This is a genomic window from Bacillus mesophilum (assembly GCF_008923265.1).
Lineage (GTDB): Bacteria > Bacillota > Bacilli > Bacillales > Cytobacillaceae > Cytobacillus > Cytobacillus mesophilum.
The window spans coordinates 111,744-169,414 of the sequence record NZ_WBOT01000001.1 but is presented as its reverse complement, the minus strand read 5'-3'; the positions used below and the strand labels follow the sequence as shown (position 1 = coordinate 169,414).

The window sequence follows — 57,671 nt, the reverse complement described above, 5'->3', positions numbered from 1 at the left end:
TTTAATAATTTATGGGTTTAAGGTAAGAAGGGTTCCACTGAAAATGAGAATTCGAAAGGAATCTACCATTAACTCCTTCAGATGTTAAAACGCTCTCATTTTGGGTATAGGTAGATTAAAATATGGAGGGAGAAGGTAACCATGAACGATGACAAAAAATATGATCATCCTGAACAATATAAAACCGATAAAGAAAGCCTTTTTGATAAATTTGAATCAGAAAAAAATGTCGACCCGCTGCCTGTCGAAGATTTAAACGAAGAAGTGAAAGAAGAAGAAGAAGGAGAAAAAACAAAAGACAGTTCTTCAACACAGAAAAAATATGAAGCTGATTTTAAAACGATTAAAAAGAAAAAAATATTCGGCGGTGATTAGAAGTAATACTTCTAGTAAATCCTATAAAATCCAGCACTGAGAGTCAGTTTCTAGAACTGGCTTTTTTTCCTTGCCAAACGATATAACTTCTAATGAATTACTTTGACAAGGAAGCTAGTAAGTGCTAAATTTTAAGAATCATAGAGAAGTTTTAAAGATTATGAGGTGTTTTATAGTGGATAAAGAAGTTATTAAATTTATCAGACAAAGCTATAATATGACGCAACGTGACTTTGCTCGCATTGTCAGCTGCAGTTTTTCACTAATTGCTTTAGTAGAAGTTGGAAAAAGGAGAGTCACCGAAGACTTGGAACATAAAATTAAAATGGCTTTTGACATAGATGATAAACAGCTTCAGTCGATCACTTCCCTTATTTCAGAGTTTAGCAAAGGAATTCCCCCCTTTATGTAATGGCTGGTAGTCCACTAAGCAATCACTAAATCCAGCCCTTTTCTTCCGCGCTAGAAATGGCCTCAATTCTGTTTTTAGCCTGCATTTTGCTGATGATTTCTGACATATAATTTCTGACAGTGCCATTTGATAGAAAAAGACTTGCTGCAATTTCTTTTGTTGTTTTACCTTCAGATGCTAATCTTAATATTTCCTGTTCCCTGTGGGTAAGAGGATTCTCATTTCTCATGGCTCCAAAAATTAACTCTGGTGCATACTCTTTCTTTCCTTTCATAACATTGCGAATGGCTTCAGCTAATTCGTCACTTGAACCATCCTTTAATAAATAGCCAGAAACATTTGCGTTTAACGCTCTTTCTAAATAACCCGGCCGCGCAAACGTAGTTAAAATAATCATTTTACAGGGATGATTTTCCCGATTTAAGGTCTCAGCTACTTCAAGCCCATTTTTATAAGGCATTTCAATATCCAATAAGCACACATCAGGATGTAATGAATAAACCTGTTCTAATGCTTGCCTTCCATTTTCAACTTGACCTATCACTTGCAGATCCTCTTCAAAATCCAGCAATGTCCCCAGTGCACCTCTTAACATGCTCTGATCTTCAGCAATTAATATTTTTATCATCACTATCCCCCTGAAACGACTGGAACATATATTTGAACGGTTGTTCCTTTGTCATTTTTCACTTGCAGCTTTCCTTCAATAAGGCTTAAACGTTCAGCCATACCTTTTAATCCGTTACCTTCTGTCTGCTTTCCAATCATACCTCTCCCGTCATCCATTATAGTTAAGTACAAGGCACCATCATCCTTCATAATATCCAGCATGCATTTTTTAGCTTGACTATGCTTTACGATATTTGTTACTGCTTCCCGGACACACATGCTCAAGATACTTTGCAGAACGATTGGAATTGTATTTACATCTGTTCTTTCCTCTACTTCATAGGTAATGCCCGCTGCATGTAAAAGTGCCTCTGCTTCAATTATTTCTTCTGCAAGTGTTTTTGTTCTCATTTCAGAAACAAGCTCTCTTACTTGCATTAAGGCAATTCTTGACGTTTTTGCAATCTCTAAAGCTTCATCTCTTGCTTTTTGTGCATCCTTATCAGTTAACTTGCCAACTAATTGGGCTTTTAACGTAATCAGTGATAATGTGTGTCCGAGCGTATCGTGTAAGTCTCTGGCAATTCGCAGCCGTTCTTCTTTTTTGACTAGTACTTCAATTCGCTCATTTGCCTCTTCCAGCTTTTTTTCTAATTCCAGTTTTCGATACATGGAACGAATGCCGAATGGACTGGCTATCATAATTACAATAAACATAAACAAAATATAATAACCATTTGATAGAACATATGGTAAATGCAGCAGGATTGGAAACAAAAGAGTGATGGTTAAACCACCCAATGCATAATAAAATGTGCGTTTCTCTGGAAACCAAGCAATAAAATGAGCCGTGAAAAACCCCAGAAAAAGAAAGTTCAAATTATAAAAGACTGATAATATAAGAATAATCAGGAGCTGGCCAACGATCCACTGATGAAACATATGTCCCTCAATTAAAAAATAGAGCTTTCGATAGGATATAAAAAAAATAAACAGCAGAAGATAACCAATAAACATTTTCCAGCCTTGTTCGGTGCTAATATAATAAAAAGGCATTATAAAATAGATAAGGAAGACATATGGAAAATAACCATATCTTTTTGGAAATATTTCAATCTCCCTTATCTTTTTTAACATCTTACCCCACCGCCGCTTCTTGTTTTTTCCTTATATAAAATGATAGTATCATAAAAACTGCCAAATATGCTGCTAGAATCACGACATTATTCCATTCCGGCAGCTCCCCTTTTACAAGCAGCCATGCCCCATTTCCATAATTATAAGCCGGAAGCCATGTTGTAATATTCTGTATGAATTCCGGAAGAATATCTATTGGCATCCAAAGTCCGCCTGTAATAGCAAAAGCAAGATAGAGAACATTACTGATTCCTGAAGCTGTATCCACTTTCTTCATATTGCCGATTAAAATTCCTATAGCAAGGAATGGTAAAGAAGCAGCCAAAATCCATAAACCGCTTGATATCCATTCAACTGCACTTAGATCAACTCCATTTATAAGTGCACCAGCCAAAAAGATAATGACAATGGAGAAAATATGAATAAAAGTCTGACCCGCCATCTTGGAAATAAAGTAGACCGTGTCGGACAAGGGTGTGATCCGCATAAACATTGACCATCCTTTAGCTCTTTCTTCGACTAGCCGAATACCCAATGTCATGATACTTGTTCCCATAACACTGAAAACAGTCATCGACATTAAATAATGTGCCTGCCATTCCTCCTGGTTGCCTATTCCAGTATTAAATATTCTTGTAAAGAGTGTGTAAAAAAGGATAGGCATAAATAACGACCAAAACACATAATAAGGATTACGCAGGATCCTAATAATCTCCACCCTACACTGCGTTATTAACATTTTCAATGTCATCTGCTCCTTCCTGTGCTGTCAGCTGTTCAAAAGCTTCATCAAGCCGGCCGCTCTCAACCAATATTTCTTTTATATCTAGCTTTCTGCTAAAGATTTCAGCTAACACAACGTCAGTATATTCAGAAACAAGATAGAAGCGATCACTTTTTTGGTAAACTTCCGCTACAGCAGGAATGGACCTTAACTCTTCGAACGATGGCGCATTTTGACCTGGTACAAACGAAACCGATTGCCTTGACAATTTTGACTTTATTTGTACTGGTGTTCCATCTGCAACTACCTTTCCTTTTTGAAAGAGGATAATTCGATCAGCAGCATCATCCGCTTCCTGTAAGTAATGTGTGGTGAACACAATCGTTTTTCCTATACTCTGGAGCTCCTTTACGGTATTCCAGAACTTACGCCTGCTAGAGATATCCATGCCCACAGTGGGCTCATCAAAGAAAAGCAAGTCAGGGTCACCAGCTAGCGCGAGAGCAAATGATAACCCTCTCTTCTGACCTCCTGAAAGCTTATCTGCTCTTTTTTTCATATCCTCCTCATTCAATCCGGTTAAAGTAACCAGTTCATGAATGGATAGGGGTTTAGGGTAATAGCTCCTGAAAAGCTGCAGAATTTCACGCACTGTTAAAGCATCAATGACACTCACCTCTTGAAGCATTGTGCCAATTCTCTTTCTTACCTTTATTTCTTTCGGCGGGGATCCAAATAAATTGACCGTTCCGCTGCTTGGCTGGAGCAATCCAAGCATCATCATGATCGTTGTCGTTTTACCGGCACCATTCGGACCTAAAATGGCAACTATTTCTCCCTTTTGTATCGTCAGAGTAACGTCATCGACAGCCTTCATCTCTTTAAACTTTTTTGTAACTCCATTTAATGTAATAATCGTCTCCATTTTTTCACACCTCCATTGTCAACTTCATACTACAATAATGCTATGAATGCCTTTAGTGGATATTGTCATTTATTTGAGATGACAATTGTCATAATCTACTGACTAAGTTTCTTTGCAATTTTATGTTTCAAATAAAAAACCCCCAACAGTCTGTCGGGAGCAACACATACTATTTCATTTTTTGGCGAGCATTTCATAAACATCATTCATATTTTGACAGCCTAATGTTTCAACGTCTTGGCAATATTTTAACCACAGCTTGGCGGTTAGTATGGCGTCACCAAGAGCGTGATGGCGATTATATACCTCAATTCCATGCCGTTTACAGCAATCTTCCAGCTTAATGGACCTTTCTTCTTGTTCCACAAGCCGATATAGAAATGATGTATCAAACAAACGATGCCTGAATGGTGTTTTGAAATTTGCCCAGCATACCTGCTGCATAAATTTTTTCTCGTGACTGCTATGATGAGCAATAAGCGGCAAATCTTTAACATACTTAAAAAATTGCATTAAAGCATCCGTAATCATAGGAGCATCTGCAAGGTGTTCTTGTTTGATTCCAGTTAACAAAGCGATCTCATCTGATAGCGTTTTAGACGTATGAATTAGCGTGTAAAAGGACTCATTTTCTAAAAGCTCACCATTTTGTATTTTCACTGCACCAATTGAAAGGATTTGATCTCCTTTCTCAGGGTAAAAACCAGTTGTTTCGATATCAAAAACGACCGCATTTAACCTTCTGAGCGGCATGTTCATGATATCATTAGCTGCAATCTCCCGCTGCAGCTGCCTCATATATGCGAGATGCTGTGAATTCTCTTTAGAGAGACCGCCAAAGAGATTCCTGATCATTTTCCATGGTTCATTCACCATTTTTACACCTTCTCGATTAAAGCAATCACATATTGATGAAGCTGCTTTGCTTTTCTTAAAATGTGCTTTAGTTCTGCTTTTTCGACCTTTGATAATTGCGTGACATTCAGATAATGAGCATCTTCATATGAGCTGACAGAAATCAGCCTATTAACACGAATTTGAAGTAAAGCCTTATAGGCAAAATAATAATCTTTCAGCATACTCGCATATTGTTTCTCTTTGAGTAAGATCAGCATCCTTTTCTCAGTCGGAGATTCAAGAATTCCTTCCTTAACAGCTAGTATTCGAATGGCATTTACAAAGGGTATAAATGCTGAATATTTTAGATCAATACATCCATGATATTTCCCTTTTTCCTCTACGATCAATTGCCCAAGAGGACCGATTGTGTTTTTGAAATGCTGTACATTTTCCATCACCCGTTTAATCAGGTTAGGATGCTCTTGACTATACTCATGAATAAAAGACTTTAAATCTTCCACTAATTGATTCTGTCCTATCAAAGCTCTGGCATCATAAAAAATTTGCAAATTGCGTATATCTGCCCAGCTTGCCTCTTCCATCCAATGATTCAGCTGTTTTTCCCACTCTTGATGCGACTTGCACCATAATGGATTGCTGCTCATTACATTCCCTTCACAAAACGGATAACCAACCTCATTAAGTCCAAAAGATATTTCCTCACCTAAATGGAGGAAAAAAATATTTGCCTCTTTTGTATCCTCTACATAAATAATCCCATGGTCTTGATCACTGAAAATTCCCTGTTCAAATCTTCCGCCGCTTCCAGTAAGGAAAAAGGCGAAATGACATGGCGGTTCACCAATCTTCTTTATAGCAAGACGTGCAACATTTTCAATAATATGGTCGTGAAAGTTATTTAACATATCTGTATTTAGGAGATTTTGATTCACTTGATTGTTTTTCCAACTCTTTATATCACGATAACTGGAGAAAGATGTTTCCAAACTAATCCTTCCTTTTTAAACCATTTTATATTTCCTATAAGTCTTACCCTTTTTTATAGCTTAACAAATTGAGTGATACCAAGATTATCAATAAGGTAAAATAACGCCCATAATCGCAATTGATTATGGGCGCTGCCAAAGGGTTACTAATGATAAAAAATTAAGAACTCAATTTCTTATTTTCTTCTGCAAGAAAGACTTCTGGATAGCCATAGCTTCCATGCTCACTCATATCAAGACCCATAATCTCTTCTTCTTCCGTGACACGAAGGCCTCCAAGTGCTTTTTTGATACCAAAAAGAACTGCAAACGATACTGCAAATGCAAATGCTCCTGATACAGTAACACCTAATGCTTGAACACCAAGCTGTGTAAAGCCGCCTCCATAGAAAAGTCCTGCCTGACCAACCGATGCAAGCTCTGGAGTTGCAAAGAACCCAGTGGATAAAGTTCCCCATATACCGGCTGCTCCATGAACAGAAAGCGCGTAGATCGGATCATCAATTTTTCTCTTTTCAAAGAAACGGGCGCTATAGAATACAAGGATACCAGCAACTAAACCGATCACAACTGCTGCCCATGTATCTACGAAGGCACACGACGCTGTAATGGCTACTAGGCCGGCTAAAGCTCCATTAAGCAAAGTTGGTACGTCAGATTTACCTAAAACCATCCAAGAGATAAGGGCTGCTGCAACCGCTCCAGCACCTGCTGCTAAATTTGTGTTAAGAGCTACAAAACCGAAAAACCCTCCATCAACAGAAACAGTACTGCCGGCATTAAAGCCGAACCAGCCTACCCATAAAATTAAAACCCCTAATGCAGTGTAAACCTGATTATGACCAAAAATGTTATTTGGAGAGCCATCTTTATTGTATTTTCCGATACGAGGTTTCAATAAAATGGTTGCCGCTAAAGCAGCCATTGCACCTGTTAAGTGGACAACTGTTGAACCTGCAAAATCTTGCTTTCCATGTTCCGCCAGCCAGCCGCCTCCCCAAATCCAGTGAGCAACAACTGGATAGATAATTGCAGAAAAGATAATCGTGAAGATAAGATAGACAGATAATTTCGCTCTTTCTGCAAATCCCCCTAAAGCAACCGTTATGGAAATTCCCGCAAATGCTAATTGAAACACGAAGAATACAGCTGAAGATAACCCCATTCCCTCAAGTTCCTGACCTGAGTAGAAGAAATTTGAGAACCCGACTAAGAAATTTGCATTATCTCCGAATATAAAACCAAATCCTACTGCCCAGAATACAAGTGAAGCAAGGCCGAATGTAACAATTGTTTTACCTGCAATATGCCCTGCATTTTTCATTCTTGTAGAACCTGCTTCCAGCATTATGAATCCGCCAATCATAAAAATAACTAAAATTGCACTAATCATGACCCACAAGCTGTTCATTAAAAACGTGGCATCCATTCTTTTTCCCCCTTTATTTTATGTTACATTAACTAACCATTTGATGTTAGATTATATAACATTAATTAATTAACTCTTATTTTACTCGAAAATAATAAGAAGTCAACACGAAATTTTAAATTTTCCGAAATTTATGTCAGAATATCTCCCATGTTTTTTTCTTCTACATACCTCCCTTGATTGCGGGTAAAATATAAGTAGCAATTCATGATTATAAAAAGTGAGGATTCTTTTTTCATAAAAGGCTTTCAAGCTTGAGTAATGATGAATTGTGACTACCTTGTTGGGAGTGATGGATCATGGCAAGAAACAAACTATTAGTGCCCGGTTCTGAAAATGCTTTAGAGCAAATGAAGCAGGAGATTGCAGGGGAGTTTGGTGTACAGCTGGGTGCAGACACGACCTCAAGAGCAAACGGTTCTGTTGGAGGCGAAATGACCAAACGTCTCGTCGCCTTAGCAGAAGAACACTTGAAAAATCAGCAGCAATAAACAAAAGGGATGCCAGTAATTTGGCATCCCTTTCTATCTTTCTCATTGAGGTATTTGATCTTTCTCATTTAAGATACTTTCTTCTAAGTATTGCGATTTATCTCCATAGACATTTGTTATATGCTTCTCTCCCCAAGCACATAGCAGATCCAAAATCGATTCCAGACTTTCTCCATATTCACTTAGTTCATATTCAACTTTTGGCGGTATTTGGTTATAGACAATACGATTAATAACTCCGTCTTCTTCAAGCTCCCGCAATTGCTGTGTGAGCATTTTTTGCGTAATATTTGGCATCAGCCTTTTTAACTCACTTGTCCGTTTTTTACCATGTGTCAGATGACACAGAATCACACACTTCCACTTACCTCCGATCACTTCAAGCGTAGCTTCGACACCGATGTTATATTTCTTTTTCTTCATTTTCTTTCCCTTCCTTCTGACAGGCACCAAAAGGTTCCTATCGTACTTTTTAGTTTCTATATTACAAAAAAGTACGTTCTTCTCTTTTTAAAGATTATATCCCATAATAGCTTTTGCACACCGATCCATACTATACCACTTTAATAAGGAGTGGAAGATACAATTCAGGAGGAAAATGCATGAAAAAGAAAAATAATCAATTCGCTTTGTTAGCATTGGCTATAAGCGCCTTTGCTATCGGAACTACAGAGTTCATCAGTGTGGGTCTTCTTCCTCTCATTGCAGAGGATTTAAATATAAGTCTTCCGATCGCAGGATTAACAGTATCCATTTATGCGTTAGGCGTTACGATCGGGGCACCGATTCTAACTTCCATAACTGCAGCCATTCCCCGCAAAACATTGCTGATTTGGATTATGATCATATTCATTATCGGCAATATCATTGCTGCGACTGCTGCTAACATCGGAATTCTGCTGATCGCACGGCTGATTTCAGCCTTTTCTCATGGCGTATTCATGTCAATCGGCTCAACCATCGCAGCTAGTTTAGTATCACATGACAAAAGGGCTGGCGCTATCTCCATCATGTTCACTGGGTTAACAGTAGCTACTGTAACTGGTGTCCCATTCGGAACATTTTTAGGGCAGCAATTCGGATGGCGGCTTGCATTCATTGCTATCGTTGTAATCGGTATAATCTCGCTGATTTCAAATTACTTCTTAATCCCAGGCAACATGCCTCGCGGAAAAGCAATAAAATTAACTGAACAGTTCAAGCTATTTAAACAAAAACAATTACTGCAGCTATTTCTCATTACAGCTTTAGGATATGGCGGAACCTTTGTTGTATTTACCTTTTTATCACCGCTTTTGCAGAACGTAACTGGTTTTAAAGAAAATACAGTTGCTCTTTTATTATTGGTTTACGGTGTTGCTATTGCTATCGGAAATATGACAGGCGGAAAGTTAGCTAATAAAGACCCTCTTAAGGCGCTGTTTTTCATGTTTATCATACAAGCAGCTATATTATTTATCTTGCCATTTAGCGCACCATATAAAATAGCAGGTTTAATGTCGATCATGTTCATGGGTTTATTCGCCTTTATGAATGTTCCCGGTCTCCAATCCTATGTTGTAGTTCTTGCGGAACGATATGTCCCCAGTGCAGTTGATGTAGCATCCGCTGTTAATATTGCTGCTTTTAACGCAGGAATTGCCATTGGTTCCTATGCAGGCGGTCTAATATCAGATCATATGGGTTTAATCCATACAGGCTGGGTTGGCGGAATCATGGTATTAGCAGCAGCATTATTGACTGGCAGTAGTTTAAAAGCAGAAAAGGCCTATCACAGCAAGGTAAGTTAATAGTCGAATTCAAGAACTCTTTAAAACATAGCTTTTCTTTGAATTTCAGGAGGTGATTTTTGAATTTCCTTATAAAAAAGCCTTGAAACCGAAAGATTAAAACATATATATATTTGATATTGGAGGAAAAACAAATGACAGCAAAAAATTTACAAGATAAAACAACTCTTCATAATGGTGTTCAAATGCCTTGGTTCGGTCTAGGTGTATTTAAAGTAGAAGAAGGCCCTGAAACAATTAGTTCAGTGAAAGCAGCCATTAAGAATGGATACTTAAGCATTGATACGGCTGCGGTTTATCAAAACGAGGAAGGCGTTGGAGAAGGGATTCGCCAAGGAGTGGCTCAAAGCGGATTGAAACGGGAAGATTTATTTATCACTTCTAAAGTATGGAATGCAGATCTTGGCTATGAGGAAACATTGGCAGCTTATGAAGCAAGCCTCCAAAAGCTTGGATTAGATTACTTAGATCTTTATTTAATACATTGGCCGGTTGCCGGAAAATACAAAGCTGCCTGGAAAGCTCTTGAAGAGTTATATAAACAAGGACGCGTGAAAGCTATTGGAGTAAGTAACTTTCAAATTCATCACCTCGAAGATTTAATGGCTGAAGCTGAAATCAAACCAATGGTGAACCAAGTTGAATTGCATCCGAAATTATCTCAAATGGAATTACGCACCTTCTGCAAGCAGCACGATATTCAGATTGAAGCATGGTCACCATTAATGCAAGGTGAGCTATTGTCTCATCCTGTGCTGATTAAGATTGCTGAATCACACGGTAAATCTGTTGCGCAAGTGATCTTGCGATGGGATCTTCAAAACGGCATCATCACCATCCCTAAGTCAATTAAGGAACATCGAATGATCGAAAACTCAACTATTTTCGATTTTACGCTTACACAACAAGAGATGGAAGCTATTAATGGATTAAATGAGAACAAACGAATTGGACCTGATCCAGACAACTTTGATTTTTAAAATGAAACTGTTTTTCAGAAAGCAGAGAAAAACCCGAACCATTTTAAATTGGTTCGGGTTTATTTGGCTGAAGCTCGAAAAACTCTCTTTCTTTATTAAATATTCTTAATTTTGTTCATGCAGAGTGAAACTAAATTTCCATTTTCTCGTATATATAGCAACAAACAAATGATAAAGAGGTGTTTCTTATGAAAAAGAAAAGAAATCGTAAAAAAGAGACCTATTTTGATGTGGCAATCGAGCTGATTGAACCTCTTTTTGTCCTCTTCCGTTACTTAATTCGCGGAGCGTTAAAGCTTCTAGAATAAATATGTACCACCTTTGACACATATTTAGTTATTATTTACTTTTAAAATAGCGTTCGTAATGTTAATATTGTGGCAATCAAGACTATTTTCCTAAAGGAGTGTTTAGCATGTTAACTTTACAATCTCCAAATGACCTAGTTGGCCAACAGGAATTAAGAGAAAGAATTGATTTTCTTCGTGCTAAACTAATTAAAACCGGCTTAGAAAATGGTTTCCAACATGTCCAAACTATAAAAATCAGTCAAGATCTTGATGAACATATTGCACAATATCAAATTTATTATCAGCAAAATTCCTGTGAATAGCTTTTAGACTTTTACAGATTCTAAAAGCTGCTTCATATAGTCCATTACTTCTATTTTCATATCCTCTCTTTGCAGAGCATAATCGATTGTAGCTTTTACATACCCAAATTTGTCCCCAATATCATATCTTTCGCCTTCAAATTCGAAGGCAAAAACCTCCTGACTTTCGTGCAGAACATTGATCGCATCCGTTAATTGCACTTCCCCTCCAGCTCCAGCAGGAAGATTGGCTAAAATATCAAAAATCTCCGGTTTTAATATATATCTGCCTGAAATGGCAAGATTGGATGGAGCTTCCTCTATTAACGGCTTTTCTACTAGCCTTTCAATCGCTAAGGCTTCTTCTTCATGATCTTTGTTTCGCGGCTGAATAATCCCATATTTATGAACTTCTGTCCAATCAACCCGCTGAACACCTACAATGGAAGAACTGTATCTGTTAAACATTCGAATTAATTGCTGAAGGCACGGCTCCTGAGAATTAACAATATCATCCCCAAGCAAAACGGCAAATGGCTCATTGCCAATAAATCGGCTTGCACAAAGGATAGCATCCCCAAGTCCTCTTGGTTCTTTTTGGCGGATATAATGAATATTAGCCAAACAAGATATTTCCTGAACCGTATTTAACATTTCCAGTTTCGACTTTTTAAATAACGTTTCTTCCAGCTCATAAGATTTATCAAAATGGTCCTCAATTGCCCGCTTTCCTCTTCCTGTTACAATAATGATGTCCTCAATCCCTGACTGTACCGCTTCTTCAACGATAAATTGGATCGCCGGCTTATCGACGATTGGCAGCATTTCCTTTGGCATTGCTTTGGTAGCAGGCAAAAACCTCGTTCCAAGACCAGCAGCAGGTATAATCGCTTTTTTAACACTCATCATATTCCTCCTAATGAACCATTATAAAAACGCTCGCAAAAATTAAAATTGAATAGCACACCCATTTATATGCAATTTCTTCAATTACCTATATGGTTCCTGCTTAAAAATTATTCATTTACAATTATTTAACAAACAGTGTCTTAACATTGAATTTACAAGGATCTTAAAGAAGCTTTATATTTGTGCTTTAACATAGGGGTATAGTTATTCTTAAGGAGCTGATAGCGATGCTTGAATCATTAACAAGATTAGTGGTTTTAACGATCATCTGCGTGCTTGTTTAAGGGAAACGCTTTTTCTATCAGAATTTTCGCTCAGTTTTTCCATTATGGCTGAAACTTGACAAACAACTTCATGCATTTTGAACATACTTTGCACACCATCATACACTTACATACAGTCTTCCCTGCTATTATACTTATACTTTTTAAAGCACTTCGTAGAAAAGTGCTTTTATTGTTCCCCTAAAAGTTAATTCATTTCGAAATAATTTTTAATACCGCAAACGGCTTATCCCTCTCATAAATGGCCTCTGATTATGACATATTCGTTTCGAGCAAGGTAAAACTATTCTCAATTAAACCCTCTATGAACCTGTGTTTATTAACAACTTTCCTCTTCCTTTATTTAATCTGCTAACCTGATTAATTTATACTAGCATTTTCCTCTAATCAGCTAAAAGATCATTAACTTTTTGTAAACATCGTAAAGATTCCTTTAATCAAAATACTGAATTGGTATAATATGATTTACCGCTAGTCACAAATGACTCATTTTTATATCCGGGAAGGAACTTTTAAATGATAAAAATCAACATACTTGTCACAAGCGATTTGCACGGAAATGTCTTACCGATTAATTACGGCAGCAATGAGTATTCCGAGGTTGGTCTTGCAAAGATCTCAACCTTAATTAAAAAAGAAAAAACAGAGAACAAACATACGATTTTAATAGATAATGGCGACCTTATCCAAGGTACACCTCTTACATATCATTACGCACGGTATATGAACCATAACAAGAATCCGATGATCATGCTGTTGAACGAACTTTCTTATGATGCTGCTATTCTAGGGAATCATGAGTTTAATTACGGAATGGAGATATTAAATCAGGCTGTAGAAGAAGCCCATTTCCCATGGTTATCAGCAAATATTATCTGCAAGGAAACAGGAAAGCCGTATTTTGGAAAGCCGTACTTCGTAAAGCAAATAGAAGACCTGAAAGTAGCCATTTTAGGCCTGACCACTCACTATATTCCAAACTGGGAAAAACCTGAACATATTAAAAATCTAACCTTTCAGGAAGCTCTGGAAACTGCACGTAATTGGGTGAAGTTCATCCGTGAAAACGAAAAACCGGATTTAATGATTGTCTCCTATCACGGCGGCTTAGAAAAAGATCCTGTCACAGGCGAACCAACAGAAGCTTTAACGGGAGAAAATCAAGGACATCGAATCTGTACTGAAATTGAAGATATTGATGTATTAATTACCGGACATCAGCATCGAAGACTTGCTGGAGAGATAAACGGAGTTACGATTGTTCAGCCTAGCTTTAATGGACAAGCATTAGGGAAAATAACCATCACTCTTGCCAAAGTGAAAAAGAATTGGACTATCGAAGACAAAAAAGCCATTCTGCTGGAATCAACTGAAGTTGAAGCAGATGCTGGAAGCATAGAACTTATTCAAGATTATGAAAAGGAAACGCAAGCATGGTTAGATCAGCCCATTGGAAAAGTTTATGGTGACATGACCATTTTTGATCCACTAAAAGCCCGGTTAAAAGATAATGCACTTGTTGAATTTATAAACAAAGTACAAATGGAGATTGCCAATACGGAGATATCTAATACTGCCCTTTTTAATAATGAATTAAAAGGGTTTAAAGAGAAGATCACAATGAGAGATATCGTATCGAATTATATCTATCCAAACACATTGACTGTCATTCGTATAACAGGGCAAGATATAAAAGATGCGCTTGAAAGAAGTGCTGGTTATTTTATGGTCAATAATGGTGAAATAGCTATTAGTTCATCCTTCAGCACACCTAAGCCTCAGCATTATAATTACGATATGTGGGAAGGAATTGACTACATTTTAGATATATCAAAGCCTGTTGGGAACAGAGTGATTAAATTGAAGAAGAACGGCTTCGATATTGATTTAACAGCGGAATACGATGTCGTCATGAACAATTATCGTGCTGCCGGGGGCGGAGATTATCATATGTTTAAAGACAAACCCGTCATTAAAGAGATCTCTCTGGATATGTCCGAGATTCTTGCTAATTATATTCTTGAAAGGGGCAAGATTGAAGCTTCTGTAAATGAGAATTGGAAAGTTATTTGGTGAGTACCAGGAGAACAGACTAACATTGCTATTAGCATCTGTCTCAATTTTTTCTTGTATTGTAAAATAAACTTTTCGGAAGACATAAAAAAGAAGTCAGCTCTGGTTGATTGCCAAAGCTGACTTCTTTTTTTAAAATATCAGGAGCTTTTATAAATCTCTAAGGCTTTTTCAGAAGGGTTTATTCTGCTGCCATTGCTTCCGCTTTTGTTCGATGCACGGTTCCAAACGGATGGTTAGGCGGTGCATATATTGAATATAACTTTAGCGGAACATTTCCCGTATTCGTAAGGTTATGCCATGTTCCAGCTGGGATTAAAATAGCTGAGTCATCGAATACATTTCTTTGAAAAGGTAAATTGTCTTTATTATTTCCCATTCTCACTAATCCTTGCCCCTGTTCAATTCGTAAAAATTGATCCACATTTGGATGCATTTCTAATCCAATATCTCCCCCAACATCAATACTCATTAAAGTAACTTGCAAATGTTTCCCTGTCCAAATTGCTGTTCGAAAGGTATTATTTTGTTTTGCTGCCTCATTAATATTGGTTACATATGGTCTAAAACCGTAATCCTGTATCTCCCAATTCTGATGAAATGGAGCTACGCGATACGTTTGCTGTTGATTCCAGCAGTTATACGGGTAATAATAATAATACATCTGGCATCCCCTTCTTGTTTTTCCATATCATATGCATCTTTTGTGAGGGCGGTTATAATGTGTACCTTATTAAAACCATTTTCTTATTTAGCTGAAGTGTCAGCTTCGTGTAAGATCAATAAGTCTTCAAAAAAGGTTTCTCCTATGAGTTCTTTGATTTCGCTTAACTTTTTCTCGCTTGCATTCATTGGCATCATATGAAACTGTACAAGCGTTACTACCTTTTCTGTAAATTCTCTGCTGTAGCCTAATTGATTTAAATAAAAGGCTGCCAGCTGTGAGGATACATATTCATGCCCGATGAAGCTGGCATATCTCGTTTCTTCTCCTTTATAATTGACAAATGATTTACAGAAACCTTTGCCAAGATCATGAAAAATGCTGGCATATAACATTACAAGCCTATTGCTCCCCTTATAATGTTCGTAAATATGTTTATACACATAAAAAATATGCCTGCTTACGGAGAAGGAATGATATTTAGAATCATGAGGAAGATGGTTAATGATTTGAAATTCCGGGATCAGCTGCATTAATCTATCCATAAACTCATCATGAGATAAAGCACTATTTAGATGTTCTTCCAAGGCAGTTTTGTGATGGCCGGTAAATAACCTTCTAGGTTCATATATAGTATGAACCTCTTTCCAGCCTTCTTTTAGTACTGGAATATGAAGGTTTTTATACATCCGGTTGATGACTTCTTCACCAACTGTTCGTTCTCTTATCTTATCTCTCTCATAACAATTATCTATATGTGTGTTCAGATAATAAACCACTTTTTCATCTGCTTTAATCTCGTGCTGTATCAAATGCTTCCTGCGTTTTCGGTTAAGATTAGTAGAATCATAAATGACATTCTTTCCCTGTGAAAGGATGGTGTTCGCTCTCCTATTTAATTCTTCAAAAAGTTTCTTATGATCTGCCTGATTGTTCTCATCACCATGCATTTCTTTTCTTAATCTGTCAGAAGACAGCACTTCAGCAGCATATTTAATAGACAACGTTTCTCCCAGTGTACTTTTTCCGCTCGCCGGAAGCCCGACCAGCATGATAAACATAGCCATTATGATTTCTCCCCGTTAACAAAATCACTATAATTTTTATAAATATGCTCTTTTATATCTTCTTGTTTTAGCTTGTTGTCGTATTGTTTAAATACAAGATACTTATATTCCTGCGGTATATTGCTTGAAGCATGAATAGCAAAGGATTTACGATCTTGAGTATTGCTTAGAGAAACATGTAAGTACTCATCTACTATATACTTTAGATTTAACAGTTCTGCATCCAGCTTCTTTCTGAAATCTTCTATTTCATTTCGGAATTCTTCAGGCATTTTTAGGATTAATTCATCTATTTTCCCGTCTCTCCAGTATTCCGTCTTCATTTTGTCAGAAAGACCGTAAGCAATTTTATGAATATCCATATAACGGTCGCCTTTTACTTTAAGTCGTTTGCCGCTGGACCATCTTAACACCCAGCCTTCATTATTATGGTCAATAGTTGCCTTTAATCTGACCGCTTCTTCTAACGTTAGCTTCTTCTGCTCCGTTACCTTCATCCCCAATTGAGTCCCAAGCTGCAGCAGCTCATTATAATGAAAATCTTTACCAGAAAACCGATCAACTGCACCAATAATGATCAAGTCAGACAAACCGCTATAATCTACTACCACTTTTGTGGATGGATCAATAATTTCAACTAATAACGTCGTTTCATCAGGAATCATGACATCTGCATACTTTTCATCCCATATTTTTTGAGCAGTTTGCGCTTGAACTGACTCAAAAGATCCCCTTGTTGCCCAGTATGTTTGGCCATTTATTTTATAGCTTATTCCTAAAGATCCGTCCAGCTTAACTGTAAATTCAGGTGTTTCATTAAAGGGAATATCTGCTTCATATTCAGGAAGTTCACCATAATTAAAAAACTTCGGAAACGGTCTAGCCAGCACTTCATTACTTGATTCATTAATAATTAATCCCCTGCATGACAATGTAATGTCGTTCCAGCGCTTTTCATATGTCGTATTTTCTGTGTAATTTAAAATAACAATGTCCGGAAATTGCGGATGAATCCTCCTTGATACAAACCGATCTTCTACTTCTTTCATATATAATTGTTTAGAAAACATAATAAACACCTACAGTAAATTATTTGTGGATACTCTGATTAAAACGGCCCAGCATGAAAAGGTTATTCAAACCCCAAAAAAGACTATATTTTTCCTATTTTAACTAATAATTGTATAATAGTATATATATATCTAAGTTAATTAGAGAGTTTTAGGAGGTATAATAATTGCCCCATAAGAGTTATTTTACTATGTTAATTAATATAATTATACAAGCATACATTTTCAGCGTTTAGATTATGGTGGGGTATCTTTTTGTTATTAACCTACAGGATCAGTATTCCTTACCTGCCTTCTCCGCTCATTTTCTAATTATCAGTACTGCCGCTTTCATCTTAATGATCCCTTTTGCAGCATTATTTATCACCACAACCGATTATTCTGCCAGATTTATAAAAATTAAAATGGCTTCTGTCATTTTAAAAATAGCTTCATACCATATCCCCGTTATAATTGTTGGTTTCCTTCTAAGTACAGATAAAATATTCGCTGCCAATCTGCTATTTGAGATCCCTGTCCTGGTCCTTCTGATTGTAGAGTATGGTTCTAACCGAATTAAGAATTCTTCTATCTTACTTTTTACTTCCTTAGCAGTTGGTTTAATGCATATTTTATTGGTTATCTTAGGAATTTTGGTGGTTGGTGTTAGTGCTGTTTAATACTTGTTCAACCACCTGATCTAAATTAAGGTGTTGTGACAAAGCGAAAATACTATTTCTTAAACACGAATGTTCATTGTAATGGTTTGAGTATTTACACAAGTCCGCTCCATTTAACTCATGTTTAAATATTTAATGTTAAAAAAATAGAAAAACAAATGATTATATAGATTCACTACCTAATCATTCGGCACTGTGGTTGTGTTAAAAACTTAGTCCCATACACATTTATAAATAAAGAGTGCATATTGTCAGTAAAAATAAATATATTGAAATATCCGGAAGAAATGAATGGTTTATGTATCATACAAATACTATTTAAAACCCATGCATACAATAAAATTATACTGCACAAACTACCTATCGTAATCTATATCCTTACATAAGGTGAGAAATTATGAAATTGAATGAGATAGGGAGTGCTATGATGGGCATTTTAAGCGGAAACCCCAAAGATGAACCTTTACATTATGGTGAAGTATATGCTATATTCACCCATCTTTCAGTAAACAATGGCATGATAGCTGGTAACCAAACCATGATTAATCACGCTGGCGATGGAGACTTAAAAAAGCTAATGGAAGAAGCAATTAAAAGTCTGCAGGCTGAAAATCAGCAGTTAGAAGAATTATTAAAGAGTAACGGTGTTGGACTGCCTCCTGCATCACCTGCCCGTCCCAATGCAAATTTAGAGGACATTCCTGTTGGCGCAAGATCCACTGATCCAGAAATTAGTGCAGCTATTTCTGCAGATACAGCAGCAGGTTTGGTAGCCTGCAGCCAAGCTATTGGACAAGCGGTTAGAGAAGACGTTGCAATGATGTATGGTCAGTTCCATATGAATAAGGCTCAATTCGGTGCAAAGATGTTAAGACTTAATAAAGAAAAAGGGTGGTTAATTCCTCCACCACTTCATTATCCAAAAGGAACAGAATCATAATGACAAGGCGCCTCTTTTGAGGTGCTTTTTTTATTTTTACTTTTCTATAAATTTTATATGGTGCTTTAAATCACAAATGACAAAAATGTCACTTTTTTGTTTTATTATGTAACGAAAAACGAAGGCTAATATTTTCTGCTCCTTGTAAAATGAAGAAAAAAGACAAGGAGGAATTCGGAAAATGAAAGCTTTAAAGATCACAATTAGCGGTTTGGCTGTTATGTTTATACTTGTATTATCAATGACTCTTTTAGTCAAGAATGAGCTTGCAGATATGTTAAACCCTTTTATATCTCAAAAGGATGTTTATGTAAGAATTGATTCTCCTGGAACAAAGGTCAATGAGTCTACCTTCGAATATACCCTAGAGGGAATAAAAGAAGATGGCAAGAGAACAAATGTAACTTTTACTGCTAGCAAGCAATTAAGGGAAGGTGCTTACTTAAAACTCGAAACGAAAAGAACCTATGTGAAATCTTGGGAAGAAGTTCAAATGAGTGAAATGCCTGCTGGTGTTCAGGAAAAGTTTTTATCTTAAGTTTTTTTCAAAAACAGCCAATTTTTTCGATCTAAAAAAGAATGAAAAAAAGCCTAGAACACAACCGTTCTAGGCTTTTTCTATAAGATGATTCCGACTGGGTTCGAACCAGCGACCTCTACCCTGTCAATATCGTTTGACAAATTAAGCTCCGTTAAATACATTCAAACAAGCTTGATTTAATAAGGTTTTTAGGATCTGTAAATCAATTCAGTTAAATAAATTTAAATAAATAAATTAATTATGTGAGCATTTATGTGAGCATTTGGATAGCAAGTGGTCTGTTATACAAATCCCTTATAATACAGTAGAATACAACAACACATAGGAAGAAATATGCTTTGTACCCTGTAAATATATATGCAGCTAAAATGGGTCTATTTACAGCAGTAAAATGCCCTGTAGACTCCAATATGACCACTGACATCCGGCCTGCCAGTGATTTAGGTTCCCCTAAGAAATGAATAAAACCCGCTAATTCTTATATCTATACCACAACTTGGTTTATTCTTTCTCCTCCTCTTTCATATTCACCAGTAACCCCTCTTTCCTTCATATGACTTGATCCATAATTCCTCCTAACTTTGAAGCATATCTTAGCCAATCATTGATATAACAATATTTTCTACAGTCTTTTTTTGTATTTTGATATTTATGACCCCAATAATACCTTCAAAAATCAATTTTGCATATTCATTTTTATATACTTTTGGCGTCTTTATGTTTCAAAACTTTACTTTAGCCTACACATTAGATTATTTTTTTCACAAATCCACTTTTAGTGAAATAATAAGCCTTAACTTAAATATATTAGGACAGCAGGTAATTTAAACATAGAGGAATTAAATGCTTTAGGTAATAACAAAGCATTCGGCAAAGAAAAAAGGCGATTAGTCCTTAATGGAGTAATCACCTTTATATGGATACACAAGTTACAGTGCAATAGTATCGTTTTAGTAAATTTTTCTGGAAAAATGGCTTACTTTATAATTAAGCCTATTAGAATTCATCACCAGCAAAGTACCACAATGCCTCTATTCATTAACTATTTGTACATATAAATTGAAAATGGTTGATTTCATTTTTTAAAAAATAATCCATCCCCACACTGTGAATTGTAGGATGGATTATCGCTCTAAGTTCCACAGTGATAAAAACCATTGAGAACTGAAGTGCTAAACACTTCGTAAACTAGTATAAACATAAAACAGTACATTTAAATCATGAAAGAGATAAAAACATTTGACCAATAAATTTAATAATTTTGAAAGCTAAGTAATATGTCTTATTCTTCATTAGGTTCGTTTGAAAGTGTAGCTGCAGCGGTTTCTTGTCCACTACTGATTTCTAGCTCAGCAACTTTCTTGCTTTCTAACAATTCCTTATAGATCTCAACAAGTATATCTTGAAATTCTAATAAGAGAATGTCTTGTTGCACATTATCAAACATGCTCTTCATTTTTTTATATTCTGACTTATTTTCTTGCAATACAATAAGGTTCCAACTTCATTCTATATAGGGATAAATACCAAATAGGTGTTTTACTTACCTTTTGTGATAAAATATAAGAAAATGAGGTGGAATAGGCGGTGAATATCGTGTTAGACCATAATGAAGAATCTAAAGGAAGAAAATTTGAGTGGGTTGATAAATGGGTAAAGATGACTGGCGAAAGAGCTAAAATAGATGCCAAAGCAAATAACACATATATTATTTATAATACTGAAAATGGATGGGTAAGGGAATATCCTGATGGGACCATTATTCCGTATGACCAAGAACTCGAAGGTGAAAATAAATGAAAGAACCACATCTGTTGCTTTTCTGCCCTTCTCCACAACTAATTTAGCTACATATTCTCTGTACTCGTTTGAAGATTGTTTCTTTTCATTTGTGAACACTTCCTTATTTTTGAAAATTATAGTGTACCGAATTATAATTATTTTGTGTCCCTTTTAAGACTAACCTCAGATGTTGTCACCCTTATTGTACCATTAGCACCACTTACTGCTTTGGGTTGGATATAATTAAAGACTGCATCTTTTTCAACGGATTTTCAGGTCTCGTTATGTAGTAATGATGGAGGGCTTTAAAGGCTTTGTTCTTGGCTACTAGAATCATAGATGCCCGGAATAACAATGCTCGTAATTTCTTTCGACCACGTTTGGTTATTCTGGTTCTCCCTTTATGCTTACCTGATGTATTTTCTTTTATGCTAAGTCCAGCCAGTTTAGTTATCTGGCGAGGATGATTGTATTCACTCAAATCGCCTACTTCAGCGAAGAAACCCGCCACTGTATCGCGGCCAATTCCTGTTATTTCTAACATTTGATCAACGCCTGGAATATCTTGAAGTAGTGTATCCAGAGTTTGGTCAAGCTCTTCGAACTTGTTTTGAATGAGTTCATACTTTTGGATTAACGTTCTTAACTCCATTTTAGCCATCATGGCACCCTGACGGATGCCAATCGAGCGATTGGCTGCTTCTTTTAAGGCACGAATCTTCTTAATCCCTATACTGCGTTTCACTGCTTGCCTAAGGTATTCCAGTAATTCTTCTTCTGTATATCTCACCAGTTCTTCCGGTAATGCTTCAAGCTTTAATAAATGAAGAGCTGCCTTCCCTTCCCAACTTTTAAAAACGGTAAAGAACTCTGGAAAATATCGATCAATCCAGTTGTGTACCTGTCCTTGCACTATTTGTAAGTCTACATTTAATAGATCACGTAATTTCTTAGCCACACGCAGTTCTGCGAAAACTCCTTGTGGTATAGTTGGTTCGGAGTATCTACCATCTTTGACTAGTTGTGCAATGACTTTTGCGTCTTTAACATCATTTTTAGTTGGAGAATTATCGTCTAGCTCCTTACTGTGCTTGACGTGTAAGGGGTTGACCGTGACAAATTTAATCTGTTCCTCCTTTAGAATATGAGCTAAATTAGGCCAATAATGGCCTGTTGGCTCCATTCCAGTAATGACAGACTCCATTTCGTATGAATCTTTTATTTGATTCATCCAATTAATAAATGTTCGAATTCCTTCTTGAGTATTATCAAAAAAGCAAGTAGAACCTAGCTCTATTCCACGATAATCCTGTGCTCTAGCTACATGATGATGTTTGGCAATATCAATACCAACGATTAAGGTTTCCGGTGTGATTTGAGCTATTTTATGATTTTGGTTATAATTCATTTTGAGACCTCCGAGTAGATATTTTGTCCCTTTTAGCTAGCCGGCTTAGGACACATTTATCTTATCAAGAGGTCTTTTTTCTATCAAATCTCATTTTCACTTATTACAGGAATGCTGCCCCTTTTCTACCATAAGCAAGGTGTCACTTATTACAGGAATGCTGCCCCTTTAGTGAAATTAAAGAAGCTACCATAATGGCAGCTCTAGAACTTCAATATAAACACACTTTAGTTATATAAGACTTCTAGAACATAAAAGCACCACTTCAGAATTATAAATCCTGTTTATATACAATTCCATACTCTAAGTATATCTTTAATAGTGTTAATGCTTCACCCCAGCCTACTGCACATCCAATGCAGGCTTTTAAGTCTTTTTCCGAATTTGTATAGCCCGTTTCATTAAGAATTACTAATGTACCCTCCTCATGAGGCTCAAATATAAAATTTACTGTTGAATTTTGTTCTCCTGGTGACCATTGAAAAACAAATTTTTTATTTGGAATTGCCTCAAGTATTTTCCCCCCATCTTCAATATTTACATTTTCACTACCGTAATTTGTCCATATCAATCGTATTTCACCAGTTCCATCTGAGTTTATTTCTAAAGATGTGTCATCTGTAAACCAAGCATTCCAACCTTGAGATGTTGAAACAGTTTTATATACTTCTTCTACTGGTACTTTAATGTAGGTTTTATGATTTATATCCGGCATTTTCACTTTCCTCCACATCCTTTATTTTTTTCTTTATTCTATAACTTCTATTACTTTTTCTACTTATTCGGAATAAACTTCCATAAACATAATACCATAAAAAGTAAATTCGTATTTTTTTTAAAAAAGGAACAATCCATACGAAAAGAGCCTAGGTTAAAGAACAAAAATTTCTTTTAGTAAGCTTCTCTTCTCTTTATTCCAGGAATCATTCAAAATATCCGTATATATTAATTCTGCAATGCCTTTTAAATCCACCTTTTTAATTGTGCTCTATTTAAGGTATCAAACATAAGGTAGGATTTTTCCTTTATTAACTGTCTAGAGTACTGCTATTCTATATCTTTTATTAAACAATACTGCCCCGTTTATGGAATTAGAAAAGCCACCTGAATTGGCAGCAGATCTTGATTATTAATTATTAGCACACTTTACTTTTAAGTGTACTTTACACAAAATACAGTTTGCTTTCATCTTATATGAAAAAGTGTTCCCGTTTATAGTATTAAAACCATATCTCCGAAAAGGTTCTGCTAGAACCTTTTTAATAGTTAACATTCATAAGATATTGCTTAATCGGTTATGTTATAAACTAATATATCGAATAATTCATTATTAACATAGAGTAACACTGCCCATTCACCTTTTAAAGGAATATTCACGCTTGAAGGTGCATGTGCATCCGCTCCATTATTCTCTCCACCAAGTTCAATTGACCAGCCTGTTGTCAGGATTTGATGGACTGTATCCGATTCTTTATGCAACCCAACAACTGTTAACTTGTTTTCAGTGGTATTATCAATTCCCCACAGATGCCACATCCACTTTTGATTAATATTTAAACTAGGCATATCAGCACCAATAACACCTGATTTGTTATCATTCCCTACAATATTATTACCTAAATCCACTGCCTCATTGCTCCATTCAACGTTTTCAAAATCTCTATTCAAGATAAAGGAAGGTGTATTTTTAGGTAATATTATTTTTGTTTGATTATTTTCTGATCCAACCAGTAATACGACATCCCCATATAATTTCTTATCAAAGTACACTTCGTATTTCCAAATTCCACTTTCAGGTACTGTAAGTGAAGCAGTAAATCTACCTAAACTTGAATACCCTGGGGTTGGTTCAGAAATTTTAAATGGAGTTAATACATTAATGCGATCCCCGGTTTCTTTATGAATTGCGTATATTTCAATTTCTTTTCCTCTATAGGTATTGAAAGACTCCTTAAAACTAAAGATATACCCATATGATTTACCAGCAGTAAGATAAGGATCTGGAGATACGTTGAATAGTACCTTATTATTCTTTGAGTATTCCTCCCGAATCTCCCATTGATTTTCAACATTCTGTTTATCGTTCTGATTTATATCCCCACTTAAAGATAGATTAGTAAATAACCCTGTATAAACTACAAAGAAAAACAAGGTTGCTGCAATAGTCGATATTAAATATATAGAGACATTTGGTTTCCTAATTTCTTTTGTTTGTATTTGATTAAGAGAGGACATAATCTTTCTTTTCTGTATCTCCGTAAAGTGCTTACCTTTATGAGTTGATGAATTCATAGCAGCACGTAAATTACTAAGCTTCTTTTCCATTTTACCTCCACCTTTCCATTAAGACTTTTAGTTTTATCCTTGCCCTATTCAGTCTAGTTTTGACCGTATTATTATTTATTTTTAAGATCCTACTAATTTCTTCAATCGACAGTTCGTCATAATAATACAGTGTAATTACTTCTCTATACTTGATTGGAAGTGCTAATACACAAGTAGAAAGGAATTCCTCTTCACTATTTTTCATTATGGACATTTCAGGAGATAACTCTATCGTTCTTATACGGGTGATAAGGGTGGAGCTCATAACAACCCTTTTAAAGAAAGAACTCTTTAGTAAATCTTTACATTTATTTATTGTAATCCTATAAATCCATGCCTTAAAAAAGTCGATTTTATCAATGTTTTCATACTCCCTATAACAAGTAATAAACACTTCTTGGACAATATCTTCTGATACATTCCAATCCTTTGTATAATTAAAGCAAAGCTTAGTTAGCCTTTCACCATAAACATCCATAATTTTTTCAAACCATTCATCCTTACTTTCTATATTTAAAATTTCATCCCCATTTGATTTACTCACAATTTATTCCCACCTCTTTTCCCACCTCTTTATGCTAAGACGACTGAAATCTGCTTTGGTTTCATTTTTTATACTTTAACAATAAAAAAACTACTCAAATGAGTAGCAAGTTAACTTTTTGTCCTTTTATCTTTTATAAAACTGCCCCGTTTGTCCAATAAAGCAAGGCCTAAACAAAAACGTTAATCCATCTTGGATCAACGCAATTGAAATTATAACCTACGAATTCTTTAAAAATGATTTAACAACTTCATTAACAATTTCATGCTGTTCGATGGATAAGCCATGCCCCGCATTTGGTATCAATTGAGTCGTTAGATTTGGCATAAGTCCTTTAGCTCTTTCAAGCATTTTATTTGGATTATAGATCGTTTCATGTTCGCCTACTAATAAGAGTGTTTCGTCGGTTAAATTCTGAAGTTCTTCGTCTGCAAACACAGATGGAACAATGCGCATGCATGGTACACAGTTCATACCAGAGACGATAAATTGGCGGAACACAATTTCCGCTCGCTCGTCCGGTTGAAAAACTGGGCTTATGAACCATTCTAGTTCTTTCTTAATTCTGCTTTCTGATGGGAATGCAACCGCCGGATAGACTTTAAAGAAAAACTTTGGAGTCATTTTGTGCATTCCAGCTGCTGGTGCAAGCAGAATTAGTTTTTCAACCTTTTCTGAATGATGAATAGCAAAGTTTGTACAAAGCCAGCCGCCCATCGAATGTCCCATAAAAATAGCTTTGGACAGCTTCAGCGCCGACATTACATCATCTAACCAGTTCACGGCATCCTGACGATTTTTAATAAACTCTTTCACATTGCCTTTTCCAACATCCCCGATCTGGATAGTCTACACTTAGTTGGACAGAATTTTTAAGGTCAAGTAGACTACAAATAATACATTTGAGGAGAATCTACATGGCCAAAAGAGAACGCCGAACATTTACTGAAGATTTCAAGAAACAGATCGTGCAGATGTACCAAAATGGAAAGCAAAGAAAAGAGATTATTCGTGAGTATGACCTTACTCCTTTATCTTTAGATAAGTGGGTGAGTCAGAGTCAAAAATCAGGTTCTTTTAAGGAGAAAGACAATTTAACAGGTGAGCAGAAAGAATTGCAGAGGATCCCGTTGTCTCTGATGTGGTCGATATTTTTCACGCAAGCCGTCAAAATTATGGAACACGTAAAATCAAAGTAGAATTGAAAAAGCGCGGTCTTATCGTTTCCAGGCGAAGAATCGGGCGCATAAATGCAGGAGCAGGGCCTTGTTTCTTCCTACACAATCGCTCAATTTAAACCGCATGGGAAGTCCTGTAATGAGTCAGAACAGACGAATGAACTTAATTGTTCGTTTGCCCAGGAACAAGAAATGACCGCAATCTTAAGCGATTTAACATACGTAAGAGTTAATCAAAAATGGAACTACGTATGTGTCTTCGTCGACCTCTTTAATCGAGAAATCGTTGGTTTTAGTACAGGGCCAAATAAAGATGCATTACTCGTTTATCGTGCATTAGCTTCTATCAAGGTCGACCTAAATAAAATACAGCTATTCCATACCGATCGTGGAAATGAGTTTAAAAACAAACTGATTGATGATGCTTTGAGAACATTTAATATCCAACGATCTTTAAGAATGAAGGGCTGCCCATATGATAATGCAGCCGAAGCAACATTCAAAATCATCAAAACAGAGTTTGTGAAAGGAAGACATTTTAATAGTTTAGAAGAATTAACAAGGGAATTACAGGACTATGTTCACTGGTTTAATTACATCCGAATTCATGGACCCCTTGAATATGCAAGCTCGTTGATTACAAGCATAGACACCTTAAAAAAATTGTCTAGTTTAGTGTTGACATACCAAATAACTGTGTCTAACTTGCAGGGTCACTTCAGGTAGACTATACAATTAGAACAATAAAAAGCACCTAAATAAGCTTCAAGAATCCAACAGACTGTACGTTTGGTTTATGTTATAAATATGCTACAATAATAGTGTGATCTAATTTCTACACAACTCAAGTAAGTTGTCAATTAATAAACTGTATGTTTGGTTTAGTATTTATTATATTAATATATACCTAATAACATAATATCAAAATGAGGTGCATGGAATTATGACAAAACACAGTGTTGCTAGTAAACGAACAAAAGAAAAGATAATAAACGCCGCTAGAAGCTTATTTAAGATCAAAGGTTATTCTGATACAACTATCACTGATATTATAAACGAAGGCGGAATCAGCCGGGGTAATCTTTACTATCACTTTGATAATAAAGAAGCTCTGTTCTTGCATGTAATGGAAGAGGATGCGCGTATCTGGTTAGAGGAATGGCATTCATACTGTCAACAATTTAAAAATCCAAAAGATCGGTTATACGGTTTAGCTGAGTTTTATGCAGATACAGCAATCAGCTATCCAATTAGTAGGGTACAAAAAGAATTTTTATCTAGTATACTAACTGTCAAAACCTCGGCAAAGAAATTAGAAGCTATCAATTTACAGTATTTGAAAGTTTGTGAAAATATCTTTCAAGAAGCTCAAAACAAAGGGTATTGGGAGAAGTATGACATAAGCTTTCTAACTTTGTTGCTTTCCTCAATATTGAACGGTATCGAGGAAGAGGCTAATAATATTCCAAAAGATAAGCTTAAAGAGATTTTCACCAAGGGTATAGATATATTCTTAAATGGAATAGACTAAAATATAGACTATACGTTCAGTTTATGTTAAGGTGAATCTTGTAGCCTAAAATAGACTGTACGTTCAGTTTATTTTAAGGTGTGTAGCATCCCCCAGGTTATGCCTAATATTTGGAAGGATATGCAACTATTTTACGAGGAGGAAACAAATTATGTTAACTAACCGCATTCCGAGGTCGGAGTACGAGAGAAGGTGGTCTCGGGTCCAAGACCTGGCAAAGCAGAACAACGTGGAAGCAATCATTGTTTGGGGCAAAGGTGGTGGCACGGTCGATATGGCCAGTGACCTTATCTATTTAGCCAACTATTGCCCAGTGTTTCCCTATTTACCGGACGTGCCGGGGCATTTTTCAGGTCTCAGTCATGCAGCGGTCATTATCCCCGTCAACGGTGAGCCCGTTCTTGTCACTGACAATCCCGGGGTCCGCCGGGATATTGTTCCTGTCGAGGACATCCGCTCCGCGCACGGATTCGTTCCGGACACGGTGATTGAGACCCTTCAAGACATGGGGCTGGGAAACAGCCGTCTGGGACAAGTCGCCGGACCATGGACGTCTTCTGGTGTACTGCGTCGTTTCACAGAACTGGCCACAGGCATTCAGTTAGTCGATATGGATCTGGCCATTGAGAGTCTGAAGATCCATAAAACGGAACTAGAGTTCGAGTTGCTGCGCGAAGCGGCCGATGTGGGCAGCGCCGCCATGGAAGCTTTGATGAAGACAGCGTCGGTGGCGGGAAATACCGAGGCTGATGCTGTCGCCGCTGCTTACGAGGTCGCCGTGCGAAGGGGGGGCTTGATTATGGACATTCCGAGCTCCTCCGGTCCCTTTACCGGGCTGTATACCTCTGGTATGGCTCCTAACTGGACGACCCGTAAACTGCAACTCGGTGATATTTTCCATGCAGACATGTCGGGGGCTGCGGCGGAGGGATACACCTGGGATATCTCCCGGACCGTTCCAGTTGGAGGCAAATGGAACGCCAAGCATGCTGAAATCTATGATGGTGCGATAGCAGCAGTTGAAACAGGTATCGCAGCATGTCGCCCAGGGATCGTGGCCGGTGACCTCTTCGACGTCGTAGCTAATGCCCTGAAAGTACGGGACATTTTCGTTGGTTTCCCGGTTCATGGTCACTCGTTCGGTATCGGCTGGGAAGCGCCGTGGGTCGTACCTGGAGGTAAGGCGGTAATCGAAGCCGGGATGGCGATGGCCATTGAAGTCATCGCAGGCCACGAAAACGGCACCCAAGTCAGGTTCGAGCAAAACTTTCTTGTCCACCAAGACCGCAACGAACTGATCTCTCTCTGTCCACCACGCCTATGAAGCGTGGCACGCCAGTTCGTGACTATCAACTTTTACCGATATGTATTGTGAACCCTTCATCAGAACTGTTCGGCGTTGGTGGAGGCGCAAGGATGTGTTGCAACTTTTGCTTACCGGTGATGAGGCAAGGAACCTCCGACCAATTTCGGAGGGTTTGCGATGTCAAAGGTCCTCCAGTTCGAGCAGTCTGTGATCCTGCTGTGTGTAAGCTGGTACCGGAGGCCTATAATCTGAGCATACGCGACATTGAGGGGATGATGGCAGAGCGCGGCTTTACGGTCGATCACACATCCACCGTTGGTGCGTTCGCTTCTCGCGGTGCTGCTTGAGCGCTTCAATCGGCGCAAGCGTGTTGTCACTGGCATATGGCATGTCGATCTCTTCACAAAAAAAAATAGACCGCCCTTGAGCTGACAATTCAGGTTGTGGTCTATTCTTCCGTTAAAGCCGATGCCCTAAAGGAAACAGTTATATTGCATACCGTTAGTGTTCCAGCACTAGCGGTATTTTTAGTTTATCCAGTTTTTCTAATTTAATAATACCCAAAATGAAATAAAAATATGACGTTTTATTTGTCAGTGTTTTGTGAACCCTGTCACTAAGCCAGTAAAGAATTTTTATTTTTTTCTATATTATCACATTTCATTTTATATCCATTGTCTCTACAGAAAAGCGCCCGATTGTTGAAGCCTATGTTATCAAAATTTCAAACCATGTTTAGCCAAGATTTTCACTTATAATTGTATTAGGTTGTATGTCAATTCTCACAAACACACGAGTAATTACTATACTATTAGCTTAACTGATTTAGTTGAAGAAGACTAACTTAAAATTACACTTTTTTGATTACGCCTTCCAATAGTTTCAGGCTTTAAGATATTCCATAAAATCATTTGGACGGTATTTAACACAAGCCTCTAACCTAAGATATAAAACAATAATTACTTGTTCGTATAAACTGAATTATTTATTCCAGCTTTAATCATCAAGTGATTAACCTCTGAATCAATAGTCAATCATCTGTAAAGAACAAAAGGCTAGATTGGGTCACCGCTAACAAGAGTTGGGTCAATCCCACCACTTAACTGTCCATCATTAAAAATAAAATTATGTACTCCACAATCCCCGTGTAATAAATACGGTTTTAAATCTGTCTAATTTTTTTAATAGGTTAAATACGAAATTAAGTTCATTTCTATCTAATGGTGAATCAACTCTCTTATTGCTTCAATAATTTCATTGAGAGAAAACTTTGCCAAGAATCTGCTGGTTGGTCTACCCATCCCCAACCAATATAATGAATAATTGTTTATATATTTCTATTGTAATTTGTAGCACCATTTATGAATAAATAAACTATGTATTTGTATGATGGTTCAATGAATTAGTAGTTTAGGAAACAAATTTTTGTCTAAAAATAATTAACAAATATCACTTAGATTCAATCACTCATGGTCATTTAACTTAACCACATATTTAATACCATCAGTGTTAAGATGGTACAACTCGCCTGACAGTCCCTCCTTTAATTGTTCATATTCTGTTGGTTCTGAATGAATTATATTATTGTGAATTATTTCTATAATTATCTTCTGAATACCCATATTTCATCCCCATTTTTAAATAAGACCTTTTTTAAACTATCCTCCCTCAATAAACAAAGTGAAAACTCATGTTTATTACACAAGAAAAGCACCCTGAATTAAATATTTGCTTATTTAAAAAGTTTATTTAGGAATGCGGTATATTCCTTTACTTCCATGGTAATATCTATTCTGTAAACCCTCTTTGCATTATCAAATAATACAGTTGTTTGATTGAATAGGGTAATTGGTGATCCAATAGCACTCAAAATGAAATTAAGTACATTAAAGAAATTTGTATATAATCCATTTATCTGATTCATTTTTTTATACTAATAATTACAAATATGCCCACTCTAAAAACCACATATTTTGGGATAATTGTAAATGTCAAAATAAAAATGTACATTTTTGTTGTATAGTGATGTACAATAATGTTTATGTGGAAAGTTATTGAATATATTGTTAGGTCCTGAAAACTTAACATGGAGCCTCTACGTGCATGACTTTTGAGCCAAGAAGCCAGCTATATCAAGGCTTGGCTCTTCCATACAAGGCTATCATGCCCGCCTCTCCATATAAAGTTTCTCTTAGGAAATATTAAAAAATGCAACCTGATAATCAATCATTTTTGTACATTGTTAATTAGCATTTATAGGATAATAATATTTTGCCTTCTCCATTACCCTTTTAATGTTTCTTTAAAATAATCTACCTTTTTATCCAATTATGTTCTTCCTCCATTTCAAGACCCATTTTCGATTAATTGAGCTAAGTTCCAATCAATCCATTCACTGTGTTCTGTTGCCCACTCACGAAATTGGCAATCATTTAAATCAAAATTAAAGCTGTATTGATCTCAACAAATAGGATCATCATCACCTTTGACCTTTAATTTGTATGTTTCTCCTTATTTCGCAGAAACACTTTCTTTCTCCTCCCCTTATCAAACTTTTTATATTTTTAGTAATTTAAGAATATTAGTTGTATATCCTGTTACAATAGTATGCAACTTTTTGGACATAGGCATGTTAGAACATGGAAGATATTAACAACAATGGGGAATTTTATATAATTTCCCTCTTAATTTTTTATAGTAAGATTGCCATGGTGATATTTGACTTTTCAAGCTATAAGAGCTAAAATAAACTGAATGAATTTCATTCATTAATTAGTTGAAAGATATATCTCTCATTTTGAAAAATAGAACGGATTTATACTGGCAGCATTCTTTAAAGGGATTGAATGAAAAAACAACTATTCTTGATATTCTAAATAGCAAGTGTTTGACAGGAAACATTTTTACTTGTATTTCTCAGCAAAGTTTCCTATTATCCCTAAATAATTTTCTTTCACCAAAATGATTAATATATTTTCTCTCTTTTTAAGTTCCAAAGTACTATATCTTAAATAGTGCTAACATTTGATAAGTTAAGAGGAGGTTTTCGAAAAATGAGTAAACGTAATCAACGCAAAGTTTATACTGGCCGTGTTGTTTCTGATAAAATGGATAAAACCATCACAGTTGTTGTTGAAACATACAAAAAGCATGCATTATATGGCAAGCGTGTTAAATACTCCAAGAAATATAAAGCTCACGATGAGCACAACACAGCAAAAACCGGCGATATTATCCGTATTATGGAAACCCGTCCATTATCATCTACAAAACGTTTCCGTCTTGTAGAAGAAGTAGAAAAAGCAGTTATTATCTAAATGTTCATAATCAATTATCACGAGGTGCAGGAATGTGCAGCAATTAAAGATAGTGATTACCAAAAGTTAGAGTATATATAAAGCAGTTAATTGGCTTGTATAAGTACGGTATTGAACAGGGCCTATGCTTGCCAATTTTTGCTTTATGCTCTTGTTATTATAGAATTTATATATTTATCAACTTTCTTTATAATTCTGCAAAAGTGTACGTGCTTCCCCATAATGCATTTTCTGTTAAGTAATCTGAAAATTACTCCATTAGCAAATTATAAACATGTTTCTCAACACCTTTATTATACTGATAGTGCCATCCTTCAAAATTTAAGCACCAAATGTTTCTCTTCTTATAAACCTGGTGTTTCTATGTCAAACTATGTAATTTCAAAACCCCCTCCATAATTAGGGTTTCTTATGTAATATTTGAAAATTCTATCAATTATGACTTTAACTCTCTATTGAATATAGAAATTTTATAAAAATGTTCGCTAATTCGCAGGATTTCACAACTAAGAGATTAGGTAAAACGTTGAATTCATTTAATTCAGGCAAATATGGTTTCTTGAATGCATAATTGAAAAAGGAGTATACAAGAACACCTTATTTTACCATTTAGTACACATGGTTTACTCTGCCCCTGCGGACCTTATCTCTCATGTCTCGAAAGATGTTGCCCAGTTATTCCTTCCTTATTTGCTATCATTATTAAGTTCTCTAATTAGCTAAATCGAGTAAATATGATAATGATATTTAGCTACCATTCTCCTATTAAAAACATTAATTGTCCTATATTCAAAATTAAAAAACAGCTAGAGAAATACCTAGCTGTTAGTAGACCTATTATTCATTGGGTATATTTTCTCAATAATCTTTTGGAATCCAAAGTTTAGCATTGCATCCATAAAGGTTAATAGAAAGAAATAAATGGATTTGACTTTAATGTGATAAACATTTAGCTTTTTGAGTAAAGTTAAAATCGGAAATGCATATATAAAATCAGCAACTAAATTGATTAAGACGAATAAATGAAGTTTTCCTTTTGATAAATAAAAACTCCATATTGTCAAAACCAAGTAAGGTCCAAATATTAATAGTAATGCAGTATGTGTAAGATTTTTTTTGCCCCCTTTAACTTTCCATAACTTTCGATTGGTAAAATAAAATATTTGACACATTATAGTCATAGAAGAAAACAAGCAAACTGGGAGGTACTTAGTAAACAAGTCCTTCCTATCAGGGAGAAAAATAACAGATAACCAAGAACCTAAAAACAGAGAAATTCTTATGCAAGTCTGTAACATGTTATACTCCTTTAACTTTTCTTTTATTTTGTTTAAAAATTCAATTCAATATTCAAAAATTTTTTTGACCTGTGAATCAGGGCTAAAAGTAGAACATCTTAAGATAGAATTATTGCTAACATTAACTTTTCAGTAAAATGATAAACAACATAACACACTATATTTTAATACGGCAAACCAGTTTTTGTGTTCCTTTAATCTGCCCTTCTGTTACGTAAGAAAAGCCGTCTGATTTGGCAGCTAATGATAAACATAAGCATCAGTCACTTGAAGTACATTACTTCAGAAAGTTATCCATTCTATAATTTATTTATTATAAAAATAGTGTCCTGTTTATTTAAAAAGAATTAAATCAACTTCTTTTTAATTCCAATTCAATAGATTCGACCAAGGACGGTTCTATGACTAAGGGAAGAAAAACGACTTGGGAAGAGCGGCTTTAGAGCTGCTTACAATAAATGGCTTAACCGAACACCTACTGAACGTGAACTTCTGAATGAGGAAATTATAAAAGAGATGAAAGAACTTCATGAAAAAGTGGATGGCATCTTTGGTTATCGCTAAATGACGCTACATATGAATAGAAAGTTTGGGGAGAAACTGAATCACACGAGGATATAACGATTAATGAGAGTGTTAAATTACATTCAATTATACGAGTAAAGAAGAAGCAATGTAAACGTTCTATTCCTCAACACGTTGCTGAAAATATATTAAACCGTGTGTTTAAGGCTATGCAACCAAATGAGAAATGTGTTACGGATGTTACAGAATTTATGTATGGCGTACAAAAAAAGCCTATTTAAGTGCGATTAGTGATCTATAAGATGGATCCATTGTTAGTTATGTTCTAGGACACTCCGATAACAATCAACTTGTATTTAAGTCACTAATCAAGCTACAGTACAATTAAATGGCCAACATCCACTTATCCATAGTGACCGTGGTTTTCAATAAACCTCTAAAGCTTTTAAACGCAAGTTAGATGCAGCCCAGATGACACAAAGTATATCACGAGTTGGTCGGTGTATTGATAATGGACCAATGGAATCTTTTTTTTGAACTCTGAAATGCGAGAAATATTATTTACATAAATATAAGACATTTGAGGAACTGTCTTTGGCGATAGATGATGACATCGACTTTTATATTAATAGGTACCAAAAACGATTAACGGCCTTAGCCCTATTGGGTATAGAGCTAAAGCCGCTTAGATCATTTTTATTATTTCTGATGTCTACTTGACAGGGGACAGTCCGAATGACAAATATAAAATTGCTGTCATTCATTACAACAGATAAAATAAAGCAAGAAAAAATGTTGCTGTAAATGCACTCTTCACTATTCTTCTTATTTGATTTTCTTGGATCTTATCAATAATATCTATTGATGATACCGAAAAAAGAAGCATTTCAATTTCTACATACTCTTTAGAATTTTTTTTAAAATAGTTGTTTGACAAGGCAATCTTCATAATCAATTGAATTAGGACAACAAAAATAAGAAATAACTATAAAGTCTGAATTCCATACCAACACCAGAAAATAAAGAAGTAAAAACAATCAAAAAAGTGCTGACGCTGTAAACCACAAAACTAAATTCCCTCTATCTTCAGCTATTTCTCACCTTTAGTGCCAGAAGTGTGCTCAAGAGGATTGAGGACATTATTATGATTCCGATCAATGACCGCGATATACTTTATTCACCTGTAATTGCTTGGTGCGGTCATCACAATTGCAAGATTAAAATAAACAGTTTATCTAGAAAAATATATGGACATAGCAAATTCGGAATACTACTAATAATATCAATAAAACATCCGATTACTAAAAATCATATTTCCCTTGTGTGATCGCTTGAACAAGAGAAGCGATTGTTCTGTAGCTTAGTAAATAATAATGATCTAATTCATAGCTATAAAAATTTATAATAAATAATCTTGCAATTGAAATTGAGATTTGGTTGCAAGATTATCCGTTACATCATAATAAATTAACTCTTCACTTTTAAAGTGTATAAAAATACCATTATTAAAATCGGTAGATTTACATTTAAAAAATATGCCTGGAATAGTATTTTTATCGACTCTTGAAAAAGATAAAATATTCTGATTATCGTTATTTTTATATAAAATTCCAGATATTCCTGAATCATATCCCCACGAAATTTTTAATTCACTATTTGATGAGGAAGACACAAAATGCAAGTCAGTGTTTGGAATCTTCTTTAGCAAAAAATTTGAATAAGACCCATAGAAAATTTCATTTAACCTACTTTCTATATCTCTAGCCAGAACAAGTTGAGTAATCTCTAAAGATTCAATATGTTTTTTTAGGTCTCCAATAAATTCTTTGTCATACTTATAAAATTTAAATATAAACTCATCTGCCTTAAGGAGCTCACTAGCCTTTTTAGCTTCGATCAGTGCATAAGATAGATTTAAGTTAAATTCATCTATTTTTTTAGCGTAAAATATAATGTAACAGAGTCCATTAATAAGAGTAGCTAGCTTTACTCCTCTTCTTATAACATCAAGATTATACGTTTCTAATTCCAATACTATTAATGTATTTTCTCTTGTCTTAATGTGTTTCATATTGGTTTACCTCAATTATTTTAAGTTTATGAATGAATTTCATTCATTTTTGTACAGAATATACTTTTTAGTATATTCCTAATGCATGTTTTAGAAAAGTCAATAATTCTTCTTTATGTTCAGAAATCTTCTTAGGTTCCAGTTCATTATAAATAAAGATTTGTTCAGCAGTAGATTCTATAAGGGTGAGCATTATTTTAGAACTGTATTCGGTATTGATTGTTGATCTTATAACTCCATCTTCTTTATACTTTGACAAAAATTTGTTAAGCCATTGATAGATGGGAGAATAAATATCCCCTAAACTTTTAATATGCTCTGATTGAGTGAGACCAGAATAAATGATAGTTGAAAGCTCTCTATATTCTTCAATTATACTAAAAATCACTTCAATAATTTCTGTCAATTGTGCCTCAAAATTATTACTTTTTACATTCTTCTCTATTCCTTCATGAATTTTGTCAACTAATACTTCTGAAATTGCAGGCAAAATAGAAAACTTTGATGAAAAATACAAATAAAATGTTCCTTGTCCAACACCCGCTAATTTAGCAATATCAGATATAGTTGTTTTTTCAATCCCCTTATTACTAAAGGAATCTATTGCAGCTTGTATTATCCGATCTTTCTTTTCTAAAATAAGAAACACTTCCTTCCTTTAAAATGAATGACATTCATTCACTAAGATATTAACAATAACGCATTTCAAAGTCAAATGACATTCATCCCTTTAAAAAATTTCAATTACAATTCTTATTCTAATTTTGAGAACAAGACTCTTTTTTACGCAACTCTATACTCTCCTTAATTAATAACAATGTAAATAGGCTACACTAAGTTGGACAGATAAAATAAGGGGTTGTAAACTTAGACTATCAATATAAGGAGCGTGCTATGATGTCACGTCAACGGCGAACTTTTACTCCCGAATTTAAACTCCAATTAGTGAAGCTATATGAAAATGGTAAATCGCGTGCGGATATTGCCAGAGAATATGATATTACCCCCTCTGCTTTAGATCGTTGGATTAAAAAACATCGTGAAACAGGTTCTTTCGCTGCAAAAGATAATCGTACAGAAGAAGAATCAGAGTTAATACGTCTCCGCAAAGAAAACCAGCGTTTACTGATGGAGAACGAGATTTTAATGCAAGCCGCGCTGATCATGGGACGAAAATAAATGTGATTCAAAATAACGCTCACAAATATTCGGTATCAGCAATGTGCAACGTCCTCGATATCCCAAACAGTACGTATTATTATCATGCCGATGTAACAGCTCAACGTGCACAGAAAGCCGAAGATAAAGAGATTTCTAAAGAAATTTCTCGTATTTTCAAAGAAAGTCGCAACAACTATGGGACACGTAAAATCAAGAAAGAATTAGCGAAGTTACCAAAACCAAAGCAAGTTTCACGTCGTCGAATTGGACGATTTATGAACGAAATGGGACTTGTTTCAACCTACACAGTGGCGCAATTTAAACCACACAAATCAACATGTAATGAAGCACCTGTGAAGAACGAATTACATCGTCAATTTAAGCAAGACGAACATTTAGCTGTTATCATCAGCGATTAAACATACGTCCGTGTCGGAAAAAAGTGGCATTATGTATGCTTATTTTTCGACCTTTTCAATCGCGAAATCATTGGCCATAGTGCGGGTGTAAATAAGACCGAAGACCTTGTGTATCAAGCAATTGCAAGCATTCAAGCGAATTTGAATGACGTCAAAATGTTTCATACAGACCGTGGAAAAGAGTTTGATAACAAACTGATTTTAGAGGCACTCGAAACATTTGGGATTCAGAGATCATTGAGCATGAAAGGATGCCCTTATGATAATGCTGTTTCTGAAGCGATGTTTAAGGTATTTAAAACAGAATTCGCTAATGGAGCTCATTTCTCTTCCCTTGAGTAGCTCTCTCTTGAACTAGATGATTATGTTCATTGGTTCAACAACATTCGAATTCACGGAACACTAGGCTATTTAACGCCTATGGAATTTAAGAAGAAGACCTTATAATTTTTGTCCAGTTTAGTGTTGACATTCCATACTTTGTAATTTCACTTAAAAGAGCTGTTTCTTAATTTATTTCAGATAAGGGGTCCATTGCAAATCCATAGTGTTTATGTAACTTGTATTTAGTACCCTTAATGAAAGTAGAGTTTGATTCGTATTTTTCAAATTATAAAATCCTTGTTTTATCTAACTCTTCTCAGTAGCCTTAAATATTCAAAATATAAAATGGCACCAGCTCCATTACTAAATCGTAACAGCTCTCCAATCCTTTTATTGCCGACACCTAAATTCCTGTTTAGTAACCAAGTAACCTTTTTTTCTGCGTTTTATATCAAGTAATCATTCCTTTTAATCCAGCATCACTTTTTGTTTTTTGGTAAAGTACATACTTTTAAGATAGAAATAGACTCTTCTTTAAATTAGAAATACCTAATTGCAAAGTTATAGTTATTCAGGTAAATGATCCCGTATTAACACTTTTATTTCCTTAACAAAATTTTTTCTTTTTCTATCTTCATGTTTTTATTACTAAATATAATTTTTTAAAATTTCTTTGAAGTCTTTTTCGATGAACTCAATTGCCTCCTTTTCTGATAGATTTACAGCATCCCTTATTTCTTGGACAAACATATTATGAGCAATTTTCAAAAGATTTTTTTCTTCGTAATGTAAGTTAATCTTCGCCCAAATAGTATATTGCAAATCTCTCGTTAATTGCAGGTGGTTTTCAAGGGTTCCTAATCTTAATTTCTTCAAAAATATTTGTTTCTTATTATCCCCAAGTACTTCAAAATGATCTTTGTAATTATATTCTATATTGCTAATCGAATCTAAATTTTCTATTTTCTCTATTCGTCGCAATCCTAACCTTTGTGCATTATCGATTGGTACAAATATATCTAACTGCTTATCAGGAATATAAATTTTATAATATGTTTGTAATTCTCTTTGGATATCATGTTCTTCTACGTTAATAAAAAAACCTACGCCGTAGAAAGGATAAAAAACACGATCATTCAATTTAAACATTTAGATTCCTCCATAACTTCATTTTTATATCTGAGATAGCCTTGGTTATTCGAATTAATTCATCATTATAAAAATTAAATAAAACTCCTCTTTCTATAACTTTAAAACTATATGTTTCTAGTTCCAATTACTTCAAAATAATTTTAATTCAAAAGTGAATGAATTTCATTCATTTCAAAGCAATGCTTATTAGTATATTAATAACCCAATGGTCTCACAGATCATTACTGGGTTCTGCTGTAGAATCTATGAGCGAGCTGTGTTTCTCTCATTTATCAATATGAATAAGAGTTTTGATAGTACCATTCAAATGAAAATGAGAAAATAAAAAAATAATCAGTCAAGTGAACTTCCCATCCAATTCACTTGCTTTCAATGAAGAATTTTTAATTCTGCCCTGATATTATTAGTAATTTTGCCAACTGGTTATCTATCATCGCTGTTCGGGACATTTAGTAAATAATAGCGATAATAAACTAACATGTATAACCTTGCTTGTCAAAGCATTCAAATAACAGCTATTAATATTCAAATTATAATTGATCTTGTAAAAGTGATTTCCTTTGTTTAATTAGAAAGAAAAATACGCCTACTAAAACTACCAAACCTCCCGTAATCTGCATGCCAATTACAGATTCACCTACGATGATTGCAGCTAAAATGGTTGCCCCCACAGGTTCTCCTAAAATACTCATTGAAACAGTAGTGGTATTCACATAACTAAGTAAATAGGTGTAAATCACATGTGCAATTGTTGGGGAAATTGCTAATAAGAAAAATATCCCCATTCTTTTGGCTCTTAATTGCCAATCGGAATTCCTGCCGAGAGATTGTATATGTTTAATGTAATTGCAGCAAAAAAGAATACACAAAAACTATATATCCAATGAGAGATTCTCTTTACATTGTTTTGTCCGATTAACAAGTAGCCGACTACTGCTAATACGCTTAAACAGGGTAGTATATCACCAATGATAACCGAACGATTTTCTAAACCTAAATCTCCCCACCCTACCATGACCACTCCTATAATTGATATACCAATAGCTAGCAAAGTAGATTTACCCGCTTTTTCTTTGTATATAATAAAACCCCTCCTAACAAAGCCACCATTGGCTGTAGTGAAGTATTGTGGTGGAATTGGCCACTGTAGTTAGTTTTAGGGACTCAAACCATAAAAAATGGAGTGCTAAAAAAATACCAGCAATACATAATATCATCCATTTCCTTTTTGAAAGATTAATAAATTCTTTTCTTTTTATCCATACTACCGGTAATCATAATGCACATGCAAAATACATCCGATACATACTTAGAATCGAAGAAGGTGCGTCAGACCACTTAACGAATATTGCTGCAAAAGAAATTGCAATTACCGAAATGGTTATTAGCAATCCAACATATCTTTTCATTTACATCTTCTCCCTGGTATAAACTGCACAGAAATCAATTAGATTTCTCTACTCATACATCCATTTCGTTAACTATATGTCCCTTTTTTATATTAGAAAAGCTGCCTGAATCGGCAGCTGATCGTAAATATACATACCATTTAGTTTAAACATTTTATTCGAAATTATAAGCAAATGCCAGTAAGTTTGATACCGTCCACAGACAAATCATCTCAATTCATCTTATTTTAAGATAATTTGTAATAAAACATATCATCCAGTTGAGGGGAAAATTGTATTAAAAAAATCAAGTTAAAGAAAACTTAAAAAGTCTCTTTTTCATTTTACATATTTATCATATCCTCATTATAGTGAGTGCTATATGACCAAATTATTTCTTCTCAAGATATACCTTGATATTAAAAATATCACTACCGAGAGCATTAGTTAATGCAAAATACATCGCAGTAAACTGTTCTTGCCCACGAGCAGTCTTAAGATCTCCAAGATCTAACTGCGACTCTGGTGACCAGCCTAGGTCATTAAGCAATTGACTAGTTATCTCCTTCGCTTCAACGTCATTTGCTGATATGAAAACGGTAGTTGGTGCTTCCAATATTGAAGGCTCAACCATAATCGTAGAAGTCATAGTACCAAGTGACTTCACTACTTTTACCTTCGGAAATTCTTGCTGAAGGATCTCTGCTCCAGATTCTTCTTTATATTTGAGTGAAAAGTCTTCTGTCATCGCAACGGAAACATCAATTAAGATTTTTCCGTTAAGCAACTCTTCTCCAATCTCTTTTAAGATATTTAGAGTTACTTCACCGGGTGTAGTATTTACAAGGATGTCACCAAATTCGGCTGCTTCCTTTAAACTTTTAACAGGAAGCTCTTTATCGTTATGTTTTTGAGGGTTACGTGAGCCTAAAACAACATCATAACCCACATCTTTCCATTTAGCACCAAGAGTTGTTCCTGCATTACCTGTTCCTAAAATTCCGATCTTTCTATTTGTTTTAACCATAATTTCCTCCTTAACATGTATTCATGTTTAGTATAACTAAACTAATTTATCGTACAAGTAGGCTTTGTTTTCATACATAGTCATAAAAAACATACTATTATATTGAATTTTCACAGAGTATAATAAGTGTTAAAGTCTAAATTAATTATTCTTGTTCAAACAAATAAACATTTTTGATTTAATTTATGGCTAGTTCACTTAAACAGGAGTTGAAATAATCTGATGAATAATGAGCTAGACAAGGGATCTGACGGAATCATAACTACGCTAAATGTTATAGGAGGAAAGTGGAAGCCGCTTATTCTATATATTCTATTATACGACGGCACAAAACGATTTGGAGAACTTAAGCGTTCCTTACCAGGAATCTCACAAGGGATGCTTACAAATCAACTAAGAGAGCTTGAAAAAGATTGTCTTGTAGAACGTAAAGTATATAAAGAAATTCCACCCAGAGTTGAATATAGTTTGACTAAACATGCTACAACACTAACAACAGTATTGGTCGATATGTGTGATTGGGGTTTTAAACACGCGGACTTTATAAATGATCAAAAATCCTAGATCCCATTTAATTAGTTTAGTAACACTAAAAGACTCTCAGTAAAATAGCGAGTTTTTTGTTATTAAATACTTTTTTTTGTATTTCTCAAAAAAAAACTTTCTTTTTATAGAAATTAAAAGCCCGCTCTAAATAAGGAGCGGGAATACTTTTAGTAGCATAATTGTACTTGCAACAAACTATTATATTTGTTTTAATAGTTGTTATTTATTCTAACTAAATATCCATATTGTTTAAGTGCTTTTATTCAAAATTCTCTATAATGGATACATTAGTAACTTTCTTCGCTCTCTTTTAGATGCCTTCCCACTAGAATATAGGTATTTCAGTCTATAATCTTGTACATCTGTTGTGAGGTACAGAATGATAGTTATTCCAGCTTATTTAAAATACGCAATATATTTTCTTTATCATCTATTGTCAAACAATTAAAATATTTCCTTTGAAAATCTACCAGCTCAGGTTCGAATTTAATATATAGGTCATTTCCCTTTTCAGTAAGGGAAAGATAATTTGTTTTCCATTCCCTCTCTCTTGATATATAACCATCCTTCTCAAGCTTCTGCAATAATTGAGTGATATTACCTTTTGTTACCACTAGCTTAGATGCTAACTCTTTTTGAGAAATCCTATTATATTCTCCCACCCTACATATGACATCCATCTGAGCGTTTGATAGTCCAAATGGATATAAGATCTGGTTAGTTCCGTTTGTGTTACTTCTATAAATCTCCATTACCCTTCGCCATATCAAAACACTATAGTTTTTTTCAACTTCATCAAAGTCACTTTCCATTAATATCTCTCCTATTTCAAATTGTTTTATATCTATTATACCAAGTAATTATAAATCAACATGTATCTTGCATTATTATCAGTTTAGAACTATACTTAATATGCTTTAATATCTTAAATAGGGGTGGTAAATCATGGCTATTAGTGATGTTACAAACAAATCATTGCAGGAACTTATGTCTCTTAAAGGACGCACAGCTGTTGTTACAGGTGGTGCTTCTGGATTTGGTCTGAGTATAAGCAAAAGATTAGCTGAGGCTGGAGCAAATGTAATTGTAGGGGATTTAAATGAAGAAGCTGCTAAATTTGCAGTTAAAACTTTATCAGAATATGGCGGGAACCACTATTCCACAAAACTTGATGTTTCTGATGCACAAAGTATTAAAGATTTAACAGCCTTTGCAGTTGCTATGACAGATAGATTGGATATCTGGGTAAACAATGCAGGAATTTACCCAGTGAAGCCAATTTTAGAAATTACAGATGAAGATTGGGAAACAATCCATAAACTAAACTTGACTGGAGTATTTATCGGATCTAGAGAAGCAGCCAAAGTAATGATAGAGCGAAATATTGAAGGCGTTATCATTAACATAATTTCTCTCGCTGCATTCAAGACGAGCGATGGCTATAACTCTGCTCACTATGTTTCAACAAAACACGGTGTTGCTGGTCTGACAAAAAGTCTTGCAACAGAGCTAGGTCCGAAAGGCATTCGAGCAGTAGCAATTACACCTGCACTTAGCGCTACAGATGGAATCAACGCAAAGCGAGCTCTTGATAAAGAGATGGATGCTGCCTATACTGCTTATGAAAAACTCATTCCATTAGGAAGGTTGGGTCTACCGGATGATGTAGCTCGTGTAGCGGTATTTGCAGCATCCGATATGGCTAAGTTCGTTTCCGGCAGTACTATCTTTGCTGAAGGTGGAGACGGAACTCGATAAATTATTAACTTGTTATTAAATAGCAGGGCTTTCATTGATAATGAAAGTCCTACATTCATTATATAATGCGCTGGAATTACTATCTTGCAATTGTTGGAATAAATGCAGAGAGAAAGCCTTCCCTGAAAATGTTTTGAGTTATGACTTTTCTTATTAAATAATCCTGCCCCGTACGTATTATAAGGTTAACCAGAATGCTAAATGACCTTATTTATTTTGGTCGTATTATATCAGTAGCCAGGGTAGAACGTAACTGCCCGTGGGGCTTTGACCCCGTCAACAAAACCGTTCGCCCCCTACTTGTAGAAACATGATTGAGGCTGGTTGGGACTTAGATCTCGTATAACAAGCGAAGCTGTGATACTGCATGGAGGATTAGGGGTTACTGCCACATGACTAGTTTAGGAGGAGATTTTAGTTGAATCCAGTCATTGGTCTGGATGTTTCAAAAGGGGAAAGTCAAGTTCAGGCATTTTTAGATAAAGGCAAACCATATCGTAAGAGTTTTAAAGTTTTTCATACTATAGAAGGTCTTGAGTTACTTGTAGAGTTTTGGAGGTGATTAAGGAGGAAACCGGCAGAAAACCTCCCATAGTTCTAGAAGCAACAGGTCATTATCATTCCTCCGTTGTTCAATACTTAGAGGACCGTGGGTATTTAATGATAATCATTAATCCGTTGATTTCTTATAAGGCTAAAAGTTCAAGTCTTCGGAAAGTAAAGACAGATGCGATAGATGCTTATCATCTCTGCGAGCTGTTTTATAAGGAGGATTTAGAGCCGTATAAGAAGCGTGGTGTGCAGCTATTAAACCTTCGGAATCTTACAAGGCAGCACGAAAATATTACTGGTGTATTGATTCAAACAAAGCTACAATTTCAAGCAATCCTAGATCAGGTTTTTCCTGAATACAGAGGTATTTTTGGTGACTTATATTCGGTCGTATCACTATTAACTCTTTCTGAGTTTCCCTCATCTGAAGATATCTTAGGTGCAAGTGAAGAAACAATTGCCGACAAAATCGCTGAGTTATGCAAAAGTCGTTCCCATCGATGGGCTAAAGAAAAAGCTACTCAGCTCAAGGCTTCAGCTAATAGAAACCCTTTCGAAAAGACCGTTTATCAGAGCCACATTTTAAGTCTAGATATGTATATCAATATCATTCTTCAATATAAAGAGCACCTATCCAAGTTAGAGTCCGAGATAGATGCCCTCGCTAAAAGCGTTGAAGAATATAATATTATCAAATCTATCCATGGTATAGGAGAAAAAATCGCGGCCACGATCATTTCAGAAATTGGAGAGATAGATCGATTTACTGATCCTAAAAAGCTCGTAGCTTTCGCTGGAGTTGATCCTAGTGTATTCGAATCTGGTAAGTTTACAGCCACTAAAAACCGAATCACCAAAAGAGGATCCAGCAGGCTTCGTCACGCCTTATATATGGCAGTTCGTTGTGCTATTCGTGACTGTCGTAAAAAGAAAACAACTGATGAAATCATCCCGCGAAACAAGAGAATACGAGAGTTTTATGACAAGAAACGTGATGAAGGTAAGCCTTTTAAAGTAGCCGTAATAGCGTGCGTAAATAAGCTTTTACATTGGATATATGCCCTTTTAAAGAACAAAACTACTTTCCTAGATATAGATTAGGATAATATAAAAAAATAACCAAAACCTTCCAAAAAGTACTTACGGAGGGTTATTAGGTATGCTTATTTTTAGTATAACATGAGATATTTTAAATTTTTCATGAAAAATTTTGACAAACTATTAGCTGGTTTTGTTGAACGAGAAAGATTCACTTGGTTTGCCAGCTGATTATGAAATTAATTACCGACAGAATTTTAAATTAGTTAAACAGATATGATTCAACCATCTCTTCACCTGAAAACATATCTTTATTTTGAATTGATTATTTTTCACCTCATTCTCTCCAAAAAATTACGTAAGGTATCTTCTCTTTATTTGCTTTTGCAAGGGCCTTGCCTAATTTTTTGTTACTCATTTCATATTCGACTTAATAGCCTTTATTTCTTAAATAATTTGTTACCAATAAGGATTCTTTTTGAGTACCTAGTGGAACTATATAAAAATCTTTATTCGCATTCTCTCTTAAATCCTTCTCAAATGAACTTAAAACCGTATAAATTACATCTAAGCCTAATGATATTCCTACTGTCGAGAAGTTTTTATTTGTACCTATCAACCACCTATTGCATTATCATATCTTCCGCTAATCATAATACTCGATTTTATAGATTGGTCAGATAAGAATATCTTATAAATAGTACCTGTGTAGATTTCTATATCACACGGTCAGCCGTTCAATTAATTTAACTGATATTTCTTGGTGAGAACTGTCATTGTTCTCAATTGCTTGAAGAAATAGATTTCTTCCGACCTCAACTAAAGGAATTTCTAGAGTAGTTATGTTCATAATTTTGGCTATTGGCTGATTATCAAATCCCATTAGCGCAAGCTTGTTTGGTATTAAGATATTATGTTCCTTACAGCAGGTTGAAATGCCGGCAGCTACCTGATCGCTTGAAATCAATAGCGCTGACGGTGGATTGCTCATACTAATTAAACGTTTTACTACTCTTTCCCCATCTTCAAAGTTAAAGCAATCGTAAAAAATATAATTTGGTTTTAATGGCTGATTCAATTTCATACAAAAATCTCTATAAGCCAATTCTCTTTGTTTACTATTGGTTCCTGTTTTTCTACCAATACAATAACCAATTTTATGATGCCCCTTGTTGTGTAAATATTCTAAAGCTATGGAAAAACTTTTGTAATGATCAATAAATGTTGAAGATACTCTTCTGCCTCTAGCATCTTCACATAAAACAATCGGACCATAAGATACATATTCATCAATAATATCCCATCCACAAATTCTAGAACAGATGATTAAAGCATCTATTTGCTTATGTTTTAACATCATTAAAGCTTCAATCTCTCGGCTTTCTTCATAATTGGTCTGAAACAGAACTAACTTATAGTTGTTATTTACAGCTGCGTTAGCTATACCTTCAACTAACAACCCAAAATAGGGATGATTTGAAAAAGGAATAGCAACACCGATAAGGAAGGTTTTTCCTTTATTTAAATGAACTGCATTTATATTCTGTCGATAATTGCATTCCTCAATAGCACGCTTAACAGCCTCTTTTTTTTCAGCACTTACATACGGTTGATTATTTATTACACGTGAAACTGTGGTTACTGATACACCTGCCATTTTTGCTATATCTTTAATATTTGTCATATGCTCACCTTTAACGAAAATTCTTCTTGCATTGAAACTAGTTCCACAATTTAAGCTTAGAGTATAAATAGACAGGAGGAGAATATTAGATGGTCATACTGAGTGGAATAATGAGCTTAATTTTTATGTATAGTTCTATATTAATTTTGTCATCATTAGCCATTTCTTTACACACAAAAAAGAAATGTCATAAAAGGAAAAAGGATACGTACAGTTTTTTATTCGATGTCTACGATGATTAATAAATAATTATATTTACAAAATAGGGGCGTTAATATTGAAATTAATGATATGTCTCTATTCTTTTTTAAGAATCGTTGTCGTTCATAATCGATTAACTATTATTTTTTCAACAAACCTGACCTGTTTGTAACATAAAATAATCCACTACATGCAACACTTGTCTTTAACATAAGCAGTATACTATAATTTAAGGGGATTTATTCATAAGTGCGTTTTTCACTTTTTTTCTTATTATAGGAATGCTTTCATTATAATCACATAGATAGGATAGCAAATATTCAAGGAAGTATTATAAGCATAACAAAAATTGTCTTATCTTAAGTATATTCCATTATTAATATCGAATGTTGCACCTGTATAATGTTTTGCTTTATCTGATAATAAAAATACAACAGTATCAGCCACATCTTCAGGTAGAACAGGCTTATCAATGAGTTGGTGGCTCAAATAATCCTCTTTCCTCCAATCAGGTATAGCAGCCATCATAGATGTTTTAACCATCGTAGGTGCAACAGCATTGACTCGGATGTATGGTGAGAAATTCACGGCACAGCTTTTAGTTAAACCTAGTATGGCAGCTTTTGATAACCCATAAATTGCATCTGAGCTGCCTTCCATGCCTGACACTGAGGACATATTAATAATGACTCCCTTACGATGGCTTTGGAACAATTTTTTGCCGAACATTTGTGAAAAATAAATAAATCCCTTAACGTTTATATCTAAGACTTTATCAATTTCATCTACTTGATAATCCAATATATTTTTCGCCAAATAAATCCCCGCATTATTAACTAAACCATCTACATCAGAATGTTCTGCTTCAACATATACAAAAAATTTAGCGACCTCTTCATAGTTACTTACATCTAATTGATATGTATGTAGATCAGAGCGATCATCCATTGACCGTTTTAAGTCATATAAGGAATGTTCATTAATATCGCATGCAATAACTGAAGCACCCTCATGTAAGCATTGCTTGACAACTTCTTTTCCTATCCCAGAGGCCGCACCTGTTACGATTATTTTTCTATTTTTGAGCACTTATCAAAACTCCTCTCTCTATTTATTATTCTAATTAACTAAGTTTTATCAAGAGCGTTACTCTTTAACCTTATAAATACATACCAGTCTAAACCGAAGTGTGTTATTCAATTTACTCCTCCAGATACATATTTAGAATATTACAATTCATATAATAAACTAATTATCAAATAAAGAAGTGTTTTCTCAAAATTTAATTACATTCCTGTAAACAATACTGTCACGTTCTAGCTTCGTTGGTGTCTGACTATTCAATGTAAGTATTCTTTAAATCATGTAAATTGCTTTGAAGCGTGAATCACATTTAAGCAGATTAAATATGAAAGGATTGAACCAAGCAATTTTCTCCATCTATCATTTTCTTTTCTTCATCAAATTCAATACTTAGCTCACTATAAGCCTTCCTCCAAAATATAACAGCAGGTGTATTACTTGCTAATTCAATCACATAGTAATTGCCTTTTTTGAATTTAAAAAGTTCCTTTAATAATAAAATTGCAATTCCTTTCCTTCTAAACTTTTTCAAGATAAAGATATCGTTAATACTGTAATCGTAATTTTCTTTTAAAAATGGTTTTTCTAATAATAATAAGAACCCTACAATTGCATCTTCTTTTTTTATAAAATAGGGTGTTAAACCTTCTCTTTCCCAAATTAATTCAATTGAATCAAATTCAAATGAACCATTTGATGATATGTCTAATTCATCGGTAAACTCTGATAGATCATGCAAATATAGAGAATATAAATTTTGAAGAACACCCTTTTCGTCTCTTGAGATTGAGCATAAAGAAACTGTCAATATTAACCCTCTTCTCTTCCTAATATTTGTAATTAAATAAATTTTCTACATAAAATATCATATTTCCTTCTTAAACAAAGTTCATTAGCTACTAATTTTAATATATATCCAAAAAACATCTTTCAACTCCACAAAATTACAAGAATGCTATACAAATGGTACTTACATTTGAAGCAATGTAATATCCTAATATCCTATAAGAATTTTTTTTAGCCTACTAACTCCTATTAAAAAAACTCGAATGTACTGCCATTTGTTTCTTGCGTATAAATTTAAATTCAATTTCCGATTAATTATTATCTCTTTTTAATTAAATGTTCTTATTCTGCTTCATTAACAAACCAGCCCCGTTTGTTACATATGACAATAGCAGCCAATTAACACCAAGTTGAAAAAGGATAAAAAAGACATAACCTTGAATTATTATGTTAATAAACATGATCTTTTATTTAGTCTGGATAAAGTATATAAAGGAGCTATTCTAATGAAAAATATTTTTGACCTTATTTATACAGATGAAATATTAAAACGCATTGAAAACTTAAGTGTAAATTCTCAGCCCGAATGGGGACAAATGAATGTCTCTCAAATGCTAGCTCATTGCTCAGCTTTTCAGGATATTGCTATGGGAGCTACTAATGTCCCAAGAGGTTGGTTAGGGCTACTAGAGGTAGGTTTACAAAACCTATTTTTTATAATAACAGACCTTTACCACACAATATGTCCACTATTCCTAGCATTTTAATTACAGACAAAAAGGAATTTGAGATAGAAAGGGAAATATTGAAACAGAAAATTATAATATTCCAAAAGAATGGACCAGAGAATTGTACAAGTTTTCCACATCCCTTTTTCGGAAAACTTACTCCCCAACAATGGGGGAAAGGAATTTACAAGCATCTTGACCACCATTTAACACAGTTGGGATCCTAGTCTCAGGAATTTAATTATTTCCAAAATATTTAGAAGAACTTACTATGCTTCTTAAATTAACCTGCCCCGTTTGTTACATAAGAAAGGCCGCCTTATTTGGCAGCCGATCTAAAACATAAGCACTATATTGTTAAGTATATTTGTTCACAAATCCACTTTAAAGTTTCATTGTATTATAAAAGGAAAACCGACCTTAACATTAAAAAGACCGCTAAATCAACTATCTTATTTCACTATCTTAAAGCTTCCTTTAAAGTATGTATGAAAAACCGTTTATTAAATCAAACTTAATTCAAACTGATAAAATTGCGAATCACATACATAACCATTAGTTTCATAAAGTCTTTGAGCAGAGTAATTATCTTGTGCTGTACTCAGACTAATACTTTTAGCACCCGTTTCAATAGCATGTTCCTTCGCTTTAAGTAAGAGCTTTTTCCCAGTTCCTTGTTTTCTCTCTTTTGCATCTACATACAAATCATTTAAAATCCAGGCTCTTTTCATAGATATGGAGGAAAATGTAGGGTATAGCTGCGTAAATCCTATATATTTTTCTTTATCTTTAACAACAAATATTACAGAATCCTTATTTTCTAAGCGACTCTTTATATAAGTCTTGGCACCTTCTAAATCAGATGTCTGCTGATAAAACACCCGGTACTGATTAAACAACATAGAAACTCCTTCTAAATCTTCAATTACAGCTTGATATATTTCCATTATTATTCCTCCCTATCAAATTAAGTAAAAGAATTACATACGTATTAATAAAGTTATTGCATATCCTAGCAAAATTAATTACTTTTTGAAATCATCAATTAGTCGACTTATAATTTAATTTGTTATCATTCTAAAACCCTCCATTTCTTAACTTATTTTGATATCATTAATCATAGGACTAAACTGTACCTTTATAAAGGTACAGTTTATTATAAATTCATAGGTACAGAAAAGGAGGATTAATTGGTATATGGAAATGATGCCTAATTTGGACAAAAATCTTAACGAACCCTTATTTACTCAACTTTATGAATACATAAAAGGGGATATCGAAATAGGACGGCTCTCTCCCGGCACACAGTTACCATCTATTCGAAATTTATCAAACCACCTAAACATCAGCAAAAACACTGTAGATACTGCTTATCAACAATTGATTGCTGAAGGTTATATTGAGAGTAGGCCTAGACGTGGTTTATACGTGATTGAGTATGATCAGCAATTCCTAATATTAAAACACAGTGATCCAGGAACATTCGAAGATTACAAAAAAACTGAGAAAACCAACTTCGATTATAAATATGATTTTCGTATGGGCAAAGTTGACCAAGATAGTTTCCCTACTGCATTATGGCGGAATTTAAATAACCAGGTACTATTTGATAATGATATATTTTCATATGGTTCTCAACAGGGAGAACCTGAACTCCGTTTGGAACTTGCAAAATACTTGTATCAATCAAGGGGAGTATCATGTTCATCGACTCAGATTATTATCGGCGGGGGCATACAGCAATTACTGAGTTTACTTTGTTTAATCATCGGTTTCAAAGAAAAAAAAACAATTGCAATTGAAAATCCAGGATACGATGGTGCTAGAGCAATTTTTAACCACCACGGCTTTCAAATTAAAGATATTGAGGTAAATGAATCTGGAATTAGTCTGTCTAAACTGCGGCAAAGTGATGCGCGTTTCGTGTATGTAACACCATCGCACCAATTTCCACTTGGAAACGTTATGCCTATTGCTGCCCGTATGAACTTAATACAGTGGGCTAATCAAGTGAATGGTTATATTATAGAAGACGATTATGATAGTGAATTCAGATATAAAGGGAAACCTATTCCAGCTCTTCAAGGGTTAGATACGTTCGATAGGGTAATCTATCTAGGTACTTTCTCAAAGTCTCTTTTACCGTCCATTCGGTTAGGATATATGGTTTTACCCAAGCCTTTGCTTGAAATATATCAAAGAGAATTTAATATGTACGAGCAGACTGTTTCTAAAATACATCAAAAAACATTGTACTTATTTATGCAAAGAGGTCATTGGCAAAAACATCTTCGCAAAATGAGAAGCATTTATCAGAAAAAAAATGAGATCCTTTGTAAAGCCATTATGAAACAAATGGGAAATAAAGTGAATATTATTGGAGGAGATTCAGGATTACACATCTTACTGGAAATAACAAGGGTAGATACTGAAGAAAACTTGATTGAACTGGCAAAGAAAGTAAAAGTAAAAGTGTACCCAACCTTAAAATATTGGGTACAACAGAACCAAGCTCCAAACCCACTTATTCTAATTGGATTTGGTGGAATGAGTGCAGATGAAATTATTTCAGGGATAGAGAAACTAACTAAAGCTTGGTTTACAAAATAAACTAAAATTCTTTCCCAGAACAGCAGAAAGAATCAAAGTTAGAAGTATTTTTTGTGTTGGTGCATATAAAATATACACGTTCTTTCTCAAGAAGCGCCCTGTCGTATTATAGGATCAACTAGAGATGATATATTTCTAGTTATCTTATAACACGCAACCTTCCATTTGGTTACTTGTTTTGCAAATATTAATAAACTTGTTTTACTATTATAGAACACTCTTTTCTGAAGAATTATAAATGATACATATAAAGTAAGAGGCAAATTTAACTGATAAGTACTTACTTATTCCATAAACCTGCCCCAGTTATGGAATTAGAAGCCGCCTAGTTTAGGCAGCCGAACTTGAACGATAGCACCCATTAGTTTAAGTACAGTTTTTCACAAACTGCGTGTTCCCTTTACTTTTGCACCTAAATTGAAGAATAAACTAGTTTATACCTACTTCATATAAAACACCTCCCGACCCAAATACTTTTTGTTTGGGTTGGAAGGTGTTGATTCTAACTGATTACATATGTTTTATTGCTAACTTTAAGAGATTCGATGTTCTCTTCAATCTATACTTTAATATTGGAATTGTAGCTAGCTAAAGACCCAGTTAATGCAAAATCATAACATTGTAAAATCTTCTATCAACTAGCTATATCCCACCATGTATAGTGTTGCAATGCAATGAGTTCCCCATGTTCTGCTGCTTCTTTAATTCTTTTGACAAGTAATATTTCTTTGTATCTAAAGTTTTGTGAGAACAAAGCAACCATCTTAACCAGTAAACTTACAAGTATTAATGGCAGTTATACAAATCTATCCTGTTTCAATTATAACTATTTTTAAAACTTAGTGTTCTCCTCATTTAATCATATTTTAGGAGATATACCGTTCCAAAATATATTGAAAGAAACGTCTAATGAATACTCTAAGGATTGATTTGTATTGTATAGTAAATGGACAATTAACCCATCGAAAAGTGTGATATAACCAAGAGTACAATCATCTGAACTATAGCTAAAAGTCTCTTCTTCAAAAACTTTTCTTACCTCGTTTTTTAACGTATAAAAATAAGTTAGGTATTGAGTAGCAACAAAAGCTTCGATTTCTAAAGGTGCTGAATATGACGTTCTTTGAAGAAAGGCAGTATTTGGTTTTACATGTGTTCTTAATGTTATTTCTTTTAAATAACTGAGCAATTTTTCTTTTGGTGAAATATTTGACTGATTTTTAAAAAAGTTTTGTATATATAATATTTCTTCCTCAATAACTTTACTGTAAACCTCAATAAACAAATCCCTTTTCGTATTAAAATGATAGGAGAGAGATTGTTTTTTTATATCTAAATCTTTGGCAATCTGTGCCATCTTTGCACCTTCGTAGCCATATTCATAAAAATGTTTAATTGCCACTTGCTGTATTTTCTTTTTTATCATTTTTCATACCAACCTTACTTATTTGTCTTTTTGAAAGCAAATATATCATGTATGTTGCTAGAAACACAATATAAGTAATGGTAGCAACAAGATATATCTCTTGATAGGATGCTGCTGCAGCCACTAATCCAAGTAACATGGCACCTCCTCCAATACCTAAGTCAAAAAAGTTGTAGAACGTAGCCATCGCATCCTCGTGTTCATGCTCCTGTACTAAATTTAAACACCAGGTTTGGATAGCTGGTAATAATGAACCAAATCCTAATCCATAAAAAACAGCTGCTATAAAAAACATGCTATCATTTCCCGCTAAGTATAGTATAGCTAAGCCAACAATAGAAGAAATGGATCCTGGTATAAGGATAATAGAAGGACCGTATAAATCAAACAGCTTCCCTGATATTAATCGAATTAAAAAAGTTGCCACCGCAATAACGAAGAAAAACAATCCTACATAAGAAAAATTTTTATCAATAGCATAAAGAGAAATGAAAGACATAATTCCTCCTGCTGCTAACCCGACTAAGAGGATTAGTATACTTGGGAATAGAACTTTTTTCTCAAATAGTTTCACTTTTACACTTGCATGTTTATCTCGTTCTTTCCCTTCAGGCGCTCGCTTTATAAAAAAGCCCATTATAACAGCAAGGAGAAGAACTGCCATGCCACCTAGAAATAACCTCTGAAAGTCATATAACTCCAGCGTCATAGTTCCGATCATCGGTCCGACAGATATAGCAACAGTCTCTCCAAGTCCAAAATACCCAATCCCTTCCCCTCTACGGTGACTAGGAATTATTTCAGCCGCAAGCGTCGCAAAATAGGTTGTTATTAATCCAAATCCCGCACCATGAACTAAACGAATGAACAATAACACTGTAATATCCCCAGAGAGATAATATGTTCCTGTTGCAAGGGCATTTATTAATATACCCAAAATTAAAAGTACTTTTTTATCATATTTAATTGCAAGCAGCCCCGAAAATGGACGAATCAATATGGCAGATAAAGTGAAAATACCTGTTACTAAACCAACCTGACCAGCACCCCCTCCAAGCTCGTTAACAAATAACGGAAGTGTAGGTAATAACATTTCAAAGATCATAAAGACTAAAGCATTGGAAATCATTACAAAAACAAAAGAAAGAGACCAAAGCTTATTATTTGTGTGTGCCATATAGTTGTTCCTCCTTTAATTTTGTTCATTAAGAACACAAGGAACATTATATAACTGACGAAGGTCAGATGTAAAGAGAGTATTATTTAAAGTTATAAATTTCATTTTACTGACCCTAGTCAAATAAAATGAATTTTTGAATTTATACCTGATTATCCAAGAGTGATCTAACCTGATGAATACGATATTGAGAAAAGAAAAGTAAACAGATACACAAGTATGTGGGAGAATTTTGCTTCTAGAAGAAATGAATAGTAACAGACAATATCGTATTTTCGGCTATGAATATGAAAAACAAATTTAACTAGGTTGTATCATACATTTACTCGTATGTATTGGTGAGTGTAGCTATGAAGATACTGGTTGAATTATAACTATCATTATTAAATTATATAGTAGCTAAGTCGAGTAAATATGATATTGAAATTAAGCAACTATTCTGCTTTTAAAAACTTAAATAGTCCAATAAAAAAATAAAAACAGCTAGAGAAATACCTAGCTGTTAGAAGGCCTATTAGGTTCATAATAATCTTTTGAAATCCAAAGTTAAGCAATTCATCCATAAAGGTTAATAGAAAGAAATAAATGGATTTAACTTCTTTTTACTCCGTTAACTTTCCATAACTGTCTTTTAGAATAAGAAAAGCACCTAGATTTGCAGCTATCTTTAACAATCACTGCTAGTATCGCATTTATTTCGAATAGTCCATCATTACTTAATCCTGAAAAGAATTTGAGAACAATTATAGATAAATTCGTTTGTTAAATATATCCAATTCATCTTGTTTCTTCTATAATTGTATTTCGATATGCAATTTATGATTGATTTAGTAAAGGTGATTTCCTTTGTTGAATTAAAAAGAAAAATACACCTACTAAAACTACGAAACCTCCCGCAATCTGCATACCTATTACAGACTCACCTAAAATGATTACAGCTAAAATGGTTGCCCCCACAGGTTCTCCTAAAATACTCATAGAAACAGTAGTGGTATTCACATAACTTAGTAAATAGTTGTAAATCACATGTGCAATTGTCGGGAAAATTGCTAATAACAAAAATATACCCCATTCCCTTGGCTCATAATTGCCAATTGGAATTCCCGCTGAGAGATTGTATATATTTAATGTAATGGCTGCAAATAAGAATACACAAAAACTATATATCCAATGAGAGATTCTCTTTACATTGTTTTGTCCGATTAACAAGTAACCGACTACTGCTAATACGCTTAAAAAGGATAGTATATCACCAATAATAACCGATCGATTTTCTAATCCAAAATCTCCCCATCCTACCATGATCACTCCTATAATCGAAATACCAATAGCTAGTAAAGTAGATTTACCCGTTTTTTCTTTGTACATAATATAACCGCCTAACAAAGCGACTATTGGCTGTAGTGAAAGTATTATGGTGGAACTAGCCACTGTGGTTAGTTTTAAGGACTCAAACCATAAAGTAAAATGGAGTGCTAAAAAAATACCAGCAGTACATAATATCATCCATTTCCTTTTTGAAAGATTAATAAATTCTTTTCTTTTTATCCATACTACGGGTAATAATAATGCACATGCAAAATACATTCGATACATGCTTAGAATCGAAGAGGGTGCATCAGACCACTTCACGAAAATTGCTGCAAAAGAAATTGCAATTACCGAAATGGTGAGTAATAATCCAACATGCCTTTTCATTTAGATTTTCTCCCTGTCATAAACTTCATAATTATCAAATGAAATTAGTTTGGTTTTACTTTTAATACACCAATTTCGATAACTATATGCTCCTTTATTACATTAGAAAA

47 protein-coding genes and 6 pseudogenes are annotated in these 57,671 nt (G+C 34.6%); 21 read left to right on the top strand and 32 right to left on the bottom strand.

What is annotated here, in order from left to right; translation table 11 throughout:
* Positions 1-141 precede the first annotated feature (141 nt).
* On the top strand, positions 142-375 hold the full coding sequence (locus F7732_RS00930) for a hypothetical protein (protein ID WP_151571847.1): 234 nt from the start codon (positions 142-144) through the stop codon (positions 373-375).
* A 175-nt stretch (positions 376-550) separates the two neighbouring features.
* Positions 551-787 carry a helix-turn-helix domain-containing protein gene (locus F7732_RS00925; protein WP_151571846.1) on the top strand — a complete coding sequence of 79 codons (237 nt, stop codon included), beginning with the start codon at positions 551-553 and terminating at the stop codon, positions 785-787.
* A 25-nt stretch (positions 788-812) separates the two neighbouring features.
* Here the strand turns inward: F7732_RS00925 and F7732_RS00920 are convergent, their stop codons facing one another.
* The 7 genes from F7732_RS00920 to F7732_RS00890 all read right to left on the bottom strand — a co-directional run bounded on the left by F7732_RS00920 (position 813) and on the right by F7732_RS00890 (position 7,458).
* The gene (locus F7732_RS00920) at positions 813-1,415 is read right to left on the bottom strand and encodes a response regulator transcription factor (protein WP_151571845.1); all 603 of its coding nucleotides are present in this window, start codon (positions 1,413-1,415) and stop codon (positions 813-815) included.
* Between the two features lie 2 nt (positions 1,416-1,417).
* Positions 1,418-2,533: a sensor histidine kinase gene (locus tag F7732_RS00915; protein WP_151571844.1), complete on the bottom strand. Its 1,116-nt coding sequence runs from the start codon at positions 2,531-2,533 to the stop codon at positions 1,418-1,420.
* Position 2,534: 1 nt separating this feature from the next.
* Complete coding sequence (locus F7732_RS00910; RefSeq protein ID WP_240056492.1) at positions 2,535-3,278, bottom strand: ABC transporter permease; 744 nt, start codon at positions 3,276-3,278, stop codon at positions 2,535-2,537.
* Positions 3,253-4,182, bottom strand: coding sequence for an ABC transporter ATP-binding protein (locus F7732_RS00905; RefSeq protein WP_151571842.1), 930 nt, complete (start codon positions 4,180-4,182; stop codon positions 3,253-3,255). The genes F7732_RS00910 and F7732_RS00905 overlap by 26 nt, the downstream gene beginning before the upstream one ends.
* Positions 4,183-4,356: 174 nt before the next feature.
* Positions 4,357-5,058, bottom strand: coding sequence for an exonuclease domain-containing protein (locus F7732_RS00900; RefSeq protein WP_151571841.1), 702 nt, complete (start codon positions 5,056-5,058; stop codon positions 4,357-4,359).
* 2 nt (positions 5,059-5,060) lie between these two features.
* Entirely contained in the window at positions 5,061-6,029 is a 969-nt protein-coding gene (locus tag F7732_RS00895; protein WP_151571840.1) for a DUF294 nucleotidyltransferase-like domain-containing protein, read from the bottom strand.
* A 160-nt stretch (positions 6,030-6,189) separates the two neighbouring features.
* Positions 6,190-7,458: an ammonium transporter gene (locus tag F7732_RS00890; RefSeq protein WP_151571839.1), complete on the bottom strand. Its 1,269-nt coding sequence runs from the start codon at positions 7,456-7,458 to the stop codon at positions 6,190-6,192.
* Positions 7,459-7,757: 299 nt separating this feature from the next.
* Here F7732_RS00890 and F7732_RS00885 point away from each other — a divergent pair, with 299 nt between their 5' ends.
* Positions 7,758-7,949 (top strand): alpha/beta-type small acid-soluble spore protein, encoded by a 192-nt coding sequence (locus F7732_RS00885; protein WP_151571838.1) that lies wholly within the window; start codon positions 7,758-7,760, stop codon positions 7,947-7,949.
* A gap of 42 nt (positions 7,950-7,991) precedes the next feature.
* On the opposite strand, the gene F7732_RS00880 is transcribed toward F7732_RS00885, so the two are convergent.
* Positions 7,992-8,372, bottom strand: coding sequence for a winged helix-turn-helix transcriptional regulator (locus F7732_RS00880; RefSeq protein WP_151571837.1), 381 nt, complete (start codon positions 8,370-8,372; stop codon positions 7,992-7,994).
* Between the two features lie 179 nt (positions 8,373-8,551).
* On the opposite strand from F7732_RS00880, the gene F7732_RS00875 reads away from it, so the two are divergent.
* From F7732_RS00875 to F7732_RS00865, 3 genes are all read left to right on the top strand, one after another.
* Entirely contained in the window at positions 8,552-9,739 is a 1,188-nt protein-coding gene (locus F7732_RS00875; RefSeq protein ID WP_151571836.1) for an MFS transporter, read from the top strand.
* Positions 9,740-9,873: 134 nt separating this feature from the next.
* On the top strand, positions 9,874-10,719 hold the full coding sequence (locus tag F7732_RS00870) for an aldo/keto reductase (RefSeq protein WP_151571835.1): 846 nt from the start codon (positions 9,874-9,876) through the stop codon (positions 10,717-10,719).
* A gap of 415 nt (positions 10,720-11,134) precedes the next feature.
* Positions 11,135-11,332 (top strand): aspartyl-phosphate phosphatase Spo0E family protein, encoded by a 198-nt coding sequence (locus F7732_RS00865; protein ID WP_151571834.1) that lies wholly within the window; start codon positions 11,135-11,137, stop codon positions 11,330-11,332.
* Between the two features lie 3 nt (positions 11,333-11,335).
* Here the strand turns inward: F7732_RS00865 and galU are convergent, their stop codons facing one another.
* On the bottom strand, positions 11,336-12,217 hold the full coding sequence (gene galU / locus F7732_RS00860; RefSeq protein WP_066447385.1) for a UTP--glucose-1-phosphate uridylyltransferase GalU: 882 nt from the start codon (positions 12,215-12,217) through the stop codon (positions 11,336-11,338).
* A gap of 803 nt (positions 12,218-13,020) precedes the next feature.
* Here galU and F7732_RS00855 point away from each other — a divergent pair.
* Positions 13,021-14,580, top strand: coding sequence for a bifunctional metallophosphatase/5'-nucleotidase (locus F7732_RS00855; RefSeq protein WP_151571832.1), 1,560 nt, complete (start codon positions 13,021-13,023; stop codon positions 14,578-14,580).
* A gap of 178 nt (positions 14,581-14,758) precedes the next feature.
* On the opposite strand, the gene F7732_RS00850 is transcribed toward F7732_RS00855, so the two are convergent.
* The 3 genes from F7732_RS00850 to F7732_RS00840 form a co-directional block, all read right to left on the bottom strand.
* Positions 14,759-15,241, bottom strand: a complete 483-nt coding sequence (locus F7732_RS00850) for a cupin domain-containing protein (RefSeq protein WP_151571831.1) — start codon at positions 15,239-15,241, stop codon at positions 14,759-14,761.
* Between the two features lie 83 nt (positions 15,242-15,324).
* A complete protein-coding gene (locus F7732_RS00845) occupies positions 15,325-16,308 on the bottom strand; it encodes an ATP-binding protein (protein WP_151571830.1) in 984 nt (327 codons plus the stop codon).
* Positions 16,308-17,378 (bottom strand): RNA ligase, encoded by a 1,071-nt coding sequence (locus tag F7732_RS00840; RefSeq protein ID WP_151571829.1) that lies wholly within the window; start codon positions 17,376-17,378, stop codon positions 16,308-16,310. Before F7732_RS00840 ends, F7732_RS00845 begins: the two co-directional genes overlap by 1 nt.
* Before the next feature lie 239 nt (positions 17,379-17,617).
* On the opposite strand from F7732_RS00840, the gene F7732_RS00835 reads away from it, so the two are divergent.
* The 3 genes from F7732_RS00835 to F7732_RS00825 all read left to right on the top strand — a co-directional run bounded on the left by F7732_RS00835 (position 17,618) and on the right by F7732_RS00825 (position 19,515).
* Positions 17,618-18,037 carry a hypothetical protein gene (locus tag F7732_RS00835; protein WP_151571828.1) on the top strand — a complete coding sequence of 140 codons (420 nt, stop codon included), beginning with the start codon at positions 17,618-17,620 and terminating at the stop codon, positions 18,035-18,037.
* Between the two features lie 427 nt (positions 18,038-18,464).
* A complete protein-coding gene (locus F7732_RS00830; RefSeq protein ID WP_151572567.1) occupies positions 18,465-18,977 on the top strand; it encodes a DUF3231 family protein in 513 nt (170 codons plus the stop codon).
* A gap of 181 nt (positions 18,978-19,158) precedes the next feature.
* On the top strand, positions 19,159-19,515 hold the full coding sequence (locus tag F7732_RS00825) for a YxeA family protein (RefSeq protein ID WP_151571827.1): 357 nt from the start codon (positions 19,159-19,161) through the stop codon (positions 19,513-19,515).
* Positions 19,516-20,800: 1,285 nt separating this feature from the next.
* Here the strand turns inward: F7732_RS00825 and F7732_RS00820 are convergent.
* Positions 20,801-21,004, bottom strand: a complete 204-nt coding sequence (locus tag F7732_RS00820; RefSeq protein ID WP_151571826.1) for a hypothetical protein — start codon at positions 21,002-21,004, stop codon at positions 20,801-20,803.
* A gap of 101 nt (positions 21,005-21,105) precedes the next feature.
* Here F7732_RS00820 and F7732_RS00815 point away from each other — a divergent pair, with 101 nt between their 5' ends.
* Positions 21,106-21,318 (top strand): hypothetical protein, encoded by a 213-nt coding sequence (locus F7732_RS00815; RefSeq protein ID WP_151571825.1) that lies wholly within the window; start codon positions 21,106-21,108, stop codon positions 21,316-21,318.
* Positions 21,319-21,541: 223 nt separating this feature from the next.
* On the opposite strand, the pseudogene F7732_RS00810 reads toward F7732_RS00815, so the two are convergent.
* From F7732_RS00810 to F7732_RS00790, 5 genes and pseudogenes are all read right to left on the bottom strand, one after another.
* A pseudogene (locus F7732_RS00810) lies at positions 21,542-22,708 on the bottom strand (IS110 family RNA-guided transposase); the annotation flags it as partial.
* A 271-nt stretch (positions 22,709-22,979) separates the two neighbouring features.
* Positions 22,980-23,423, bottom strand: coding sequence for an SRPBCC family protein (locus tag F7732_RS00805; protein ID WP_066442659.1), 444 nt, complete (start codon positions 23,421-23,423; stop codon positions 22,980-22,982).
* A 572-nt stretch (positions 23,424-23,995) separates the two neighbouring features.
* Positions 23,996-25,033 (bottom strand): hypothetical protein, encoded by a 1,038-nt coding sequence (locus F7732_RS00800; RefSeq protein WP_151571823.1) that lies wholly within the window; start codon positions 25,031-25,033, stop codon positions 23,996-23,998.
* Between the two features lies 1 nt (position 25,034).
* Positions 25,035-25,577: a sigma-70 family RNA polymerase sigma factor gene (locus F7732_RS00795; RefSeq protein WP_240056491.1), complete on the bottom strand. Its 543-nt coding sequence runs from the start codon at positions 25,575-25,577 to the stop codon at positions 25,035-25,037.
* Positions 25,578-25,796: 219 nt separating this feature from the next.
* Positions 25,797-26,393 (bottom strand): alpha/beta fold hydrolase, encoded by a 597-nt coding sequence (locus F7732_RS00790; RefSeq protein WP_161598818.1) that lies wholly within the window; start codon positions 26,391-26,393, stop codon positions 25,797-25,799.
* A 101-nt stretch (positions 26,394-26,494) separates the two neighbouring features.
* On the opposite strand from F7732_RS00790, the pseudogene F7732_RS00785 reads away from it, so the two are divergent.
* The 4 genes and pseudogenes from F7732_RS00785 (at position 26,495) to rpsQ (ending at position 32,909) form a co-directional block, all read left to right on the top strand.
* Positions 26,495-27,481 (top strand): annotated as a pseudogene (locus F7732_RS00785) (IS3 family transposase).
* 217 nt (positions 27,482-27,698) lie between these two features.
* Positions 27,699-28,286, top strand: a complete 588-nt coding sequence (locus tag F7732_RS00780) for a TetR/AcrR family transcriptional regulator (RefSeq protein ID WP_151571821.1) — start codon at positions 27,699-27,701, stop codon at positions 28,284-28,286.
* Between the two features lie 151 nt (positions 28,287-28,437).
* The gene (locus tag F7732_RS00775) at positions 28,438-29,610 is read left to right on the top strand and encodes a M24 family metallopeptidase (protein ID WP_151571820.1); all 1,173 of its coding nucleotides are present in this window, start codon (positions 28,438-28,440) and stop codon (positions 29,608-29,610) included.
* Between the two features lie 3,035 nt (positions 29,611-32,645).
* On the top strand, positions 32,646-32,909 hold the full coding sequence (gene rpsQ, locus F7732_RS00765) for a 30S ribosomal protein S17 (RefSeq protein WP_151571819.1): 264 nt from the start codon (positions 32,646-32,648) through the stop codon (positions 32,907-32,909).
* Positions 32,910-36,131: 3,222 nt separating this feature from the next.
* Here rpsQ and F7732_RS00760 read toward each other — a convergent pair.
* Positions 36,132-36,803, bottom strand: coding sequence for a hypothetical protein (locus tag F7732_RS00760; RefSeq protein WP_151571818.1), 672 nt, complete (start codon positions 36,801-36,803; stop codon positions 36,132-36,134).
* Between the two features lie 67 nt (positions 36,804-36,870).
* Positions 36,871-37,452 carry a TetR/AcrR family transcriptional regulator gene (locus tag F7732_RS00755; RefSeq protein ID WP_151571817.1) on the bottom strand — a complete coding sequence of 194 codons (582 nt, stop codon included), beginning with the start codon at positions 37,450-37,452 and terminating at the stop codon, positions 36,871-36,873.
* Positions 37,453-37,697: 245 nt separating this feature from the next.
* Here F7732_RS00755 and F7732_RS00750 point away from each other — a divergent pair.
* Positions 37,698-38,830: pseudogene (locus F7732_RS00750) on the top strand (IS3 family transposase).
* A 525-nt stretch (positions 38,831-39,355) separates the two neighbouring features.
* Here F7732_RS00750 and F7732_RS00745 read toward each other — a convergent pair.
* The 4 genes and pseudogenes from F7732_RS00745 to F7732_RS00735 form a co-directional block, all read right to left on the bottom strand.
* The gene (locus F7732_RS00745) at positions 39,356-39,856 is read right to left on the bottom strand and encodes a CarD family transcriptional regulator (protein ID WP_151571816.1); all 501 of its coding nucleotides are present in this window, start codon (positions 39,854-39,856) and stop codon (positions 39,356-39,358) included.
* Positions 39,857-40,389: 533 nt separating this feature from the next.
* Positions 40,390-41,118, bottom strand: a pseudogene (locus F7732_RS00740) (DMT family transporter).
* Positions 41,119-41,133: 15 nt separating this feature from the next.
* Positions 41,134-41,268, bottom strand: coding sequence for a hypothetical protein (locus F7732_RS23360; protein WP_420837665.1), 135 nt, complete (start codon positions 41,266-41,268; stop codon positions 41,134-41,136).
* Between the two features lie 370 nt (positions 41,269-41,638).
* Positions 41,639-42,274 (bottom strand): NADPH-dependent F420 reductase, encoded by a 636-nt coding sequence (locus F7732_RS00735; protein WP_151571815.1) that lies wholly within the window; start codon positions 42,272-42,274, stop codon positions 41,639-41,641.
* Between the two features lie 222 nt (positions 42,275-42,496).
* Between F7732_RS00735 and F7732_RS00730 the strand changes: the two genes are divergently transcribed.
* A complete protein-coding gene (locus tag F7732_RS00730; RefSeq protein ID WP_151571814.1) occupies positions 42,497-42,838 on the top strand; it encodes a winged helix-turn-helix transcriptional regulator in 342 nt (113 codons plus the stop codon).
* A gap of 368 nt (positions 42,839-43,206) precedes the next feature.
* Here F7732_RS00730 and F7732_RS00725 read toward each other — a convergent pair whose 3' ends face one another.
* Positions 43,207-43,632 (bottom strand): MarR family winged helix-turn-helix transcriptional regulator, encoded by a 426-nt coding sequence (locus tag F7732_RS00725; RefSeq protein ID WP_151571813.1) that lies wholly within the window; start codon positions 43,630-43,632, stop codon positions 43,207-43,209.
* Positions 43,633-43,765: 133 nt separating this feature from the next.
* Between F7732_RS00725 and F7732_RS00720 the strand changes: the two genes are divergently transcribed.
* Complete coding sequence (locus tag F7732_RS00720) at positions 43,766-44,578, top strand: SDR family NAD(P)-dependent oxidoreductase (RefSeq protein WP_151571812.1); 813 nt, start codon at positions 43,766-43,768, stop codon at positions 44,576-44,578.
* A 418-nt stretch (positions 44,579-44,996) separates the two neighbouring features.
* Positions 44,997-46,231, top strand: a pseudogene (locus tag F7732_RS00715) (IS110 family RNA-guided transposase).
* A gap of 658 nt (positions 46,232-46,889) precedes the next feature.
* On the opposite strand, the gene F7732_RS00710 reads toward F7732_RS00715, so the two are convergent.
* The 3 genes from F7732_RS00710 to F7732_RS00700 form a co-directional block, all read right to left on the bottom strand.
* Positions 46,890-47,852, bottom strand: coding sequence for a LacI family DNA-binding transcriptional regulator (locus F7732_RS00710; RefSeq protein ID WP_151571811.1), 963 nt, complete (start codon positions 47,850-47,852; stop codon positions 46,890-46,892).
* A gap of 555 nt (positions 47,853-48,407) precedes the next feature.
* Positions 48,408-49,142 carry an SDR family NAD(P)-dependent oxidoreductase gene (locus tag F7732_RS00705; RefSeq protein WP_151571810.1) on the bottom strand — a complete coding sequence of 245 codons (735 nt, stop codon included), beginning with the start codon at positions 49,140-49,142 and terminating at the stop codon, positions 48,408-48,410.
* 313 nt (positions 49,143-49,455) lie between these two features.
* Positions 49,456-49,944, bottom strand: a complete 489-nt coding sequence (locus F7732_RS00700) for a GNAT family N-acetyltransferase (RefSeq protein WP_151571809.1) — start codon at positions 49,942-49,944, stop codon at positions 49,456-49,458.
* 484 nt (positions 49,945-50,428) lie between these two features.
* On the opposite strand from F7732_RS00700, the pseudogene F7732_RS00695 reads away from it, so the two are divergent.
* Positions 50,429-50,877 (top strand): annotated as a pseudogene (locus tag F7732_RS00695) (DUF1569 domain-containing protein).
* A 276-nt stretch (positions 50,878-51,153) separates the two neighbouring features.
* Here F7732_RS00695 and F7732_RS00690 read toward each other — a convergent pair.
* On the bottom strand, positions 51,154-51,597 hold the full coding sequence (locus tag F7732_RS00690; protein WP_151571808.1) for a GNAT family N-acetyltransferase: 444 nt from the start codon (positions 51,595-51,597) through the stop codon (positions 51,154-51,156).
* A 250-nt stretch (positions 51,598-51,847) separates the two neighbouring features.
* Here F7732_RS00690 and pdxR point away from each other — a divergent pair, with 250 nt between their 5' ends.
* Positions 51,848-53,260 carry a MocR-like pyridoxine biosynthesis transcription factor PdxR gene (gene pdxR, locus F7732_RS00685; protein WP_151571807.1) on the top strand — a complete coding sequence of 471 codons (1,413 nt, stop codon included), beginning with the start codon at positions 51,848-51,850 and terminating at the stop codon, positions 53,258-53,260.
* 859 nt (positions 53,261-54,119) lie between these two features.
* Here pdxR and F7732_RS00680 read toward each other — a convergent pair.
* From F7732_RS00680 to F7732_RS00670, 3 genes are all read right to left on the bottom strand, one after another.
* A complete protein-coding gene (locus tag F7732_RS00680; protein ID WP_151571806.1) occupies positions 54,120-54,686 on the bottom strand; it encodes a TetR/AcrR family transcriptional regulator in 567 nt (188 codons plus the stop codon).
* Positions 54,652-55,863 (bottom strand): MFS transporter, encoded by a 1,212-nt coding sequence (locus F7732_RS00675; RefSeq protein ID WP_151571805.1) that lies wholly within the window; start codon positions 55,861-55,863, stop codon positions 54,652-54,654. Before F7732_RS00675 ends, F7732_RS00680 begins: the two co-directional genes overlap by 35 nt.
* Before the next feature lie 816 nt (positions 55,864-56,679).
* Positions 56,680-57,561 carry a DMT family transporter gene (locus F7732_RS00670; RefSeq protein WP_151571804.1) on the bottom strand — a complete coding sequence of 294 codons (882 nt, stop codon included), beginning with the start codon at positions 57,559-57,561 and terminating at the stop codon, positions 56,680-56,682.
* Positions 57,562-57,671: the final 110 nt, after the last annotated feature.

Excerpts from the sequence above, each read along its gene's own strand:
- F7732_RS00865 (WP_151571834.1), top strand. The coding sequence starts at position 11,135 with ATGTTAACTTTACAATCTCCAAATGACCTAGTTGGCCAACAGGAATTA.
- F7732_RS00680 (WP_151571806.1), bottom strand. The coding sequence starts at position 54,686 with ATGATAAAAAAGAAAATACAGCAAGTGGCAATTAAACATTTTTATGAA.
- F7732_RS00825 (WP_151571827.1), top strand. The coding sequence starts at position 19,159 with ATGAAAGCTTTAAAGATCACAATTAGCGGTTTGGCTGTTATGTTTATA.
- F7732_RS00720 (WP_151571812.1), top strand. The coding sequence starts at position 43,766 with ATGGCTATTAGTGATGTTACAAACAAATCATTGCAGGAACTTATGTCT.
- F7732_RS00870 (WP_151571835.1), top strand. The coding sequence starts at position 9,874 with ATGACAGCAAAAAATTTACAAGATAAAACAACTCTTCATAATGGTGTT.
- F7732_RS00855 (WP_151571832.1), top strand. The coding sequence starts at position 13,021 with ATGATAAAAATCAACATACTTGTCACAAGCGATTTGCACGGAAATGTC.
- F7732_RS00835 (WP_151571828.1), top strand. The coding sequence starts at position 17,618 with ATGGTGGGGTATCTTTTTGTTATTAACCTACAGGATCAGTATTCCTTA.
- F7732_RS00915 (WP_151571844.1), bottom strand. The coding sequence starts at position 2,533 with ATGTTAAAAAAGATAAGGGAGATTGAAATATTTCCAAAAAGATATGGT.
- F7732_RS00840 (WP_151571829.1), bottom strand. The coding sequence starts at position 17,378 with ATGTTTTCTAAACAATTATATATGAAAGAAGTAGAAGATCGGTTTGTA.
- F7732_RS00905 (WP_151571842.1), bottom strand. The coding sequence starts at position 4,182 with ATGGAGACGATTATTACATTAAATGGAGTTACAAAAAAGTTTAAAGAG.
- galU (WP_066447385.1), bottom strand. The coding sequence starts at position 12,217 with ATGAGTGTTAAAAAAGCGATTATACCTGCTGCTGGTCTTGGAACGAGG.
- F7732_RS00900 (WP_151571841.1), bottom strand. The coding sequence starts at position 5,058 with ATGGTGAATGAACCATGGAAAATGATCAGGAATCTCTTTGGCGGTCTC.
- F7732_RS00670 (WP_151571804.1), bottom strand. The coding sequence starts at position 57,561 with ATGAAAAGGCATGTTGGATTATTACTCACCATTTCGGTAATTGCAATT.
- F7732_RS00805 (WP_066442659.1), bottom strand. The coding sequence starts at position 23,423 with ATGCCGGATATAAATCATAAAACCTACATTAAAGTACCAGTAGAAGAA.
- F7732_RS00725 (WP_151571813.1), bottom strand. The coding sequence starts at position 43,632 with ATGGAAAGTGACTTTGATGAAGTTGAAAAAAACTATAGTGTTTTGATA.
- F7732_RS00780 (WP_151571821.1), top strand. The coding sequence starts at position 27,699 with ATGACAAAACACAGTGTTGCTAGTAAACGAACAAAAGAAAAGATAATA.
- F7732_RS00730 (WP_151571814.1), top strand. The coding sequence starts at position 42,497 with ATGAATAATGAGCTAGACAAGGGATCTGACGGAATCATAACTACGCTA.
- F7732_RS00800 (WP_151571823.1), bottom strand. The coding sequence starts at position 25,033 with ATGGAAAAGAAGCTTAGTAATTTACGTGCTGCTATGAATTCATCAACT.
- F7732_RS00760 (WP_151571818.1), bottom strand. The coding sequence starts at position 36,803 with ATGAAACACATTAAGACAAGAGAAAATACATTAATAGTATTGGAATTA.
- rpsQ (WP_151571819.1), top strand. The coding sequence starts at position 32,646 with ATGAGTAAACGTAATCAACGCAAAGTTTATACTGGCCGTGTTGTTTCT.
- F7732_RS00690 (WP_151571808.1), bottom strand. The coding sequence starts at position 51,597 with ATGGAAATATATCAAGCTGTAATTGAAGATTTAGAAGGAGTTTCTATG.
- F7732_RS00890 (WP_151571839.1), bottom strand. The coding sequence starts at position 7,458 with ATGGATGCCACGTTTTTAATGAACAGCTTGTGGGTCATGATTAGTGCA.
- F7732_RS23360 (WP_420837665.1), bottom strand. The coding sequence starts at position 41,268 with ATGAAAAGATATGTTGGATTGCTAATAACCATTTCGGTAATTGCAATT.
- F7732_RS00745 (WP_151571816.1), bottom strand. The coding sequence starts at position 39,856 with ATGTTTAAATTGAATGATCGTGTTTTTTATCCTTTCTACGGCGTAGGT.
- F7732_RS00775 (WP_151571820.1), top strand. The coding sequence starts at position 28,438 with ATGTTAACTAACCGCATTCCGAGGTCGGAGTACGAGAGAAGGTGGTCT.
- pdxR (WP_151571807.1), top strand. The coding sequence starts at position 51,848 with ATGGAAATGATGCCTAATTTGGACAAAAATCTTAACGAACCCTTATTT.
- F7732_RS00880 (WP_151571837.1), bottom strand. The coding sequence starts at position 8,372 with ATGAAGAAAAAGAAATATAACATCGGTGTCGAAGCTACGCTTGAAGTG.
- F7732_RS00850 (WP_151571831.1), bottom strand. The coding sequence starts at position 15,241 with ATGTATTATTATTATTACCCGTATAACTGCTGGAATCAACAGCAAACG.
- F7732_RS00675 (WP_151571805.1), bottom strand. The coding sequence starts at position 55,863 with ATGGCACACACAAATAATAAGCTTTGGTCTCTTTCTTTTGTTTTTGTA.
- F7732_RS00830 (WP_151572567.1), top strand. The coding sequence starts at position 18,465 with ATGGGCATTTTAAGCGGAAACCCCAAAGATGAACCTTTACATTATGGT.
- F7732_RS00930 (WP_151571847.1), top strand. The coding sequence starts at position 142 with ATGAACGATGACAAAAAATATGATCATCCTGAACAATATAAAACCGAT.
- F7732_RS00845 (WP_151571830.1), bottom strand. The coding sequence starts at position 16,308 with ATGGCTATGTTTATCATGCTGGTCGGGCTTCCGGCGAGCGGAAAAAGT.
- F7732_RS00710 (WP_151571811.1), bottom strand. The coding sequence starts at position 47,852 with ATGACAAATATTAAAGATATAGCAAAAATGGCAGGTGTATCAGTAACC.
- F7732_RS00875 (WP_151571836.1), top strand. The coding sequence starts at position 8,552 with ATGAAAAAGAAAAATAATCAATTCGCTTTGTTAGCATTGGCTATAAGC.
- F7732_RS00920 (WP_151571845.1), bottom strand. The coding sequence starts at position 1,415 with ATGATAAAAATATTAATTGCTGAAGATCAGAGCATGTTAAGAGGTGCA.
- F7732_RS00885 (WP_151571838.1), top strand. The coding sequence starts at position 7,758 with ATGGCAAGAAACAAACTATTAGTGCCCGGTTCTGAAAATGCTTTAGAG.
- F7732_RS00735 (WP_151571815.1), bottom strand. The coding sequence starts at position 42,274 with ATGGTTAAAACAAATAGAAAGATCGGAATTTTAGGAACAGGTAATGCA.